The following is a 57,671-nucleotide window of genomic DNA, read 5'->3' as shown; positions in this document are numbered from 1 at the left end:
GTTGGGGCCTTCGGCCCCAGACGTCCGGAGAGCGGGGAGACACCGTGAGCCCTGACGCGATGATCTCGCATTCCGTGGGTGCCTCGGCCCTCGTCCTGGTGGCCGCGCACGCCGGAGGATGGCTGGCGCGGCGGATGAGACAGCCGTACATCGTCGGCCAGCTGGCGGCGGGAATCGCCCTCGGCCCCACCCTGCTCGGTGCGCTGGCGCCGGAGGCGTACGCCGCCCTCTTCCCTGAGGCCATCGAGCCGGCGCTGACAGGTTTCGCGCAGTTCTCGCTCGTGGTGTTTCTGTTCGCGGTCGGTTACGAGCTGGATCTGAAGGTGCTCGGCGACCGGGCGCGGACCGCGGTCACCACCGCGCTGGCCGCTTTCCTGGTGCCCATGGCGGTGGGCAGCGGCTGTGCGCTGCTCTTCCAGGACTGGCTGCGCGGGCTCGGCATGCCCCGGGAGCTGACGCCGTCGATGGCGCTGTTCGCCGGCATAGCGCTGTCGATCACGGCGGTGCCGGTGCTGACCGCCATCGTGCGGGAGAACGGTCTCGCGCCGACCGTGCCCGGAGTGGTGGCGGTGTCCGCCGCCGGGGTGCTCGACGTGATCGGCTGGACGGTCCTCGCCGGGACCATGCTGGACAGCGGGCAGGGGCAGCCGCTCGGCTGGGCATGGCGGGCGCTGCTCGCCGTCGGCTTCACCGCGCTGATGCTGCTGGCGGCCCGGCCGTTGCTGCGGCGGCTGCTGTGGCGCACCCGGCTGGAGCCCTCGCTGCGGCTGGCGCTGCTCATCGGGTTCGCGCTGGGATCGGCATGGGTGACGCACTCCCTGGGGCTGCATGTGATCTTCGGGGCGCTGCTGGCCGGGGTGGTGGTGCCGCGCGAGGAGGACGGCACCCTCGATCCGGATCTCGTCCGGCCGCTGCACGACGTCGGCTCGCTGCTGCTGCCGTTCTTCTTCGTGCTCTCGGGGCAGTCGGTGGCGCTGAGGGGCGTCGACGGCGCGGGCTGGATCACGCTGCTGGTGGTGACCGTGCTGGCGGTGGTCACCAAGGTGGGCAGCGGCACGCTCGCGGCACGGCTGAGCGGCCTCGGCCGCGACGACGCGCGTACCGTGGGCGTCCTGCTGAGCGCGCGAGGCCTGACCGAGCTGATCGCGCTGAACGCCGGGTACCAGGCGGGCCTGCTGAGCGGCCCGCTCTACACCGTCCTGGTCTTCATGGCCCTCGCGACCACACTGCTCACCCAGCCCTTGCTGCATCTGGTCCGCCGCCTCGCCGCCCGCGACGCCCGAAAGGCCCCGCGCCCCGAGCCGGCCCCGGACACTGCCCCGGACGCCGCACCGGCCGTGACCGCGGCGCCGACCCCGGTGGAGTCCCAGACGGCACCGGCCCCGGAGGCGAGCTGACGCCCCGGAGCGGACCGGGACCGCGGCACCCCACCGCGGTCCGCCGCACGGCGACGGCCATATCCGTCCCCGCGGATCACCGCGGCGGCTACAGCGGCATCGGCGCCATGTCGCACTCGATGCGCCGCCGGGCGTCCGCCGCCTTCAGCCACGGGTGGTCGCCCCGCACCACCCGGGTGAAGCCGGCCACGGCCTTGCGCTGGAGCTCGTCGGCCTCCGCGCCCCGGCCGAGGCCGCGCAGGTCCAGGGCGAGGTTCGCGGCACAGGCCAAGGTCAGCGGGTGTTCCTCACCGGCCACCTCGGCGAGCCTCGGCAGGTTGGCCTCGTCCAGCGCGCGGGCACGGTCGAAGTCCAGGAGCGCGTACGCCGTGTTGGCCCGGCCGATCGCCACCGTCAGGGTGGTGACGTGGCCGGCTCCCAGCGACTCGGCGAGCCGGCCCGCCGCGTCCTCCTCCAGCTCCTGGGCCGCCTCCAGCGCGCCCAGTCCCCGCAGGGTGGCGGCCAGGTTGGCCTTGGTGAGCAGGGTGTACGCGTGGTCCGGGCCGAGCCGTGCCGCGTATCGCCGCACGGTGTCCTCGCCGAGCTGCCGGGAGCTCTCCAGATCTCCGGCGAGCCGCTGGTCGACGGCGTAGTTGATGGCCGTGGAGAGCGAGTCGGCGTGATCGGGGCCGTACCGGGCGTTGAACCGCCGCAGGGTCTCCTCCGACAGCTTGGCGGCCTCGGCGAGCGCCCCGTCGCGGCGCCGGCACACCGCCAGGTTGCGGGCGATGCGCAGGGTGAGCGGGTGCTCTTCGCCGAAGGCGGTGCGCGCGCTGCGGTAGACGCCCTCCTGGAAGTCCCGGGCCTCGGGGTAGTTGCCGCTCTCCCGCATGTCGATGGAGAGCGCGTTGAGGGTGTTGAGGGTGAAGAAGCTGGCGGAGCCGAGCAGCAGTTCGCGCTGCCGGGCGTTCTCCTGGTCCAGCGGCAGCGCGTCCCGGAACTGTCCGCACAGCCTGAGGTCGACGCCCCAGCTGTGGGTGGCCCGCAGGGTGGTGGGGTCGTCGGGGCCGAACAGCGACCGGGCCAGCTCGGTGGCCTCCTTGCCGAGGCCCCGGGCCTCCTCGAACCGGCCCTGGTAGCGGCGGGCGTCGGCCATCTCGCACAGCGAGTCGATCAGGACCTCGGGGTCGACGCCGGTCCGCCGGGAGACCTCCAGGGCCTGCTCGGTGATCGGGATGGACTCGCGGATCTGGCCGATCTGCCGCAGCAGGAAGGCGTAGCTCTTCCCCATCCGCAGCACGTCCGCGTCCTCCTCGCCGGAGGCGCCCAGCCAGGCGGTCCAGGCCTGCCGGCCGAGTTCGGCGGCGCCCTCGTGGTCGCCCCAGTAGTAGAGGAACAGCGTGGTGTCGTAGACCAGGTCGCGGACGAAGGTGTCGGTGCTGGTCACCGCCTGGGAGGCGAGGACGTGGGGCAGCAGCGCCTGGTAGGCCCGCCACTCCATGGAGGAGCCGTAGTTGCCGGGTTTGGCGGCCGAGAGCAGCTGGTGGGCGGCGTCCCGCATGCGCTCGCGCTCCTCGGGGGCGAGCTTGGCGAGCAGCACGGTCTGGAGCAGCCGGTGCATCTGGAGGGTGTCGGACCGGGGGTCCACCTTGACCAGGGAGAACTGGCTGAGGTCGCGGATGGCGCGGTTCAGCTTGATCGACTCGCGCAGCAGCGGGTCGACCTCGGGGGTGATGTTGACGCCGCGGCTGCCGCGCAGCATGGACCGCGGGATCGGCTCGGGCGCCATGCTGGCGCAGATGTCGAGGAGCTGGCGGGCGCCGGGGTTCTTCTCCTCGATCCGTTCCAGCGAGATGTCCCAGGCGGCGGCCACGTTGACGGGGTAGTCGGGGTGGCCGGTGTCGAGTTCGAGGATGTCCGGGCTGCGCTGTTCCAGCAGGCCCAGGTACTCGTCGACGAGCATGCCGGTGACGGCGAGCCAGGCGCCCGCCTGCTCCACGGCGAGCGGCAGGTCGCCGAGGGCCCGGGCGAGCCGGTCGGCGTCCTGGGCGGTGAGGTCGGGCGAGCGCTTCTGGAGCAGTTCGATGGACTCCTCGCGCTCGAAGACGTTGACCGGCAGCGGGGTGGCCACCCGCTCCCAGCCGCGGTTGCGGGAGGTGACGATGACCTTGCCGGGACCGTTCGCCGGGAAGTACCGGCGGACCACGTCGATGTCCTCGGCGTTGTCGAACACCAGCAGCCAGTTGTCGTACGGCGCTCCGGCGCGCAGCGCTTCCAGGACGGCGGGCACGGCGGTGTTGGCGGTGGGTGCGCCGACGCTGTCCTGGCTGGTCGGGGCGACGCCGAGCTGGGCGGCGAGCGTGGCCAGCGCGGCGAGGATCATGGGTTCGCGTTCGGCGGGGATCCAGCAGATCACGTTGTACTCGTGCTGGTGGGTGTAGATGTACTCCAGCGCCAGCTGCGACTTGCCCACCCCGCCGAGGCCGTGCAGCGCGTGCGGCAGCACCGCCGCGGTGTCCTGGGCGCTCAGTTGCTCCTCCACGGCCCGCAGCAGCGCCTGGCGGCCGACGAACGAGTTGTTCCGCAGGGGAACGTTCACCAGAAGGGCCGGCGGTGCGGTCGTGGTGGGGCGCTGCATGGGCGGCTCAGCCTCCGGGGCTTCTTGTCGGGTCGCTTCGGTTACCGGGCTCGGCACGGGGTCTCCAGGGGGGTCAGGGGGATCGGGGACGTTCGCCCCTGGATCACTGCCTGTTCCGCCGCCGGATGATCCCCCGTCGCCGTCGTGGTTCACCTCACCGGGTGTATTTCCGGACAAACCGGAGTATGCGCCGTCCTGCACCCATTCGGGGGGCTCGGTGGCGGTCCGCGAGAGGTTGGGCTCTATCCGTTTCGCGCGTTCGGAGTACGGCCCCGACAACGCGCGCATCACGGCCAGTTCGCTGCGCACCCAGGCGCGCTCGGCCGGGTCGGGCAGGCGCGCGCCCAGTGGGTCGCTCAGGGCGGCGCGCAGCGCGACCCCGCGTTCGCCGGCCGCCGGCAGTTCGCCGACCAGGCTGACCGTGCGGGCGAGTTGGCTGCGGGTGGTGGTGGCGAGCAGGGCCTCGCGGACGCCTTCGGCGAACTCCGGGCGTCCCTCGCCGCCGCTGTCCCAGTCGATCAGCCCGCCCATCAGGATCTCGGCCAGGTGGTCCGGCCCGGTCTCCGGCATGGCGCGCCTGCGCAGCTGCTCCATGAGGTCGAACTCGAAGGGTACGGCCGCCAGTTGGGTGGCGAGGCGGCGCGCGGCGGGGGTGGCGAGGGTGAAGAACCGGCGCACGGCGGCCGCGGCGGCGCGCGGGAGGCGCGGGGCGCGCAGTCCGGGTGCGGGCGCGCCCTTGGTGAGGGTGCCGGCCAGGACGACGGGCAGGGCGCGGCGCACTCCGCGCTCGCCGGTGACGAGATCGGCCCAGGCGGCCAGGGAGCCGGGCTTCAGGGACAGCACCGGTACCGGCACCGAGCCGTCGCCGGCGTCGGGCAGGGGGCGCAGCGGGTCGGGGCCGCCGGGCGGCGCCCAGTGTTCGAGGCTGTCGTTGGCGGCGCCGAGTCCGCCGGCCTCCAGGACGGCCTGATAGGGGTAGAGCGAGGTGCGGTGGCGCAGGTGGGGCGGCAGCAGGTGCACCAGGGCGGTGGGCCCGGCGTGGGCGAGGCGGCCGAGGAGGGTGTCGGCGGCGGGGGCCGCCCAGCCGTGCGCGAGTCCGTCGGTGACGACGAGGAAGACCCGGCCGCCGCGGCCGTCGAGGAGTTCGGCGGGGTCGGCGGCGGTCCGGCCGCTGCCCCAGCGCAGGGTGGCGCCGCCGGTGCGCGGCACGTTCACCCGGACCGTGCGCACACCGCGGAAGGCGCCGCTGTGTTCGGCGGCCTCGGTGAGGCGGGCGGTGGTGTCGTCCCAGATGCGCATGGTGGGGGCGTCGTCGACGAGCAGCACCAGGTCGAAGGCGGAGGTCCGGGCGGGCCGCAGGAAGGGCATCCACATGCCGTCGACGACCCCCTGCTCGGCGGTGGTCTCCTCGTCCAGTTCCAGGGTGTCGCGGGAGGGCACGCGCCGGGCGAGCCGGTGCAGGGCGCGGGCGAGCAGTGCGGTGGGCCGGCCGGGCGCCTGCGAGGCGGGCTGGGGCTCGGGCAGCAGCGGGCGGCCGAGGTGGAGGGTGAGCGGTCCGCCGGGTTCGGGGACGGGTAACCGGCGCGCGGCAGTGGACGGTACGGCCGGGCCGGTGGCCGGCGGCCGTTCCCGCGGCGGCAGCGGGCGGGGGCCGGCCGGGGTGCGGGCGTCCGCGTCGGGGCCGGTGCCGGGGGGCGGCGGCTCGGCGGGAGGGGCGGGGTCGGCGGCCGGGGGTGTCCTCGGGCGTGCGGCGTCCTCGGCGAGGGGTCCCTCGGGGCGGGGTCCGTCGTCGGCGCTCTCCCGGCCGGGCGCGGTCGGGCCACCGTGGCGGTCCCAGTAGGCGGCGAGCCAGACGGCGTCGGCGACCTCCTGCCAGCGGGGCGGCAGTTCGGCGTCGGGGTACGGCTCGGCGCGGGCGGAGGCCTCGGACTCCAGGGCGTGTGTCAGCGAGGCTCCGTCCTCGGCCCCGTACTCGTCGGACTCGGGGTACGCCGAAGGAGGCGACGAGCCCGAGGCGGGGCCACTGTCGCCGAGTCCGGATGCGCGCTCCCTGGGAAAGCCGTTCATTCAGCGGCCCTTCGCGAGGTCGCGGAGGAGCATTTCCACGAGCTTACGCCCGGGACCGCCGCTCTGGAAACCACCCGCAGTAGTCATCTGGACAGCGTTGAGTAGCTGGTCCAGGGAGTGGGTGCCGCCCGACTGGACCCGCTGGACGAACAGGTCGACGAGGCTTTCGGTGCCCTCCGGCCGGGTGCCGAGGTGCCCTTCCACCATGGCCAGAAGTTGCTCCCTGCTGGGCACCCGCATCTCCAGCGGGAGGCAGCGCCGGCGGAAGGCGGCGGGGAACTCACGCTCGCCGTTGCTGGTGATCACCACGACCGGGAACTCCCGGCACTCGACCCGCCCGTCGCGCACCTCGGCGTGGCCGCCGGGGTCGCGGGTGTGGACGCGGGCGACCGCCGCGGCGTCACGCACCAGTTCCGGGACGTCATAGCTTCCGTTCTCCAGTACGTGCAGCAGGTCGTTCGGCAGGTCGATGTCGCTCTTGTCGAGTTCGTCGACGAGAAGCACACGGGGACGATCGTAGGGCAGAAGGGCGGTGCCGAGCGGGCCGAGAGTGAGGAAGTCACCCAACACCGGGGGGAGTTGAGGGGTACTGTCCGCGGATTCCAGCTGGGCCGCCTCGCGCAGTCCGGCCTGCCAGGCGGCGATGGCCTGGGCGCGGCCCATCGCGTCGTGGGTGTAGAGGCCGTCGCGCAGGGTGGTGCGGCTGACCACGTTCCACTCCAGCACCCGGCCGAGTCCCAGCTCCCGCGCGATCACATAGGCGAGCGTGGACTTGCCGACGCCGGGCGGGCCGGTGATCAGCAGCGGTCGGCGCAGCAGCAGGGCGGCGTTGACGATGTCGATCTCGTCCTGGCCGAGCTGCGGGACGATCTCGCGGGGGCCGAGGCGGCGCTCGGCGGCCTCCGGGTCGTCCGGTGGCGCCGGCTGGACCGGGGCGCCGCGGAACCGCCGCCAGGGCGGTGGCTCCGGCAGGGACGGCGGCACCTCGGGCGCCCGGCCGGTGGCGTGGAAGACGCGCCAGCCGCCTGGTTCCGTGTGCTCCTGCACGCTCATCCCGGTGCCTCCTAGCTGGCCAGGTCGTCGTGGTCGGTGGGCTGGATGTCGACGGGACGGGTCGGGTCGTCCCAGAAGAAGGCCAGGTGCCGGCCCAGCAGATGGGGCTGGCTGTGGAGTTCGGCCTTCTGGCGCAGGCGGTGGATCGCCATCGGTATCTGCGCGGAGGTGGGGACGGACGCGAAGACGGCCGTGACGACTTCCCTGCGCTCCTCCACGAACACCCCCCTGCGGTCCCACACCGCGAGCCCTATCCCCTCCGCGATGGCCGCCTTCAGCGCCTCCAGGGCGAAGACGTCCTCCGGTGCGTCCAGGACCACCGCCGTATGTCTGGCTTCCCCGGCGAGGGACATCTGCCACGCGTCGAGGCGTTCCGCGTCCGGTTCGCTCCAGCCGTGCACGGTGACGCCGTGCTGCCGCAGGGCGTGCCAGCGCTCCCGCCACTGGTCGCGGACCAGGTCGTCGTCGCTGCGCATCCGCTCCAGACTGCGCAGGTGCACCCCGTACTTCAGGCCGAGCGGCAGTGGACGCCCGTCTCCGGAGCGCAGCCGTAGTCCGGCGACATCGTGGTTCAACAGGTCGTACGGCAGTACGAATTCGACGTACGGCGGTGGCTGCTGGGGTCCGCTCGGGCCTGGCCCGCGCTGCGGCGCCCAGAGCCGGGCGCCCTGTCGGAGCGCGGTCTCCACGGCCGGGCCGAGGCCGTCCAGGGTGGTGACGACCGGCTCCTCGGGATGCGGGTCCCACCGTCCGGCGGCGCTGTTCAGCCAGGCGCGGACGACGACCTCGCCGGAGCCGTCCCGGGCGGGCTCGACGGCGATGATCAGGCAGCGCGGGATGTCGGGGTCGTGGGCCACGGCGGCGGCGCGCCCGGTGCGGCGCCGGGCGACGGCGTCGGTGAGTCCGGCGCGGTGGGCCCAGCCGTCGACCCAGGCGGTGAGGGCGGTGTGGTGGGCGGGGGCGAGGCGGGCGGCGTGGTCGAGCAGGAGGACGGCGGGCGGGACTCCGTCGGGCTGTGCGGTGTACTCGACGACGTGGGTGAAGAGCTGGTCGGCGGCGAGGCCGACGGGCAGCGGGAGGCCGTTGAGCTCGGCGGCGAGGTCGTCGCGCAGCCGGGTGGCGGACAGTTCGCCGCGGGCCTCGGTGAGCAACGCGCGGGCGGTCGTCTCGTCGTGGCCGGAGAGCGGGCCGGGCAGGGTGGCGGCGGGCGGGGCGGCCGGGGCGATGAGGCGGTCGAGTTCGTCGGCCGCGGCGTCTCCTTCGAAGATCCGCACCACCGTGACGAGTACGCGTTCACCGCGGCTCACGTTCAGCGCGGTGCGCGCCAGTCTCACGACGTCCTCGCGGAGTTTGACGCCCCGGATGTCGACCGGCCGGCTCAGGTGCTCGCCGAGCACCGCCGCGAACTGCGTGCGCTCCTGCGGATCGGCCATGCAACCGAGGTCGCAGAGCGCCTCGGTCAGCCGTAACAGCAGCTCGAGGCCCCGGGCGCGCGCGGTGTCGTCCTCCGGTTCGCCCGCTGCCCCGAAGCCCTCGTCTGTCCCCACCGACTTTCCCCCTGAGTCGGTATGCCTGCCTGACGGACCAGCGAAGTTAGCACGGCTACCACCGGTTAACCAGGGACGTGTGGGACCCGCGGCCCGGGGTCCGGCCGAGATCGCCCCCTTACGGGAGCGACCTGGCCGGAAACCGCCGCAGCCGGGCCTGGGACCGGCTCAGAGCCGGGGGTCCACCGGCTCGGACTCCAGTGCGAGGACCCCGAACACCGCTTCGTGCACCCGCCACAGCGGCTCGCCCTCCGCCAGCCGGTCCAGGGCCTCCAGACCGAGGGCGTACTCACGGATCGCCAGCGACCGCTTGTGGTTGAGGAACCGCTGCCGCAGCCGGGCGAGGTTGTCCGGGCGGGTGTACTCGGGACCGTAGACGATCCGCAGGTACTCCCGGCCGCGGCACTTGATGCCGGGCTGCACCAGCCGTCCCTGCCCGTCGCGGACCAGCGCGCCGACCGGCTTGACGACCATGCCCTCGCCGCCGCGGCCGGTCATCTCCAGCCACCAGTCGACGCCCGCCCGCACCGACTCCGGGTCGCCGGTGTCGACGTGGAGCCGCCGGGTGGTCCGGAGCAGTCCGGTGCCGTCGTGCTCCACCATCCGGTCCAGCAGCGCCAGTTGCCCGTCGTGCGGCAGACCGGCGAGGCTGCGGCCCTGCGCGGCGAGGATCTGGAACGGTGCCAGGCGGACGCCGTCCAGTCCGTCGGTGGTCCAGCAGTAGCGGCGGTAGGCCGTGGTGAACGCCGCCGCGTCGGCGGCCCTGCCGCGCTGCCGCTCCAGCAGCCCCGCCACGTCCACACCGCGTGCCGCCGCGCCCTCCAGGGCGGCCAGCGCGCCCGGGAACACCGCCGCGGAGGCGGCGCCGACCGCGGCGTACTGGCTGCGCAGCAGCCCGGACGCCTTCAGCGACCACGGCATCAGCTCGGCGTCGAGCAGCAGCCAGCCGGTGTCGAGCTCCGTCCACAGCCCGGCGGCGCCGATCGCCTCCCGCAGCCGGCCGAGGACGGCCTCGGTCACCGCGTCGTCGTCGAAGAACGGCCGTCCGGTGCGGGTGTACAGCGACCCGGTGGGGCCGTCCACCCCGAACCGCTCGCGGGCGGTCTCCGCGTCCTTGCAGACCAGCGCCACGGCGCGGGAGCCCATGTGCTTCTCCTCGCACACGACCCGCTCGACCCCGTCCTGCGCGTACTGCGCGAAGGCCTCCGCCGGGTGCTCCAGGTAGCCCTCCACCCGGCTGGTGGCCGTCGGCGCCATGGTCGGCGGGAGGTACGGCAGCAGCCTCGGGTCGACCGCGAAGCGGCTCATGACCTCCAGGGCCGCCGCCGCGTTGTCCTCGCGCAGGGCGACCCGGCCCTGGTGCCGGGTCTCCACGACCCGGCGCCCGTACACGTCCGCCAGGTCCAGCGGCCGCCCGTCGTGTCCGCCGGGGGCCTCGCTGCGCAGCGGCTTCACCGGCTCGTACCAGACCCGCTCCGCCGGTACGTCGACCAGTTCCCGCTCCGGCCAGCGCAGCGCGGTGAGCTTGCCGCCGAAGACGGCGCCGGTGTCCAGGCAGATGGTGTTGTTGAGCCAGGTGGCCTCGGGCACCGGGGTGTGGCCGTAGACGACGGCCGCCCGGCCGCGGTAGTCCTCGGCCCACGGGTAGCGCACCGGCAGCCCGAACTCGTCGGTCTCACCGGTGGTCTCGCCGTACAGGGCGTGCGAGCGGACCCGGCCGGAGGTACGGCCGTGGTACTTCTCCGGCAGGCCGGCGTGGCAGACGACCAGCCGGCCGCCGTCCAGGACGTAGTGGCTGACCAGGCCGTCGATGAACTCCCGCACCTCCTGACGGAACTCCTCGCTCTCGCCCTCCATCTGCGCGACGGTCTCGGCGAGGCCGTGGGTGTGCTGGACCTTGCGGCCCTTGAGGTGGCGGCCGTACTTGTTCTCGTGGTTGCCGGGCACGCACAGCGCGTTGCCCGACTTCACCATGGCCATCACGCGGCGCAGCACGCCCGGGCTGTCCGGGCCGCGGTCGACGAGGTCGCCGACGAAGACGGCGGTACGCCCGTCCGGGTGCACGCCGTCGGTGTAGCCCAGCTTGCCGAGCAGCGCCTCCAGCTCGGTGGCGCAGCCGTGGATGTCGCCGATGATGTCGAAGGGGCCGGTGAGGTGGGTGAGGTCGTTGAACCGCTTCTCGGTGACGACGGTGGCGTGTTCGGCCTGCTCGACGCCGCGCAGCACATGCACCTTGCGGAAGCCCTCGCGCTCCAGGTGCCGCAGTGAGCGCCTGAGTTCGCGGATGTGCCGCTGGATGACCCGGCGCGGCATGTCGGCCCGGTCGGTGCGGGCCGCGTTGCGCTCGGCGCACACCTCCTCGGGCACGTCGAGCACGATGGCTATGGGCAGCACGTCGTGCTTCTTCGCCAGGTCGATCAGCCGGCGCCGGGCCTCCGGCTGCACGCTGGTGGCGTCGACGACCGTGCGCCGGCCGGCCGCGAGCCGCTTGCCGGCGATGTAGTGCAGGACGTCGAAGGCGTCCTTGGTCGCGCTCTGGTCGTTCTCGTCGTCGGAGACCAGCCCCCGGCAGAAGTCGGAGGAGATCACCTCGGTGGGCTTGAAGTGCCTGCGGGCGAAGGTGGACTTGCCGGAGCCGGAGGCGCCGATCAGCACGACCAGCGAGAGGTCGGTGACGGGCAGGACACGGCCCCGCTCCGCGGCGGAGCGGGTGTCGTCGGGAACACGGGTCTCGGTCATGCGGCCTTCGCCTCCTTCTCGTTCATGGTCCGTACGGTGAACACCGCCAGCTGGGTCGGCGGCCCGACCTCGGGGTCGTCGGGTCCGACGGGACGGAAGCCGACCGTGTAGCCGTGCCGGGCGGCCACCGCCTCGGCCCAGGCGCGGAACTCCGCGCGGGTCCACTCGAAGCGGTGGTCGCCGTGCCGGACGTGCCCGGCCGGCAGGGACTCCCAGCGGACGTTGTACTCGACGTTCGGGGTGGTCACCAGGACGGTGCGGGGCCGGGCGGCGCCGAACACCGCGTACTCCAGCGCGGGCAGCCTGGGCAGGTCCAGGTGCTCGATCACCTCGCTGAGGACGGCGGCGTCGTACCCCTTGAGGCGGCTGTCGGTGTAGGTGAGCGAACCCTGGAGCAGCGTGACCCGGGAGGCCTGCCGCTCCCCCATGCGGTCCAGCTTCAGCCGCCGGGAGGCGATGGTGAGCGCCCGCATCGACACGTCGACGCCGACGATCTCCGTGAACCGGGGGTCCTTGAGCAGCGCCTGCACCAGCTGGCCCTGGCCGCAGCCGAGGTCCAGGACACGGGCGGCGCCGGACTCGGTCAGCGCCGCGACGATCGCCTCCCGGCGCTGCACGGCGAGCGGGGTCGGCTTCTCCTCGGCCTCGGTCTCCGTCCGCACGGCGTTGTCGATCGCCTCGACCTCGCTGTCGTCGCTCTCGGCCAGCCGCACCAGCTCCAGCCGCTCCATCGCGGCACGGGTCAGCGACCAGCGGCGGGAGAGGTAGCGGCTGGTGATCAGCTTCTGCTCCGGGTGCTCGGACAGCCAGCCCTCGCCGGCCCGCAGCAGCTTGTCGACCTCGTCGGAGGAGACCCAGTAGTGCTTGGCGTCGTCGAGGACCGGCAGCAGCACGTACAGGTGGCGCAGCGCCTCGGCGACGGTGCGGGTCTCCGACTCCAGGACCAGCCGCACGTACCGGGAGTCGCCCCACTCGGGGAACTCGGTGTCCAGCGCGACCGGTTCGGCGGTGACCTCCCAGCCCAGCGGCTCGAAGAGGCCGCGCACCAGGCCGGGGCCGCCGCGGGCGGGCAGCGCGGGCACCTCCACGCGCAGCGGCCTGGCCCGGCCGGGGAGTTCGGGCCGGGCCCGGCACACCCCGCGCACGGCGCTGGAGAAGACGGTGCCGATCGCCACCGCGAGCAGCGAGGAGGCCGCGTACGGGCGGTCGTTGACGTACTGCGCGAGGCTCGCGTCGGGTGCGCCGCCGCGGCCCTTGCCCTTGCCGCGCCGGACCAGTGCCACCGCGTCGACCTCCAGCAGCAGCGCCGCCGTGCACCGCTGGTCGTCCGCCTCGGGGTAGACGACGTGGGCGGTGCCGTAGGAGGTGGAGAACGCCTGCGCCTTGTCGGGATGCTTGTGCAGCAGGTGGCCGAGTTCGGTCGCGGGGTGTTCCGGGGTGCCGGTGGTACTGATCGTCAGGAACATGCGGAGGGCCTCTCCGGCGGGACGGGTGACAGGGAGGCGTCGTGCGAAAGCCCCCAGGGTGGTGATCCTGGGGGCTTCGGCAGGACGACCGTCACACGATCGCACACAGGGCCGGACCTGCGCCTTCGTTTATCGCGCGGCCTTCTGCGACGTCTCCCGCGGGGCCTTGTGCGGACGGTCGCGAGGGCGGTGTCTCAGGTGAGCTGGGACTGGACCTGGGAGGAGATCAGTTCCAGGTGGTCGAGGTCGTCCAGGTCGAGGAGCTGGAGGTAGACGCGGGCGGAGCCGATCGCCGCGTAGCGGCCGATCTTGTCGACGACCTCGGCCGGGGAGCCGGCCAGGCCGTTCTGCTTGAGCTCGTCGACCTCGCGGCCGATCGCGGCGGCGCGGCGGGCGACCTCGCGGTCGTCCTTGCCGACGCAGACGACGAGGGCGTTGGAGCAGACGAGGTCGCCGGGCGCGCGGCCGGCCGCCTCGGCGGCGGCGCGCACCCGGCCGAACTGGCGCTCGCTGTCCTCGACCGAGGCGAACGGCATGTTGAACTCGTCGGCGTACTGCGCGGCGAGCCGCGGGGTGCGCACGGCGCCGTGGCCGCCGATCAGGACGGGCACCTTGGCCTGGGCGGGCTTGGGCAGCGCGGGCGAGTCGGTGAGGTCGTAGTGGGTGCCGTGGAAGTCGAAGGTCTTGCCGGGCTCCGTGGCCCACAGCCCGGTGACGATCGCCAGCTGCTCCTCCAGGCGGCCGAACTTCTCCTTCGGGAAGGGGATGCCGTAGGCCTTGTGCTCCTCCTCGAACCAGCCGGCGCCCAGGCCCAGCTCGATGCGGCCGCCGGACATCTGGTCGACCTGCGCGACCTGGATGGCGAGCACGCCGGGCAGCCGGAAGGTGGCCGCGGTCATCAGGCGACGAGGCGGCGGTGGTGATGGGGCGGTGGGGCGGTGGGGCGGTGGCGCCCGGGAGGCCACCGCACGCGGGAGTCCGGGCCCGTGCGCGGGGGCCGGGGTCCGTGCGCCCCTGGGGGTTCTCCCCTCGCGGGTGAAAAACGTCAACCGCGAGGCGGGGGCGCGCCCGGGCCAGTGACCGGGCCTGGGGGTGATCGTTGGCTCGGGCGGAGCCGGGCCGCCCGGCGCCCGCACCGGCGGTCCGCGCCGGCGCGCCCCCCGCATCGGCCTCCCCGGGAGGCCACGGGCCGAGGAGGCCGTCATGTCCGAAGAGACCGTGCCGCAGCAGGGCGGGTCCGCCCAGCCGAAGGGGCTGCTGCAGCAGATGGAGGAGCTGATGGCGGCCCTGAACGCTGACCTGTCCGCCCTGGACGCGGACCTCCAGGCAGCGGGGCGGGAGGATCCCGGCCCGCTGGAACGGGACTTCCAGGCGGCCGAGCCGCCCGGGGTGTGACCTTCCGGCGTGCCACGTCGGTGAGAGGTGGGCGTCAGCCTGCCTCTCGCGCGGGTACCGCCTGTTCCCTGTCCGCCAGCCGGCGCAGCAGTTCGCGGACGCGGTCGCGGGACTCGTCCGCCGCGTCGATGGCTTCCATGCACTGCCAGTACGTCGCCTCGTCGGGCGCCGCGCAGGCTATGCCGACGAGGGCGATGCCGACCTCACCGAGCAGTCCCGCGAGGTAGGTCAGCGCCTGGCGGGCGTCGCCCAGTTCGGTGAGCTGGGCCGCGCGCAGTTCGCCGGGGGCGAGGTCGGGGTCGTCCAGCACCCCGCAGCCGCGGCCCGCCAGTTCCGTCAACCCCAGTGCCTCGCCGCGCAGTTCCGGCGGGCCGAAGACGGCGAGGCGGCTGCCGATCGCCTGCGCCAGGGCCTGTGCCTGCCACACCTCCGTCATGATCTGCGGCACTTCGTCGCTCGCCGCAAGGGCACGCCTGCTCGTCACGATGAGCCGCACCGCGTCCATGCGCTGCCCCCGTCTGTCCTGACGCGCTGTGCGCGCGTCCGCCCGAACTCCATTGGTTCACTACCCAGAGTGAGGGCGTGAGAGACGAAAAGCCAGAGGAAGACGGAAATCTCTGGACAACAATTCGGATTCGTCACGGGAGTTGACTGCGGAGAGTGATACCGGACCGAGTCACTCCGGCGTCGGGAACCTCCGCTCGTTGCGGTCGATCTTCGCGTCCAGGGCCGCCAGCGGATCGATGCCGAGCACTTCGCACAGCTGGAGCAGATAGGCGAGGACGTCGGCGACCTCGTCCGTGACCCGGTGCGCGGTGCCCGGATCGGCCATCACCCGTGTCGACTCCTCCGGCGTCAGCCACTGGAAGATCTCCACCAGCTCGGACGCCTCCACGCTGAGCGCGGCCACCAGGTTCTTGGGGGTGTGGTAGCGCTGCCAGTCGCGCGCCGCGGCGAACGCGGCGAGCCTGCGCTGCAAGCGCGCCACGTCCAGCGGTTCGCGCGGCTCCCGCGCCCGGCGCTGCTCTCGGGGCTCTCCTGTCACGGCTTCAGGTGTACCACTGTCACCCCCCGCTCCCCGACCGCCCACGAGACGTCGCTCACCGCCGCCACGCAGCGGATGTGCCCGTCGCGCGCCGACCGCACCGCCAGCCGCAGCAGAGCCTGCCGCTGGGCGGTGTCCACCTGCCGGTCGAACCCGTCGGCGAGCACGGTCAGCGCCTGGAGCGCGGCGGGCACCTCGCCGGCCGGATCGACCTCCAGGACGCCGGGGCCGGTGAGCAGCACCAGCGCCAGCGCGATGTAGCGCAGTTCGCCGTCGCCGAGCCGGGCGAAGTCGGTGCGGAAGCCGTCGCCCCGGTCGAGCAGGGCGCGCACGGTGCCGTGCCCGGCCGGTTCGGCGAGCACCTCCGCGACGGGTCCGGCGCAGCCGGCCGCCACCGCCTCGACGAACAGCGCGTGCCGCCGACCGCACTCCGCGCGGGTGCGCCACAGCACGTCGGCGACGTTGCCGCAGCCGCCGAGCAGCCGACCGGGACCGCTGGGCACGGGCGCCCGCATCCGCTCGGGCAGCGGGTCGCAGGCGAAGACGGAGCGCAGCGCGACGACCATCTGCTCGGCCGCGGCCAGCACCCGGCGCTGCCCGTCGGTCTTGCCGGCCACCCGCAGCGGCAGCAGCGCGGTGCCGAGCCGGTCGTCGGGCAGCGGGGCGCGGGTGACGGGTGCCGAGCCGGCGGTGTGCCAGGCGGCCTGGACGGCGCGCCGGTCCGGGTCCCGCAGCGCGGTCTCCAGCAGCACCACATCGCCCGCGGTCAGCCGCTCCCCCACGACGCGCAGCTCCGGCTCGGCCTGGACGGCGACGTCGAGCCGGACCGGGCCCTCGGGCCCGTCGGCGGTGCAGCCGATGCGGAAGCCGCGCCGCCGCTGCGCGTCGGGCCGGGCCCGCTCGGGCACACAGGCCGCCGGGTCGCGGAACGCCTCGCCGAGCCGCGCGCCGCCGCCGAGCCGGGCCAGCGCCTCGTAGGCCCGCAGGGCGCTGGTCTTGCCCGTGCCGCTGGGCCCGGCGAACAGGGTGACCGGCCCCAGCGGGAGCCCGGTGCGCCGGTGTCCGGCGAAGGCGGACAGACGCAGTTCGGTCAGGTGGGGACGGAGCGCGGGGGGCGGGTCGTCGCCGGGGCGCTCCCGCTGTCGCGGGGTGCGGGGGCCGGGCGTGCACGTCCTGGGGGAGACAGCCATAAGCGGACCGTAGGACCCCGCCGCCGGGCGAACCGTTCCGCTTGCACGCCCTTCCTACGATCGGGCTACCGGCGCGGGCGACGCTCAGACGCCGGGCAGCCCGGCGCCCTCCATCAGGCCCTGTACCTCGGTGCCGGGCGGGGTGAGGAGGAAGACGTTGCGGTCGACCCGGTGCATCCCGCTGGCCAGGCCGAACACCACGCCGGTGCTGAAGTCGAGGACGCGCTTGGCGACGTCGGCCTCGGCTCCGGTGAGGTCCAGCAGGACGGGGATGCCGGACATCAGGGTCTCGGCGACCTCGCGGGCGTCCGCGAAGACGTTGACGCGCAGCACCACGAAGCGGCGGCGGGTCTCCGTCTCCGCGTCGGGAAGGGTGCGGTGCCCCACCGCGGACGGCCAGGCGTCGCGTCCCCGCAGCGGCACGACCTGGGCGAGCCCTTCCCACTGTTCATCGGTGACATCGTGTCCGTGACTGTTCACCGGCTCCCCCCGATCTGACTCGCACTCATCGCCTGCACCAGCCAATTCTTACGCCAAGTCACCCGTTCGGCCCAACAGCGACACGGTGCGCGACCGTGCCGGCTTCGCCGCTCGCCGCGCCGGGCCGGCGCCCGGTGGTGCCGAACTGCGCCCGGGCGGTCAGGACTTGTCAGTGGTCCCCCGCATGATGGGATGCGCTGGGGAGGCCGTACACGGAGGGGAATTCTTTGGACCGCATGACCTCGGCCGAGCTGCGGGAGACGTTCGGGCTGTCGGAGAGCGCGTGGGAGGAGATCCGGTCGGACCCCGGCCTGATCGCGCCGATCGACCCGAAGTACACGGACGGAGTCACGAAGTGGCACGGCCAGGCCTTCGCCCGCTGGCTCGCCCGCTCGCATTCCCGCCTGGCCTCCTGGGTCCCCCTGCTGCTGCGCCCGGCGGACAGCACGGAGCACCGCTACCTCGGGGGCCGTTACGCCACCCACGAGGAGACCGGTGCCGGGCCCGACCACTTCGCCGGACTGTGGAAGACCGACGCCGGAGTGGTGGCCGTCGCCTATCCGGTCCGCTCCGCCTTCACCCCGGACCGCCTGCTCGACGTCCACGAGGAGGCGGCGACCGTCGTGGTCGTCCAGCACCACTACGACCTCTACGGCCCTGCCCTGGAAGCGGTGGACCGCGCCCGTCCCGACACGGTGTACGAGCCCCGCTGGTCGGACATCGCCGCCCACATCGGCACCCAGGTGCCCTGGTGGCCGTCCGCGGTGCGCCGCCCCGCGCACCTGACGGCGTGGCAGCCGGGTGACGCACCCGTGCCCGTCGACGTCGTCACCTGGCCGTCCTGGGAACCGCTCTACGCGCTGGCCGGGACGGAGCCCGAGGGATCGCCGGTGCGTGGCGCGCTCTTCACCATCGGACACGAGATGCGCACTCGGGCCGCCGAGTCGACGCGCCGCGAGATCGAGCGCATCCTCGACAGGCGCGGCGGGCACAGCCCGTCGGGCACCGCGCGGGCCAAGGCGGAACGGGCGGCGATGGTGCTGCCCGCCGTGGCCGGCACCGAGGACCCCGGCCGCACCGAGACCGTCCCCTCCGACACGGTCGCCCTCGGTCTGGCGGAGCTGTGCGGGCGCACCGACGACCTGGCGGTGGAGTGCCTGGAGCAGGTCAGCATGTGGAGCGACGAGGACCTGCCGTTCGGCGGCGCGTTCAGCGTCACCAGGACCCGCCCCACCCGGGAGGCCGCGGAGTGGATCAACCGGCTGCGCCCCGTGCGGCCGACGGCGATCCACCGGCTCCTGGCGGCGAACGGCAACGACGTGGTCGGAACTTTCGTCGACCCGGTCACCGGGACGCCGGTCGTCGCCTTCAAGGGCAGATTCCTCTTCAGCGATCACCGTGAGATCAGTTACCTGGGCCGCGCGCCCCGGCGGCTGCCCGCGGGTTCCGTCCTCAAGGAGATCGTGCTCGACGACCCGATCTGGGTGCGCACCACCAAGGGGGTCCTGTATCCCGCGCCCTGCATGGCGGCACCGGGGCTCTCCTGGGGCTACAGCGGTTCGGGTCCCGGCACGCTCGCGCAGTGTGCGGGCCGGCTGCTGGACGACGGGGGCGCCCACGCCGTCACCTACGACACGCGGACGCCCGAGGAACCGGCGCTGGAGGCGTTCTTCCAGATCGAGCACAAGCGCGGCACCCGGATCCCCCGCAAGGAACTCGAACGCGTCCGCGGCTCGTCCGCCGCTTCGTCCGCCGCCTCGGTCACCCGCTGAAAGGCCGTCCCGCCCATGTCCGCACTCCGTCCGTCCGCGCCGTGGCAGCTCGGCGGCCTCTTCGCGTACGAACGCGAGGCGGCGGCCTACGAGGCCGCGGTCGACGACTGCCTGGCCGAGCCCGCCGTCGCGCGGCGGCTGGGCAAGCGGCCGCAGGCCACCGCCGAGAACGTCCGCGCGCACATGCTGTCGGAGGCGAACGTGCGGCGGGCCGTGGAGCCGTGCCAGGCACACCAGCTGCGGTTCCGCGCGGCGCTGGAGAAGCATGAGGCGACGCGGACCCGGCTGGACTACCTCCACGACCCGCCGGCCCCGGCGACCATCGTCCTCCTGCTCCTGGCGATGTCCTTCCTCTCCGCCCTCGTCGCGGCTCCGTGGACGTGGGTCGCCCTCGCCGCGCTGCCGTCCGCGGTGACGGGAGCACTCGTACGGCGCAACCCGCTGTGGCGTATGCGCGTACGCCACAACCTGGGGGAGCTGGCGCTGACGGTGTCCCTGGCCTTCGCGAAGCGGCAGGCGGACCTCGCGGACCGGCGCTGGCGCCGCGACCTCCAGGTGAACGGGGTGCGCCCGCTGATGCGGCGCGTGGTCGAGGCGCTGCTGGGCGACGACCACGACTCCCTGCTGCTGCCGGACAGTTACGAAGGCCTGCGCTCGCCGCGCAGCCGGCAGTACGTCGTGGACAACGAGGCGTCCCGGCGGCTCGCCCGCAAGGTCGCGCAGCTCAGGGGCGGGACCATCGCGGTCAGCGGACCACGCGGGGCGGGCAAGTCGACGCTGCTGGAGACCTGCGCCGAGGGGGCCGACTTCTCGGTGGTGGTGCAGGCGCCCGCGACCTACTCGCCCTACGAGTTCCTGCTGTCGCTGTACATCAGGGTGTGCGAGGCGTACCTCGTCGACCGAGGCCACGAGGTGCCCGAGTTCGCCCGGCTGTCCGCCTTCCGCCGGGTGGTGCGGCACGCCGGACCGGCCGCTCGGAGGGTGACGCGGCACGTGTTCTTCGCCGCGTCGGCGGGTGCGCTCGTCGTCCTCGGCCTGGCCGCCGGCGCACGCTCGGCGTGGGACCGGTACGCCGGCCCGGTACGTGGTCAGGCCCAGGGCATCGGGGAGGGCCTCGCCGGGGCCGCCCAGGGCATCTGGAGCGGGGAGCGGGCGGGTGCCGCACTGGCGGTGACGGCCGTCGGCGTGCTGCTCTGGCGGCTGCGCCGCTGGACCGGCCTGGACGCGCTGCTCCGCGGGCTCCGGCTGTGGGCTGGTGGCCTCGCCGGACTCGGCCTCGTGCTCCTGGCGGCCGGCTCCCTCTTCGTCGACCGGGACGTCCGGCACAACGTCACCGCCCTGGCCACCGACGCGCCGGAGGCGCTGCTCCTGCTGCTGATCGGTCTCTCGCTCGCCGGACTGCTCGCGGTGCTGTGGAACGAGCGGGACCGGGAGTGGTGGATCGGCACTCGTCCGGTCACGGACCGGACGCGGCGCGTGGCGCTGGGGCTGTTCCTCGCCGCCGACCTGGGGCTGCTCTCCCGTGTCCCGGCCCTGCGCGCCCTGGCGGCCGACGACGACCATCCGTTGCGCGCGGTCTGCGTCCTGCTGGGCGTCCTGCTGTTCAAGGCAGGGTCCTGGACCGCCCCGGAGCGGGAGCCGTGGCTGGTGCGGGAGTGCCGCAACCAGCTGTACCGCCTGCAGACGGTGCAGACCTCCTCCGCGGCCGTCACCGCTGGTCCCGCACAGCTGCTGACCGCCTACACGTCGTCGCTGTCCACCGTGCCGCCCACCATGCCGGAGCTGGTCTCCGACTTCCGCGAGCTGCTGGGCCACATCGCGCAGGAGCGGTTCGCCCTCAACGGCCGTGTGGTCGTCGCCGTCGACGAGGTGGACCGGCTGGGCTCGGACGCGCAGGCGCTGGAGTTCCTGGGCGAGATCAAGGCGATCCTGGGCGTGCCGGGCGTGCACTACCTGATCTCGGTGGCGGAGGACGTCGGCGCCTCGTTCGTCCGGCGGGGTCTGCCGCATCGCGGGGTGACCGACAGCTCGCTGGACGACATCGTCCACGTGCAGCCGTGCACCCTGGCGGAGTCCGTGGAGCTCCTGCAGCGCCGGGCGCCGGGCCTCTCGGAGCCGTACAGCCTGCTGGCGCACGCGCTGTCGGGCGGACTGCCGCGCGATCTGATGCGCTACGGGCTGCGCGTCATGGAGATCGAGGACAAGACCCGGTTCGTCGAACTCACCGACATCTCCCGGCAGATGATCCTGGAGGAGCTGTCCGAGACGCTGGCGGGCTTCCGCACCCTGCTCGGCAAGCACGAGTGGACCGCGGAGACGAGCGCGATACTCCTGTCCTTCCGCGGTCTCATGGGCCACCTGCGGTACCTGTGCCCGTGCCCGTCCGCCGAGCTCCAGAAGGCACTCCAGCACGTCGCCTTCTACGACCTGGAGGAGCAGCTGGGCGCCGCCGCGGCGGCCGACGTGCCGGAGGCCACCCGGCTGCTGATCGACGAGGCCTCGGCGTACGTGCTGTTCTCGCTGACGCTGCTGGACGTCTTCGGCCGCCCCGACTTCGCGCGGCGCCGCGCCGCCGCACGGCGGCGCGGTCCGGACGGTGAGCCGGAGATGCTGGCCCAGGCCCGCCAGGAGCTGGAGCTCTCGCCCTACAGCGCGCGCCCCTTGCTCACCCGGATTCGAAGCGCCTGGGGACTGCCGTCCCGGGCGGCCGGCGACACGGTCGCGGCGATCCCGGCCCCGCGCAGCTCTCCCTGCGCCGTGCACACGCAGCCGGTCTGAACCGCCGGACAATCAGTCCGCCGTCCGCCGCCGGACATACGTACGGGGCGGACCCGGCGTCGTCGCCCGGTCCGCCCCGTATCTCGGTGCCCGTGGGTCCCGCTCCGTCTCAGCCCGACCCGCGGGTGCCGGCTCTCACCCCCGTCCGCCGGTGACCGAGCGGATGAGGTCCAGGACCTCGGGGATGTGCTCGGTCAGGTAGAAGTGGCCGCCCGTGAAGGTGCGCAGGGCGAAGCCGGCGCTGGTGTGCGTGGCCCAGGCGGCGGCCTCGTCCGCGGTGACCTGGGGGTCGGCGTCCCCGGTGAGGACGGTGATCGGGGTGCGCAGCGGCGGGCGCGGCGGGTGGCGGTAGGTCTCGATCGCCTCGTAGTCGCCGCGGATCGCCGGGAGGATCATCGCGCGCAGTTCGGGGTCCTCCAGGAAGGCCCGTTCCACGCCGCCCAGCAGCCGCAGTTCGTCCATCACGCCCTCCTCGGAGCGCAGGTGGACGGACTCGTCGCGGTGCCGGGACGGGGCGCGCCGCGCGGAGGCGATCAGTGCCCGGGGGGCGGTGCCCGCGGCTTCCAGCCGGGCGGTGACCTCGTAGCCGAGGAGGGCGCCCATGCTGTGTCCGAACAGCACCAGCGGGCGGTCGGTCCAGGGGGCCAGGGCCTCGGCGACCAGGTCGGCCAGCGGGCCGAGCCGGGTGATGCCGGGTTCGTGCCGGCGGTCCTGGCGGCCGGGGTACTGGACCGCCAGGACGTCGACCGCGGGGGCCAGCGCCCGGGCGACCGGGTGGTAGAACGCGGCCGAGCCGCCGGCGTGCGGCAGGCAGACCAGCCGTACCGGTGCCTCGGGGGCCGGCTGGAAGCGGCGGATCCAGGCTTCGGGGTCCACCGCCGGGGGGCCGCCCGCGGACGGGCGGCCCTGGATCTGGACGGTTCCGGTCATCGTGCTTCGACCGGTGTCTTCGCCATCAGCGCACGGGCGGCGAGCCGGTAGCCGTCGGCTCCCAGGCCGGCGATGAGTCCGGTGGCGATCGGAGCGATCACGGATTCATGCCGGAAGGATTCCCGTGCCCAGATATTCGAAATGTGGACCTCGATCCACGGGCGGGGGTAATTCGCCAGCGCATCGCGCAGACTCCAGCCCGCGATCATCAGGGCCCCAGGATTCACAATGGCCCCTACCGTGTCATAGCTTTCCTGAATGGCTCGTACCAGCTCTCCCTCCACGTCGTGTTGTACCTGCTTGACTTTCCAGCCCCGCTCCGCGACCTCTTCCGCGATCGAATCGGCGATGTCGGCCAGGGTCTCGGTGCCGTAGATCTCGGGCTCGCGGTTCCCCAGGATGCCCAGGTTCGGCCCGTTCAGCAGTAGCAGTTCGCTCATCTCGCCTCCAAGGTGACTCCACCAACAAAAAGGCTATTGCAGGCCCCGGGTGCACCTATTCGAGGCGGCTTCGGCAGTTCCTTTCCTAGGGTGAATTAGGGGTCCCAGTAGGGGGATGACTGGCCCTGCATTCAGGCCCTACATTCGCTTTCGACAGCGGGTACGGACCCAGCAGGACCACAAGGAGCGGAAAAGAAAATGACCCAGGAATCCCGGCCCAAGCCGAACTTCCCCGTGTGGCCCCAGTACGGGGACGACGAACGCGTCGGTCTCATCCGCGCCCTGGAGCAGGGCCAGTGGTGGCGCATGGGCGGCAGCGAGGTCGACACCTTCGAGCAGGAGTTCGGCGACTACCACGGCACGTCCCACACCCTGGCGGTCACCAACGGCACGCACGCGCTGGAACTGGCCCTCCAGGTGCTGGGCGTGGGCCCGGGCACCGAGGTCATCGTGCCGGCGTTCACCTTCATCTCCTCGTCGCAGGCCGCCCAGCGGCTCGGCGCCGTCGCCGTGCCGGTGGACATCGACCCGAACACCTTCAACCTCGACCCGACCGCCGCCGCGAACGCCATCACCCCGCGCACCGCCGCGATCATGCCGGTCCACATGGCCGGCCAGATCTGCGACATGGACGCGCTGGGCAAGGTGTCCGCCGACAGCGGGGTGCCGCTCATCCAGGACGCCGCGCACGCGCACGGCGCCGAGTGGGACGGGCGGAAGGTCGGCGAGCTGGGCGCGGTCGCCGCGTTCAGCTTCCAGAACGGCAAGCTGATGACCGCCGGCGAGGGCGGCCTGGTCACCTTCGAGGACGCCGAGCAGCGCGAGACCGCGTTCCTGCGGCACAGCTGTGGCCGTCCGAGCACGGACCGGCTGTACTACCACAAGACCTCCGGCTCCAACTTCCGGATGAACGAGTTCTCGGCGAGCGTGCTGCGCGCCCAGCTCGCCCGCCTCGGCGGCCAGATCGACACCCGTGAGCGCAACTGGCCGGTGCTGTCGCGGCTGCTGAGCGAGATCGACGGGGTGCAGCCGCAGGTCATCGACGAGCGCGTCACCCGCAACCCGCACTACATGGCGATGTTCCGGATGCCCGGCATGAGCGCCGAGCGCCGCAACCAGCTGGTCGACGCGCTGATCGAGCGTGGCCTGCCGGCCTTCGCCGCCTTCCGCGCGATCTACCGCTCGGACGGCTTCTGGGAGTACGCCGCTCCGGAGGAGTCGCTGGAGTCGATCGCCGCCCGCTGCCCCAACACCGAGGCGGTGTACGCCGACACCATCTGGCTGCACCACCGGACCCTGCTCGCCGAGGAGGAGCAGATGCACGTGATCGCGGACATCGTCGCCGAGACCCTGGCCGCGCTGTGACGCCCGCCGTCCGAGTGGCCGTGGTGGGGCTCGGCTGGGCCGGCCGGGAGATCTGGCTGTCGCGGCTGGCCCGGCACCCCCGGTACCGGGTGACCGCCGTCGTGGACCCCGCGCCCACCGCCCAGGAGGCCGCCGCCGCGGCCGGGCCCGATGTGCGGGTGTTCGCCGACGTGGCGGAGCTGACCGCGGACCACGCCGACCTCGCCGTGGTCGCCGTACCCAACCATCTGCACACTCCCGTCGCCGCCGGGCTGCTGCGCCGGGGCGTGCCGGTCTTCCTGGAGAAGCCGGTCTGCCTCACCTCCGCCGAGGCGGCGGAGCTGGTCGCGGCCGAGACGGCGGGCGGGGCGGTGCTGCTGGCGGGCAGCGCGGCCCGGCACCGCGCGGACGTGGCGGCGCTGGCCGCCGCGGTGGACCGCGAGGTGGGCGAGGTACGGCACATCGAGGTCTCCTGGGTGCGGGCCAAGGGCGTCCCGGACACCGGCGGCTGGTTCACCCGCAGCGACCTGTCGGGCGGTGGGGCCCTGGTCGACCTGGGCTGGCATCTGCTGGACACGGTCGGCTCGCTGCTCGGCCCGGTCGGCTACGAGGAGGCCCTCGGCACCGTCTCGGGCGACTTCATCAACGCCGCCTCGCACGGCACCGCCTGGCGCCGGCGCGACGAGCCGGTCGAGGCGGGCGGCGGGGACGTCGAGGACACCGCGCGCGGGTTCCTGGTGACGGCCGGCGGGGTGTCGGTGGCGCTGCGCGCCAGCTGGGCCTCGCACGAGGCGCTGGACACCACCACGATCCGGGTCGAGGGCAGCGCGGGCACGGTCTCGCTGCGGTGCACCTTCGGCTTCAGCCCCAACCGGGCGGGCGGCTCCGAGCTGCTGCTGACCCGGGCGGGCCGCACCGAGCCGGTGCCGTTCCCCGAGGAACCCATCGGCGCGGAGTACGACCGTCAGCTCGACGGCCTGCCGGACCTGCTCGCCGATCCCGCGCAGCGGGGACGGGCCGTCGCCGACGCGGCGCGGACCATCGCCGTCATCGAACGCCTCTACGGCTCCGCCCGCCGGGCCCGGTCCGCGGCGCGGCCGGTCGCCGCGGCGGTCTGAGACCGCAGCACGCGCAGCCATGCGCGCAGATTCGTCAGGGAGATCCCCGTGAACACTGGTACCGCCTTGTCCTCAGGAACCCTCACCGGCACACCCACCGGCCCGTTCCAGAATCCCAAGAGTGTGGTCGTCTTCGATCTCGACGGTGTGATCGTCGACAGTTTCCCCGTGATGCGGGAGGCGTTCACCATCGCCTACGCGGAAGTCGTCGGGGACGGGCAGGCGCCGTTCGACGAGTACGAGCGCCACCTCGGCCGATATTTTCCGGACATCATGAAGATCATGGGGCTGCCGCTGGAGATGGAGCAGCCGTTCGTCCGCGAGAGCTACCGGCTCGCCGACCGGGTGCCGCTGTTCGACGGCGTCACCGGCACCTTGCAGGAGCTGCGGCAGCGCGGGTTCCGTACCGCGATCGCCACCGGCAAGGCCGGCGACCGGGCCCGGCACCTGCTGGACCAGCTGGGCGTCATCCACTTCTTCGACCATGTCATCGGCTCCGACGAGGTGCCGCGCGCCAAGCCGGCGCCCGACATCGTGCTGCACGCGCTGGACCTGCTCGGCGTCCGTGCCGAGGACGCGTTGATGGTCGGCGACGCGGTCACCGACATCCAGGCGGCGCGCGGCGCGGGGGTCGCGGCGGTGGCTGCGCTGTGGGGCGAGTGCGACGCGGCGGAACTCCTGGGCGCGGCTCCGGACGCGACCCTGTTCCGCCCCTCCGACCTGCTGGCCCTGTGCCCGGCGGTGGCGGAGGTGGTCGGCTGAGCGATCGACGGACTCGGACACGAGAGCAGCGGACAGGAGAGCAGCGGACGCACGGAACGACGGAACAGCGGACGTCACGGCGGTCCTCCGCCGACCACCCGCGCCCGGCCGGTGACTTCCCCCTCACCGGCCGGGCGCCTTGCCGTTCGCCTCTTCGGGCGCCCGTTCATGCGCTTTTCCGTTCGAGTGGATGGGCGATTCCCAGCCGATGGCACACCCCTGCGGATAGTGGATCGCGCCGCGAAGCGGCAACCATCAATGGGGGATCAGCCATGCTTGTCGAACGCGAGGAACACTTGGAACGGCTGCTCCGCGTCCAGGAAGCCGCGCTCGCCGGAAGAGGGCGGATGGTCCTGGTCGACGGCCCGTCAGCCAGTGGGAAGACAGAACTGCTGCACGCCGTCGCGGACCGCGCGGAGGCCGCCGGGTTCCGGCTGCTGCACGCCATCTGCGCACGGCCGGAGCGCACCCACGCCCTCGGTGTGATGCACCAGCTGTGCCGCTACGCCGGAATACCCGGCTACGGCGCACCCGGCCGGACCGGCTCCGACGCACAGTCCGCCGACGATCTGTGCGCCGCCCTGCTGGAACGTTCCGTCGACGTACCTCTCCTCATCGCCGTGGACGACGTCCAGCACGCCGACGAACCGTCCCTGCGCCTCCTGCTCCACCTCTCCCGCCGACTGCGCTCGGCCCGGATCGTCGTCCTGCTCACCGACAACACCGACGTCCCGTCGGCCAACCTCCAGCTGCGCGCCGAGCTGCTGCGCGAGACCGGGCTCACCCGGCTGCGCGTCGGCCCGCTCGGCGAGGCCGGGATCACCGACTTCCTCACGCCGCGTCTCGGCCCGCAGGCCGCGCGGCGCCTCACCCCGTACTTCCGGGCCGCCACCGGCGGCAACCCGCTGCTGCTCGGCGCGCTCCTCGACGACTGGGAGGGCTCCGACGGCGACGAGGGCGCCGGCCACTCCTACGGCCTGGCGCTGCTCAGCTGTCTGCACCGCGGCGACGAGAGCACGCTCGCGCTGGCCCGCGCGCTCGCCGTGCTGGACCAGGAGTCGGACACCGACACCCTCGCCGCGCTGGCCCAGACGCCCGTGGAGCCGACCGTACGGGCGATGGCCGCGTGCGGGCTGCTCTCCGAGGACGGCAGGTTCCGGCACCCCGCGGTGCGGCAGGCCGTCCTCGACGACCTCGCGCCGCGCGAGCTGTCCGCGCTGCACCGGCGGGCCGCCCGGCTGCTGTACGACTCCGGCGCGCAGCCCGGCCGGGTCGCCCGCCATCTGCTGGAGTCCGGCCGCGCCGACGAGCCCTGGGCGGTACGCGTCCTGGTCGAGGCCGCCGACCACGAGCTGCTGGCCGACCGGCCCGCCGCGGCCGCCGCCTGCCTGGAACTCGCCCAGCGCTCCAGCGGCGACCTCGCCGAGCGGGCCGAGATCCTGGCCCGGCTCGCCCACACCGAGTTCCAGTCCGACCCGGCCGCCGCGGCCCGGCATCTGCCCCAGCTGATCACCGCGGACCGGGCCGGACGGCTGCGCTTCCCCGAATCCGCCCTGCTGGTACGGCAGTTGCTGTGGCACGGCCGCAACGAGGAGGCCGTGGACGCGCTGGAGCGCATCCGCAGCGGCCCGGCCGGCCGCGCCGACGCCTCCGGTGAGGTGGCCGACCTGGAGCAGTGGCTGTCCTGGGCCCACCCGCCGCTGGCCCGCCCGGCCCGTCCCACCGTCCCCGGACCGCGCCGCGCCGGCACCGGCCGCGCGGGCGAGGGCGCGGTGGTGTCGGTGCTGCGCAGCGAACCGTGGCTGGGACGGGCCGCCGCGCTCGCCGGCCAGCTCATCCGCGACCACCCGGAGGCGGTCGAGCGGGCCGAGCAGGGGCTGTGGGACCTCAGACTGAGCCGGTCCGCGTACTGGTCCGAGGAGGCCGCCGTCCTGGCGCTGCTCACCCTGCTGCACGGCGACCGCACGGACAGCGCCGCGGAGTGGTGCGAACGGCTGGCCCTGGACGCCGCCGAGCGCGCCACCCCGACCTGGCAGGCGGTGTTCCACGCCGTCCGCGCCGAGGTCGCGATCCGCCAGGGCGACCTCACCACGGCGGCCGACCGGGCGCGCACGGCACTGCGGCTGCTGCCGCCGAAGGCCTGGGGCGTGGCCGTGGGACTGCCGCTGGCCAGCCTGATCGTGGCCACCACCCGCATGGGCCGCTACGACGAGGCGCTGCGCCATCTCTCCCAGGCGGTGCCGCCGGCCATGTACGAGAGCTGGTACGGGCTGCCCTTCCTCCAGGCGCGCGGCATCCACCACCTGGCCACCAACCACCACCGCGCCGCCCTCGGCGACTTCCTGTCCTGCGGGGAGCTCCAGCGCAAGTGGGGCATCCAGGCGCTCGGCCCGGTGCCGTGGCGGGCCGGGGCGGCCGAGGCGTGCATCCGGCTGGGCAACACCGACCGGGCCAAGCAGCTCATCCACGAGCAGCTGACCCGGCCCGGCGCGAGCGGCGGCCGGACCCGGGGCATCGCGCTGCGGCTGTACGCCGCGACCTGCGCGCCGGGACGCGGCCTCCAGCTGCTCACCGAGGCGCTGGAACTGCTGGAGTCGGCCGGCGACCGCTTCGAACAGGCGCGGGTGCTGTCCGACATGAGCCGGCTGTACAACGCGCTGGGCGAGCAGCGGCGGGCCCGGATGCTGTTCCGGCAGAGCCTGCACGTCGCCAAGGCCTGCGAGGCGCAGCCGCTCACCCAGGAGCTGCTGGCCGGGTCCGAGGGGATCGCGCCGGTGGGCGCGGACCCGGTCCCGGAGCAGCACCGGACCCGGATCGACGAGCTGACCGGCTCCGAGATGCGGGTCGCGTCCCTCGCGGTGATGGGTTACACGAACCGCGAGATCGCGGCGAAGCTCTTCGTCACGCCGAGCACGGTCGAGCAGCATCTGACGCGGGTGTACCGGAAGTTGAAGATCCAGCGGCGTCAGGACCTGCCGTCGGATCTGTGGCCGAACGCGTCGAAGGCGGGCTGACCGCCCGTCCCCCGACTTCTCCCCTCTCCACCAGTTCACCTCTCCACCGCTTCACCTCTTCACCTCTCCACCGCTTGACCAGTTCACCTCTTCACCTCTCCACCACCGATCAGCATCGCCACTCCTTGGAGGCCGACGTGTTCGACGTAGACGCCTATCTGAAGAAACTGGGTTACTCCGGTCCGCTGGAACCCTCTCCCGAACTGCTGCGGACGCTGCACAAGCTGCATCTGATGCGGGTGCCGTTCGACAACGCCCTCAACGCCGGGCGCGGACTGGACATCTGGGAGTACGTCGACATCGACGTCGACGCGACCTTCGACGCGGTCATCACCGGCGGCCGCGGCGGGGTCTGCCACGAGATCAGCGGTCTGTTCCGCAACCTGCTGGGCCGGCTCGGCTTCGACGTGGTCATCATGTCGGCCGGGGTGCGGATGGCGAACGGGGAGTTCGGTCCCGAGCTGGAGCACATGTTCCACGCCGTGCGGTTCGGCGAGGAGCGCTGGCTGGTGGACGTCGGCTTCGCCGGCCCGTCGTTCATCGAGCCGCTGCGCCTGGCGGAGGGCGTGCAGGAGCAGTACGGCTGTGGGTACCGGCTGGACCGGGACGGCGACTGGTGGGTGCTCAACCGCCGCCCGGCGGAGGGCGCCTGGGAGATCATCTACCGCTTCCACGACGTCGTGCGGGACCTGTCCGAGTGGAAGGGCGAGCCGAGCCTGCGGGAGTACGCGCGCGAGCTGAACGCCGCGGTCACGCTCATCAAGGGGCGCGCCCTGGAGAACGGCCAGCTGACCCTGATCGGCAAGCGCATGATCAAGGTGGTGGACGGCAAGCAGGAGATCAAGGTCCTGGTGAGGCCGGCGGACTACGAGGACGCCGTCCGGACCGTCCTCGACCCGGAGTCCTGAACCCGCCTCCGCCTCCCTCGCACTCCCCCATTGACGGTGCCCCACCCGGTCGAACCGGGTGGGGCACCGTCGTGTGCGCCGAGTGCCGGCGGTGTTCGTGACACGCCTGGCGCCCGTCTCCGGCCCGTTTCCCGGGTGCGCCCTGGTTCCCCTCCGAGGTGCCCCCGTCAGGCCCTCCGCACCGCCTCCAGACCCCCGCACGGGCGTCCCCGCACCGCCTTCAGCCCTCCGCACGGGCGCCCCCGCACCGCCGCGCACCCGCCCCTCGGGCCGCCGTGGGGCCGGACGCGCGGACAGGTCCGGGCCCCTCCGCGGAGGGGCCCGGACCTGTCTCGAGCCGCGCGGGAAGAAGCCGCGCGGAAAAGGGGCCCGCCGCCGACGTCGGGGGAGCGTCGGCGGCGGGCCTTCGGGGGGAAGGGGGATGGGCTGGTTACGCGGAGTGGGCCGTTTCGCGCTCGGGGGCCTCGGTGACGGCGTCCGAGGTCGCCGACTCCTGCTCCGCGGCCTTCTGGGACTTGATCCGGAAGGCCAGGAACGCACCGGCGAGTGCGGCGATACCGCCGACCAGAGCCGACAGCTGGAGGCCGTCGACCACGTCACCGATCGGGTTGGAGGCGCCCTCGCCCAGGTCCAGGCCGGCGTTGGCGACCGCGATGAGCAGGGCCATGCCGACCGCGCCACCGATCTGCGCCGAGGTCTGGGTGAGACCGGAGGCGACACCCTGCTCGTCCGGCGCGGCGTCCGAACCGGCGGCCATGAACATCGCCGGGTAGATCATGCCGGCGAACAGACCCCACAGCAGGACGCCGGGGAGCAGCGGCCAGAAGCTGGCGTTGGTGGACATCGTCGCCGACAGGACGATCATCGCGGCGCCGACACCGATCAGGCCGCCGAACAGCGCCCCGCGGACACCCCAGCGCTTGACGACGGCCGGCAGCAGCTTGCTGGAGCCGAGCATGGCGACCGCGCTCATCGGGAGGAAGGCGAGACCGGCCTCCAGCGGGCTGTAGCCGAGGACGTCCTGGAGCTGGATGAAGAACAGGTAGTGCAGGGTGTTGATGGCGCCCTGGAAGACGAAGATGATCAGGATCGCCGTCAGCAGACCGCGGTAGCCGAACAGCCGCGGCGGGGCGAGCGGGTCGTTGGTCTTGGCCTCCAGGACGAAGAACGCGATGCCCAGGACCAGACCGGCGGCGACGGTGGCGAGCGTCTGGGAGGAGCCCCAGCCCGCCTCCGGGCCGTTGATCAGGCCGAAGACCAGCAGGGTCGACGCGGCGGTGGCGAGCAGCGCGCCGGGGATGTCGAACTTGCGGGAGTCGCCGGCGGTGACGTCCGTCGCGAGCCAGGCGTAGCAGCCGAAGATGGCGAGCACGCACAGCGGCACGTTGACGTAGAACACCCAGGCCCAGCCCAGGTAGTTGGTGAGCAGACCGCCGACCAGGGAGCCGATGATGGCGCCGGAGGCACCGGCGGTGCCCCAGACCGCGTACGCCTTGTTGCGGACCGGGCCTTCCTCGAAGCTGGTGTTGATCAGCGAGAGGGTGGCCGGGAAGAGCAGGGCGCCGCCGAGACCCTGGACGACGCGCGCGGCGACGAGCAGGCCCGGGTCGGTGGCCAGACCACCGGCCACCGAGGCGATCGCGTACAGGGCGAGGGCGAGAACCAGCATCCGGCGGGCGCCGAGCCGGTCGACCGCGCGGCCACCGAGCAGCAGCGCGCCGCCGAGGCCGACGGAGTAGGCGCTGACGACCCACTGGAGGGACTGCGCGGAGAAGCCGACCTCACGGCCGATCTCGGGCAGTGCCACGTACACGATGTTGTAGTCGATGGAGAAGATGAGCATGCAGAACGCCAGCAGTGCCATCTTCGGCCCCGGCCGTCCTCCGGGCCGGGCAAGAGCTTCGGCAGACATGTGCCATTTTTCCTTTCTGAGGGGGGTTATCTAGGTCCCTGTTCGTGAGCCCGGGTTACGGCTTGTTACTGGACTCATCATCTGTAACGATGGCCAGACAGGGAAGGAGGCACTTTCGTGTCCCAACGGAACAGCGGTGTAACCGTCGAGGTCAGCCCGGAGACGGAGTTCGAGAACATCGGCGAACCGTGTGCCGTGCGCGAGGTCCTGGACCGCATCAGCGGCAAGTGGAGCATCCAGATCATCCTCGCGGCGGCCGAGAGACCGGTCCGCTTCACCGAACTCGAACGTTCCATTCCGGGTATCAGCCGCCGGATGCTCACCCTGACGCTGCGCAGCCTCGAACGCGATGGTCTGCTGGTGCGCACCGTCTACCCCACCGTGCCGGCGAAGGTCGTCTACAGCGTGACCGACAGCGCCCGCGAACTGCACGACGCCTTCCTCACGCTGATGGGCTGGGCGGAACGCAACCGCAGCGCGATCAGCGCCTCCCGCGCGGCATACGACGCCGCGCAGGTCACGGAGGGTCAGGGGGAGCCGGCGGGCGGCCCGGCCTGAGCCGGGTACCGCCCGCGTCCGGCGGCTTTCAGCCCGCATCGCCCACGGCCTCCGAGGGCACGACGCGGAGCAGGGTCGGGTCGTCGGCGTCCGGGGTGGCGGTGAAGCCGGCCTTGCCGATGGCCTCGGCATAGCGGTCCAGCTCCCCGGCCGCGATCAGGTCGCCGTCCAGGCAGGCGACCAGGATCGGCTCGCCGCCCTCGACGGCGAAGCCGGTCTGCCGGTCGTCGAACTCGCGGCAGCCCGCCTCCCGCAGCGCGGCGCGTATCCGCTCCGCGTCCCGGTCGTGGGCCGTCCACAGCGCGCGCCCGTGGCCGCCGTGGCCGAACTCCGGCTCGGTGCCCTCGGGTGCGTGCCGGGCCGCGCGGACCACTTCGGCGAGCACCGACGGCGCCCACAGGGCCATCGGCGGCACCAGCAGGTGCTGCACCTGGAGGATCACCTTGCGGACCTCGCCGGAGACCTGCGCGGCCAGCTGCGCCTGGGTGGAGTAGCGGCCGAACAGTTCGGCGGCGGCCGGCCGGCTGCCGGCCGTCTCCGCGTAGTCGAAGTCGCCGCCGATCGCCGCCTGCCACGGCACGAACAGCACGCCCGCGGCGGCCTGGTAGAACGCCTTGGACAGCTCGGCGGTGACACCCTCCTGCTCGGTGAGCAGCTTGCCGAGGGCCAGTGCCTCCTGGGCGGCGCAGGTCATGCCCTGCCCGTAGAGGGGGTTGAAGCTGCAGAGGGAGTCGCCGAGCGCGAGGTATCCGCTCGGGACCGTCTCCAGCAGCTCGAAGTGCCGGCGGCGGTTGGCCGGGTACTGGAAGGCGACCGGCTCGGTGAGCGGTTCCGCCTGCGAGATCAGCTTGGCGATGATCGGGTCGGGCAGGCTCTCCGCGTGCTGGCGGAAGCCCTCCTCGTCCGCGGCCGGGTAGTCGCGGTGCCAGCCGCCGACCGAGACCAGCCAGCGGTCGCCCTCGACCAGCAGGGCCGCGCCGATGCGCTTCTCCGCGGGTGGGGTGGGCTGCACGAACGCCGCCTGCACCGGCAGGTCGCCGGGCTTGGCGCGGTACAGCCGGCTGACGTAGCCGACGTTGACCTTGACCTCCTCCACCTCCGGGGTGGGGAAGCCCAGCGCCGACAGCCAGCGGTCGGAGCGGGCGCCGCGGCCCGTGGAGTCCACGACCAGGTCGGCGGCCAGCCGCTCGTCGCCGTCCAGCAGCACCTCGGTGACCCGGCCGTCGGAACCGCCGAGCCCGGAGACCGAGGTGTCGGCGCGGATCGTCACGTTCGGGACCGCCGCGACGCGCCGGCGCAGCGTGTACTCCAGCAGCGGACGGGTCATCGAGACGAAGGGCTGCCCGCTGTGCACCGGGTTCCAGGCGGCGCCCAGCCGGTACAGATGGACGTCCTCGCCGGAGTCGAAGATCACCGCGCCGCGCTCGGCCAGCTCGTCCACCAGGCCGGGGAACAGCTCCCCCAGCGCCTGCTGGCCGGCCACGAGCAGGATGTGCGAGTGCTGGCCCTGCGGCACGCCGCGGCGCGGGTCACCGGAGTCCGGCAGCTCGTCCCGGTCGACGACCACGACCTGCTCGAACGCGTCGGACAGTGCCTTGGCCGCGGAGAGACCCGCTATTCCGGCGCCGATCACCACCGCGGTGCCGCGCCCGCTCGACTTGCTCATGATGGATTCCCCTCAGGTCCGTCGGATGGGTACGTCACTGCGTCTTCGCCGGGTGGTTCACTGCGCGGTGCTGCCGATGCTGCGCGGGTGGCGGAAGAAGTTGTTCGGGTCGTAGCGGCGCTTGACCTCCAGCAGCCGCAGGTAGTTGTCGCCGTAGTACTGGGTGGCCCAGTCCGGCAGCTGGGAGCCGGGGAAGTTGACGTAGGCGCCGATGCCCAGCGGGTCCAGCAGGTCCGAGCCCTTGGCCACGAAGGCCTCGGCGGCCGCCTCGGCGTCCGGCGCGGTCGGCTGGTCGAGCTGGGTGGTGAAGCCGACGATGAAGTTGGCGGTGCGGTGCGGGAAGGCGGTCGCCGTCGGCGAGACGCGGTTGGCGTTGCCGCCGACCGCCATGCAGTGCAGGAAGCGGCGCTGGCCGGCCACGCGGTCGCCGTCCCAGGCGCTGATGATCCGGTTCAGGTCGCTCGCGGAGAACGGCCGGTCGAAGAAGCGGTACGCCTCGCGCAGCCAGCCGGTGCGGTGCAGCAGGGCGTCCGGTCCGGTGCCCTCGCGGTGGCACTGGTCCTGGGTGAGGTCGCCGCAGCCGTAGGCCGTCTTCATCGCCTCGTGGTACGGCAGGTCGCTGTGGAAGCGGCTGGTGGGCTGGGCGCCGACGAGCGCGGTCAGCTGGTCCAGCGCGGCGATCGCCTCGGACTCCGGGCCGTGGTAGCCGCCGGTGACGATGATCTCCGGGACGGCGCCGGGGGCGGCGTCGGGAAGCATGAAGATCAGGGCCGAGCCGAGGTTCACCGAGCTGCTCAGCTGCCAGGCCTGCCAGGCGGCGAACACCTCCTCCGCCTTGTCCCACGACCAGGTGGTGTTGAAGAACACCATGCTGGGGGCGGCGATCGGGGCGATCTCGAACTCGGTGACGATGCCGAAGTTGCCGCCGCCACCGCCGCGCAGACCCCAGAACAGGTCCGAGTACTGCGAGGACGAGGCGCGGATCAGCCGGCCGTCGGCGGTGACCAGCTGGACCGAGCGGACCCGGTCGCTGCCCAGGCCGAACTTGCGGGTCTGGTAGCCGATGCCGCCGCCGGAGAGGAAGCCGCCGGGGCAGACGGTCGGGCAGGTGCCGGCGATGACCTGCTTGCCGTGCGGGGCCAGGGCGTGCAGGGCGTCGATGGACTGCAGGCCCGGGCCGACGCGGACGGTGCTGCTGCCGACGGTGGCGTGCCGCAGCCGGGAGGTGTCCACGACCAGGCCCTCGCCGGTGGACCAGCCGCGGTAGTTGTGGCCGCCGCTGCGGGCCCGCACGGATATCCCGTTGGCGCGGGCGAAGTTGACACAGGCCTGGACGTCGGCCGGGGTCTCGCAGTAGGCGACGGCCGTCGGGCTGATGGCGTCGAACTCCGCGAACTGGTTCTGCTTGGCGGCGGCGTAGCCGCTGTCGCCGGGGAGGACCAGGTCGCCCTGGAGCTTGGTGCCGAGGCCGCCGAAGTCGGCGGCGCTCGCGGTGGAGGCCTGCGCCAGGGTCACGCCGCCGGCGGCGACGGCCGATGCCGTGAGCGCCAGCCCTGCTCCTGCTCCGGCCCGGAGAATCGTTCGTCTGGTGTGCACGGCACTCCTAAGGAAGTTCGTTGGGACGCAAGGGATTTCAGAAGGCGGGCCAGGTGGCAGTCACATCCATGGCCTGAGCAGTGACCACTATCCGGGCGCCGGTCCACTGCCCGGGAATTTGCCGCCCACTGGCCGTCCGGGATCCCAGGACCGCCTGAAACCCGCAGGTCAGAGCGGCTGCGTCAGGGCGAGAGTCGCCGCTCATCAGGCCGGCACGGACGTCGGTGCCGGAAGGGTCCGGGCGAGGTGCAGCGCGCCGTGCAGGGAGGAGAGGCCGCCGAGGCGGGCTCGGTGGTGCGCCGGGGCCGGGTGGCCGGGGCGGGCCAGGGCCTGGCTGTGCCGTGCGACGAGGGAGGTGAGGTCGGGGAACGCGTCGGCGAAGCCGCCGCCTATCACCACGGCGGTGGGGTGCAGGAGTTCCGCCGTGCCGACGACGGCCGCGGCGAGCACCGCCGAGGCCTCGTCGAGGGCCACGACGGCCCAGGAGTCGCGGCGCTGCCAGGCCTCGCGCAGCTCGGCGGGTTCGACGGGCGCGTCGCGCAGTTCGGCGGCGCGGCGCAGGATCGCCGGTCCGGAGGCGCGGGACTGGACGCAGCCGACGCGGCCGCAGTCGCAGCGGGTGCCGCAGCGGTCGACGACGAGGTGACCGATCTCGAAGGAGCCCCGCCCGGTCCCCGGGAACAGCGCGCCGCCGACCACCGCGCCGCCGCCGACTCCGGTGCCGATGCCGAGGTAGAGCAGGTCGTCGTGGCCGGCGGCGCGTGCCTCGGCGAGCGCGGCGAGGTCGCCGTCGTCGGCGCAGGCCACGGCGGTGCCGGGCAGCATGGCCCGCAGTTCGGCGGCGAGGTCGAGACCCGCCCAGCCGGGGCGGTTGGGCCAGGCGGTGACCCGCCCGTCCGGGTCGAGGGTGGCGGGCATGGCCACGCCCGCGGCGCGCAGCGGGCCGGGCCAGTGGCGCCGTACCTCCGCGAGGGTGCGGGCGAGGGCCGCCATGTCGTCGGCCACTCCTCCGTCGGCGGACCAGCGGAAGGTGGTGCGGTACGGGTCGGCGCCCGCGCCCTCCACCCGGACGGCGACCTTGGTGCCACCGACGTCGATGCCGAGATAACCCGTGATGCCACTCATGGCGGTGAGTGTCCGGATCGCGGCCCACCGGGCGGTAACCCGGCGTCCATCGTGGTTCCAGCGCGGCCTTGCTGAACCCGTGCCGTCGGGGTGCCCCCTCCCTGCCCTCCCCCTAACTCATCCCTATCTTTCCGCGCGGACGAACCGGTCCGGGCCGTCCTCGGGTTAGGGCCGCCCGCGCACCTTAATCTCGGCGCCAATCCACCTTTTTCCACCCGACTCGCGCGAGGTGATTTCCGCGATGAACCGTCAATGGCTCTTCGTCCGGCTGCCCAACCCGATGCGCAGCCGTCCGGAGGAGCACACCGCCCGGGTGCTCTCCACGATGGCCGCCGATCTGGTCGGCCATCTGCGGGCCGAGGACCCGGACGCGCTGTGGCAGTTCCGCCGGCCCGGCCCGGCGGCCGGCCCCGACCTCGGGCTGTGGTTCCACTCGACCGAGCCGGTGCTGAAGGAGCTGGAGCGCCGGCTGCGGGCGCAGACCTCGGAGCACAACTGGCCGATGATCACGGGCGCGCATCTGCCGGAGACGGCCAAGTACCGCACGCCGCGCACCCTGCGGATGGCCGACCGGCTGGCCACGGTGTCCAGCACCTTCGCGCTGGAGCTGCTGCGCGGCGGCCGGCTGGACGAGGAGCAGCGGCAGTGTCTGGCGGCCGCGCACCTGTGGCGGCTGAGCGCGCTGACCTCCGAGGGCGAACGGGCCGCCTTCCTCTTCCACTTCTGGCAGTTCGGCACCGATGTGCTGGGCCCGGACGAGCGGGTGGAGCTGGCGGCGGAGGCGGACGCCTGGGCGCTGGCCCCGGTGTGCGGGCGGCTGCCGGGCAGCACCGGGCTGTGGGACGCGTACGTCACCGCGGTCCGCGACCTGGTCGCGGCGGGCCGTGAGGACGGGGTGCCGGTGAACTTCCTGCTCTACGACCACGTCCTGCTCACCCATGACCGGCTGGGTGTCGCGGCCCGCACCGGTGCCCGCGCGGCCCGGGCGGTGCGCACCACGCTCGCGGCCGGCACGCCGGTCCCGGCGACGCTGGCCGGGGCGACCGTCCTGACGACGGCATGACCCGGCTGACGCTCCGGCAGCTCCGGAGGTTCTGGAGAAGCGTTTCTTCACGTCCGTACCACCCTCTCCCCCACGACCGAAAGGACTTCTAGATGACTGTTGTCACGACCGCGGACACCCGTTCCGCACGCCGGATCGACGTGGCACTGGGCGAGCGTTCCTACCCCGTGCACATCGGTCCGGGCGTACGCCACCTGCTGGCCGGGGTGATCGCCGAACTCGGCGCCCGGAAGGTGGCCGTGGTCTCCGCCAGGCCCCGCGACATGCTCCCGGACCCCGGTGTGCCCGCCCTGCACCTGCAGGCGCGGGACGGCGAGGAGGACAAACGCCTCGCCACCGTGGACCGGATGTGCCGGGCCTTCGCCGAGTACGGTCTGACCCGCGCGGACGCGGTGGTGTCCGTCGGCGGCGGCACCACCACCGACTCGGTGGGGCTGGCGGCGTCGCTGTACCACCGCGGCATCCCGGTCATCCACCTGCCGACGACGCTGCTGGCCCAGGTGGACGCCAGCGTCGGCGGCAAGACCGCGGTGAACCTGCCGCAGGGCAAGAACCTCGTCGGCCAGTACTGGCAGCCGACGGCGGTGCTCTGCGACACCGACTTCCTGGAGACCCTCCCGGAGCGCGAGTGGCGCAACGGGTACGGGGAGATCGCCCGCGCGCACTTCATCGGCACCGGTGACCTGCGCGGACGCCCGCTCGTCGAGCAGATCGCGACCAGCGTGGCGTGCAAGGCGAAGATCGTCGCCGCGGACGAACGGGACGACTCCATCCGGCACATCCTCAACTACGGGCACACCCTCGGGCACGCGCTGGAGCGGGCCACCGACTTCGCGCTGCGGCACGGCGAGGCGGTGGCGATCGGCACGGTGTTCGCCGGCCGGCTGGCCGGGGCGCTCGGGCGGATCGACCGGGCGAGGGTCGACGAACACCTGGAGGTGGTGCGGTCGTACGGACTTCCGCACCGGCTGCCGGCCGGTCCCACGGAGTCGGAACTGCTGGAGCTGATGCGGCTGGACAAGAAGGCGATGACCGGTCTCGCCTTCGTCCTGTCCGGCCCCGACGGGCCCGAACTGGTCGACGGGATACCGGAGTCGGTGATCCTGGACGTGCTGGCGGGGATGCCCAGGGAGGAGTGAGGACGAGGAGCACGGACAACGGGCCGCCCCGGTCGTCGAGACGACGACCGGGGCGGCTTCTCGTCGTGCCCCGGACCGCACCGCCCGGCACGGGGAGGAACGGCGAAAGCCCGCGCGGCGAACCTGCGCGGGCTTCCGGCTGCGGTGCCTCCCCTCGGGTCAGGCGGTCGCGGCCGCCAGCGGCGCCGCGAGCGCGGAATGCGCCTCCTGGACCAGGGCCCGTACGTCCTCGGGGCCGGCGGCGGCGCCGTAGACGTAGTAGTCGGGGCGGATCAGGACGGTGGTCGCGCCGCCGGCGGTCAGGAACGGCAGGTAGACGCCATCGACGTCGACCACCTCGCCCGGGCCCGCCGCCGCCGGGTCGCTGCCGGCCGGCAGGACCCGCACGGTGTGGGCGCCCAGCCGGGCGAGGACGTCCCGCTCCGCGTCGCCCAGCAGCACGGCCGGGTCCTCGGTGGTGAGCAGGACGAAGCCGAGGCCGACGACCTCGTCGAACAGGGCCCGCGCCGTACCTCGGGCGACCCGCGCCTGCGGGGAGAGCGTGCCGGCCGGGCGGGCCGGCCTGCCGTTCGCCGCGCGGCGCAGGAAGCCCTTGGCGAGCGGCTGGAGCGGGGAGCGCTGCTGGGTCTCGCCGCGCGCGGCGGCGCGTTCGGCGGCGGCCTTCATCACCAGGTCGCGGTCGGCGGCGGCCTTGGGGTCGGTCTGGCAGATGATCCGGCCGAGGTTGACCGACATGGTGATGGCCCACTTCACATGGGTGCGGCGCTCCTCCTCGTAGTCGTCGAGCACCTGCGGCCCGACGGTGCCCGCGAGCAGCGCGTCCAGCCGCCAGGCCAGCGCGCCCGCGTCCCGGAAGCCGGAGGACATGCCCTGCCCGGCGAACGGCGGCATCAGGTGGGCGGCGTCGCCCGCGAGCACCAGCCGGCCGCCGTGCCAGCGGTCGGCGTGGCCCGCCTTGAAGCTGTAGACGTGGTGGCGGCGCAGGGTGGAGTTCTCCGGGGTGGCGTCGAACAGCTTCAGCAGCTCCCAGGCGGCCTCCGGGGTGTTCAGCCCCTCGATGGTCTCCCCCGCGACCCGCATGAACTCGTAGCGGCGGTTGCCCGGGCCGGCCGAGACCGAGGTGCGGGGCCGGGCCGGGTCGCAGATCTGGAGGTTGTTCGGCTCGAAGGTCCGCCCGTCGTGGTGGACGACGTCGCAGACCAGCCAGTCGTGGGAGAAGCCGGTGTCGGACAGCTCGCTGCCGAGCGCGCGGCGCACGAAGCTGTTGGCGCCGTCGCAGCCGACCACCCAGGAGGCGGTGAAGACCCGCTCGCCGCCGTCCCGGTCGACCGCGGTGACCTCGACCGTGTCACCGTGCTCGGCGAGCGCGATCACCTCGTGGCCGCGGTGCACGGTGATGTTGTCCAGGCCGGCGCCGCGCGCCTCCATCTCGGCCTCCAGCGCGGGCTGGTACATCGAGGTGGACTCCGGCCAGCCGGCCAGCTTCCGCTCCGCGCCGTCGATGTGCAGCAGCACCTGGCCGTCGGCGTTGCGCCACAGGTACTCGCCGGACGGCTCGCCGATCCTGCCGACCAGCCCGCCGATGCCGGCGGCGGACAGGGTGCGGGCGCCCTCGCCGTCGAAGGCGACGGCCCGCGGCATCGGGTAGGCCTGCGGCCACCGCTCCACGACGGTGACGGTGCGGCCCCGGTCGGCCAGCAGCAGCGACAGCAGCTGGCCGACGGGCCCGTAGCCGACGATCAGGACGTCGGCGTGGACGGTCGTGCGCGTCACCTCAGACACCCCCGTTCGCGGTGTCGGCCGCCAGCTGCTCGACCAGGTACTCGGCGACGTAGAGCGGCGTCGGGTAGTCGAACAGCAGCATCGGGCTCAGCGCGATGCCGGTCGCCTCGACGAGCCGGTTGCGCAGTTCGACGGCGCTGAGCGAGTTGAAGCCGACCTCGAAGAACGGGCTGTCGCCGTCGAGTTCGTCGTCGAAGGTCTCGTCGGGGTTCTGCTGGGTGCGGGCGATCTCGGCCTCCGCGGTGATCAGGTCGATCAGGGCGTCGGTGCGCTCCGCGTCGCTCAGTCCGGCCAGCCGCTCCAGCAGCTGCCGCCGGGTCGCCTCCAGGGCCGCTTCCTCGGGCTCGGCGCCGGGGGTGGTGGTCTCGGTCGCTTCCTCGACGGCGGTGATGGTTTCGGTCATGACGGTGCCGGCCTCCAGCCAGTAGTCGCGGCGCTGGAAGGCGTACGTCGGGAGTTCCACCCGCCGTGCCTCCTCCGGGAACAGCGCCGTCCAGTCGATGGGAACGCCCCGGGTGAACAGTGCGCCCGCCGCGCCGAGGGCGGTGTGCGCGTCGGGGGCGTCGACGCGCTGGGCGGGGACGAAGGCGACGCCGTCGGCGGCGTCGTCCAGGCAGCCGGGCCCGAGCGCGGACAGCACCGCGCCGGGGCCGAGCTCCAGGAAGGTGGTCGTGCCGTGCTCGTGCAGGGCGCGCACCCCGTCGGCGAACCGGACGGCGGCGCGGACGTGCTGCACCCAGTACTCGGGCGAGGTCAGCTCGGCGGGTGTGGCGATCTTCCCGGTGACGTTGGAGACGACCGGGACGCGCGGCGCCTGGTAGGTGAGCCCGGTGGCGGTCTGCCGGAACTCGGCCAGCATCGGCTCCATGAGCGGCGAGTGGAAGGCGTGGCTGACGGTGAGCCGCTTGACCCGCCTGCCCTGGGCCCGCAGCCGCTCCCCGATCGCCTCGGCCTCGGCCTCGACGCCGGACACCACCACGGACCGCGGCCCGTTGACGGCGGCGATGCCGACGCCGTCGGTGAGCAGCTCCAGCATCTCCTCCTCGGTCGCCTGGACGGCGACCATGGCGCCGCCGGCCGGCAGGGCCTGCATCAGCCGGCCCCGCGCCGTGACCAGGCGGGCCGCGTCGGCGAGGCTCCACACCCCGGCGACGTGCGCGGCGACCAGCTCACCGACGGAGTGCCCGGCCAGCGCCTGCGGGCGCACGCCCCAGGACTCGTAGAGGCGGTACAGGGCGACCTCGACGGCGAACAGCGCGGGCTGGGTGAACTCCGTGCGGTTCAGCTCGTCGGCGTCGACGTCCTTCAGCGGCTTCGGCAGATGCCGGTCCAGTTCGGCGACGACCGCGTCGAAGGCCTCCGCGAAGACCGGGTAGGCCTCGTACAACTCCCGCCACATGTCGGGCCGTTGCGAGCCCTGGCCGGTGAACAGCACCGCCAGGCGGCCCTTCGTACGGCTGCCGCGGGCGATCCCGGGCGCCGAGGTGTCGCCCTCGGCGACGGCGCGGACCTTCGCGCGCAGGGCGTCCAGGCCGTCGCCGACGACCACGGCCCGCTCGTCGAAGGCGGTACGGGTCAGCACCAGCGAGCGGCCGACCGAGTACGGGGTGACGTCGTCGCCCGCGCCGGCGAGGAAGGCGTCCAGCCGGGCGGCCTGCTCGCGCAGCGCGTCGGCGGACTTGGCGGACAGCACCCAGGCGACGGGACGGCCGGCCGCGGGGCCCGCCGGGGCCTCGTCCTCGGCGTCGGCCTCCTCCAGCAGGACATGGGCGTTGGTGCCGCTGATGCCGAACGAGGAGACACCGGCGCGGCGCGGGCGGCCCTCCTCCTTGGGCCAGGGACGGGCCTCGGTGAGCAGTTCCACCGCTCCGGCCGACCAGTCGACCTTCGGGGTGGGCTCGTCGACGTGCAGGGTCTTGGGCAGTTCCTCGTGGCGCAGCGCCATGACCATCTTGATGACACCCGCGACACCGGCGGCGGCCTGCGCGTGCCCGATGTTCGACTTCAGCGAACCCAGCCACAACGGCCGGTCCTCGGGCCGGTTCTGGCCGTAGGTCGCGATCAGCGCCTGCGCCTCGATCGGGTCGCCGAGGGTGGTGCCGGTGCCGTGCGCCTCGACCGTGTCCACGTCCGCCGGAGCGAGCCGGGCGGCGGCGAGGGCGGCCTTGATGACGCGTTCCTGGGAGGGGCCGTTGGGCGCGGTGAGCCCGTTGGAGGCGCCGTCCTGGTTGACGGCCGAGCCGCGGACCACGGCGAGCACGGTGTGCCCGTTGCGCCGCGCGTCCGACAGCCGCTCCAGGACCAGCACGCCCGCGCCCTCGGCCCAGTTGGTGCCGTCGGCGGAGGACGAGAACGCCTTGATGCGGCCGTCGGGGGCGAGCGCGCGCTGGGCGGCGAACCCGACGTAGGCGTCCGGCGTGGCCATCACGGCGACACCGCCGGCGAGCGCCATCGAGCACTCGCCGCCGCGCAGCGCCTGCACGGCCATGTGCAGGGTGACGAGGGAGGACGAGCAGGCGGTGTCCACCGTCACGGACGGGCCGGTCAGGTCGTACAGGTAGGAGACCCGGCCGGACAGCACGCTGCCGGACTTGCCGAGGCCGAGGAAGGCGTCGACCCCCTCGGGAAGCTTGCGCACCCCGTTGGCGTAGTCGTGGTACATCAGGCCCGCGAAGACACCGGTGTCGGAGCCGCGGACGGTGTGCGGGTCGATACCGGCCCGCTCCAGCGCCTCCCAGACCAGCTCCAGCAGGATCCGCTGCTGCGGGTCGGTGCCCAGGGCCTCCCGGTCGGAGAGGCCGAAGAAGCCCGCGTCGAAGGCGCCGGCGCCGTGCAGGACGCCGGCCTCCTTCACATACGTCGTGCCGGGGTGGCCGGGCTCCGGGTGGTAGAGGTTGTCCAGGTCCCAGCCGCGGTCGGTGGGGAAGCCGGTGACGCCGTCGCGCCCGCCGGACACCAGGGACCACAGCTCCTCCGGGGAGGCGATGCCGCCCGGCAGCCGGCAGGACATGCCCACGATGGCGATGGGCTCCTGGGCGGCCGCGGTTATCCGCTCGTTCTCCCGCTTCAGCCGCTCGTTCTCGGTGAGGGAGGCGCGCAGGGCCTCGACGAGCTTTCCGTCGGAAACAGTCATGATCTTCTCTCCCGGTCCGAGACCGAATCAGTTGGCCGCGCCGCTGAGGGCACGGGCGACGAGGCTCTCCACGTCCATGTCGGCGATCAGCCCGGCGGCCGCCTCGGCCTCCTGCGCCTCCGGTGCCTGCGGTGCCGGTCCGGCGTCCGGGGCGGGGGCCGGGGCCAGCGCCTCGTGCAGGCGCTTCGCCAGGGCGACCGGGGTCGGGTGGTCGAAGACGAGCGTCACCGGCAGCCGGACGCCCGTGCGGGCGGCGAGCTGGTTGCGCAGTTCGACGGCGGTCAGCGAGTCGAAGCCGAGGTCCTTGAACGCCTGGTCGTCCTCCACCTGGTCCGCGCCCGCCAGTCCGAGGACGGCGGCGGCCTGCTCGGCGACCAGCTCCAGCAGCGCCTGGGCGCGCTCCTCGGCCGGCAGTGCGGCCAGCCGCTCCGCGAAGGACTCGGCGGCGGCCGGGGCGGCGGCGGTCTGCGCCGACCGGCGGGCCGGGCGGACCAGGGCCCGCAGCAGGGCGGGGGTGGCCTCCTCCGACGTACGGGCGCGCAGCGCCGGGAAGTCGAACCGGGCGGCGACCAGGGCCGCCTCCGGGCCGCGCAGGGCGGCGTCGAAGAGGGCCATGCCCTCGGCCCCGGTCAGCGGCCGCATCCCGCTGCGCGCCATCCGCTCGCGGTCGCTGCGGGCGAGGGTGTCCTGCATACCGCCGTCCTGCTCCCAGACGCCCCAGGCGAGGGAGACGGCGGGCAGGCCCGCCTCGTGGCGCTGCCGGGCGAGCGCGTCCAGCCAGGCGTTGGCGGCGGCGTAGTTGCCCTGGCCGGCGCTGCCGACGGTGCCCGCGATGGAGGAGTACAGGACGAAGGCGGCCAGGTCCTGGTCCTTGGTCAGCTCGTGCAGGTTCCAGGCCGCGTCGATCTTCGGCCGGAACACGGTGTCCAGCCGCTCCGGGGTGAGCGCGGTGACCACGCCGTCGTCGAGGACGCCCGCGGTGTGCACGACCGCCGTCAGCGGGTGCTCCAGGCAGCCGAGCAGGCTCTCCAGGGCGGCGCGGTCGGCGGCGTCGCAGGCCTCGATCCGCACCCGCGCGCCCAGCCCGGCGAGATCGTGCAGCAGTTCCTCGGCGCCCTCGGCCGCCAGTCCGCGGCGGCTCGTCAGGACCAGGTGCCGCACCCCGTGCTCGGTGACCAGGTGCCGGGCCAGCAGCGCGCCCAGCGTGCCGGTGCCGCCGGTGATCAGGACCGTGCCCTCCGGGTCGAGGACGCCGAAGCCGTCCGCGTCGACGAGGCCGGCACGGGCGAGACGCGGCGCGGTGACCACGGACTCCCGCACGATCAGCTGCGGTTCGCCGGACTCGACGACCGCCGCGGCGAGCTCGCCGGGCGTCGGACTGCCGTCGGTGTCGACGAGGACGTACTGCCCGGGGTTCTCGGACTGCGCGGACCTGACCAGGCCCCATACGGCGGCCGCCGCGGGGTCGGTGGCGTCGGCGACGGCACCGCGGGTGCGCAGGACCAGACGGGCCGGCTCCAGTTCGGGAGCGGCGGACCAGGTCCGGACGAGGTCCAGGGCGCGCACGGCCAGGGCGCGCGCCCGCTCCGGACCCTCGGCGGCCGACGCCTCGGTGAGGTCGGCGACGACCACGTCCGGCCGCTCGGCCCCCGCCCGCACCGCCGCGACCAGCGCGGGCAGGTCCGGGTGGTCGGTGCCGAGGACGGCGGTACGGACGTCGGCGCCACCGGTGACGGTGACCGGTGTCCGCTCCACCCGGAACAGCGCGTCCTGGGCGACGGCCTTCCGCGCCGCGAAGGCGTCCGGCGACAGCGGCCGGGTGACCAGGGCGCCGATCGCGGCGACCGGGGCGCCGGTCCGGTCAGCCAGCTCCAGCGCGATGCCGTCGCCGTCCGCCGCGACCGCCCGCAGGCGCAGCGCGGCGGCGCCGGAGGCGTGCAGGGCGACCTGGTTCCAGGCGAACGGCAGCCGGGTCTCCCCGTTCTCCTCGCCGAGGAACCCGGTGGCCTGGAGGGCGGCGTCGAGGAGGGCCGGGTGGATGCCGAAGCCGTCCGGGGACTGGCCCTCGGGCAGCTCGACCTCCGCGTACACCTCCTCGCCCTTGGTCCACACGGCGCGCACGCCCTGGAAGGCGGGGCCGTAGCCGAACCCGGCGGCGGCCTTCCTCTCGTAGAAGCCGGTCAGGTCGACCGGCTCGGCCTGCGCGGGCGGCCAGGCGCTCAGGTCGAACGCCGGCTCCCGCGTCTGCTCGGTGAGGGTGCCGGTGACGTTCCGGGTCCACGGGGTGTCCGGGCCGGCGTCCTGCGGCGTGGAGTACAGGCCGACGGAACGCCGGCCGTCCTCGTCCGGGCCGCCGACGACCACCTGGACACGGACGCCCGGCCCCTCCGGCAGCACCAGCGGTGCCTCCATGACGAGTTCGTCGACCGTGCCGGCCCCGACCTCGTCACCGGCCCGCACCACGAGCTCGACCAGGGCCGCGCCGGGCACCAGGACCGTGCCGCCGACGGCGTGGTCGGCGAGCCAGGGGTGGGTGCGGACCGACAGCACACCGGTGGCCAGCACCCCGCCCGAGTCCGGCAGCTCCACCGCGGCGCCCAGCACGGCGTGCTGGGCGGAGGTCAGCCCGAGGGACGCCGCGTCGGTGCGGGTCTCCAGGGGGCGCAGCCAGTACCAGTCGCGCTGGAAGGCGTACGTCGGCAGTTCGACGCGGCGTCCGCCGGCGGCGAGCGCGGTCAGCTCGGTCGGCAGCCCGGCCGCGAACAGCCGGCCGACCGCCGTCACCGCGCTGTGCGGCTCGGCGGCACCGTTGCGCAGGAACGGCACGAACAGCGCGTCCGAGTCGTCCGCGACGCACTCCTGGCCCAGCGCGGTGAGCACCCCGCCGGGACCCAGTTCGAGGAACGCGGTGACGCCCTGCTCCTGGAGCGCCGGAATCGCGTCGGCGAAGCGGACGGCGTCGCGCACGTGGCGGACCCAGTACTCCGGCGAGGAAAGCTCCTCGGCGGTGGCCAGTTTGCCGGTGACGTTGGAGACGACACCGATGCGCGGTGCGTTGTACGTCAGTCCGGCCGCGATCTGCCGGAACTCGGCCAGCATCGGGTCCATCAGCAGCGAGTGGAAGGCGTGGCTGACGGTCAGGCGCTTGGTCTTGCGGCCCTGCGCCTCGAAGGCGGCGGCGACCGCTTCCGCGGCGGCCTCCTCGCCGGAGACCACCACCGAGTTCGGGCCGTTGATCGCCGCGATGCCGACCCCGTCGGTCAGCAGCGGCAGCACCTCCGCCTCCGTCGCCTGCACCGCGACCATCGCACCACCCGACGGCAGCGCCTGCATCAACCGGCCCCGCGCCGCGACCAGACGCGCCGCGTCCGCCAGGCTCCAGACGCCCGCCACGTGCGCGGCGGCCAGCTCACCGATCGAGTGCCCGGCCACGAAGTCCGGACGCACACCCCACGACTCCGCCAACCGGAACAGCGCCACCTCGATCGCGAACAGCGCGGGCTGCGTGAACTCCGTGCGGTTCAGCTCCTCGCCGTCCACGTCCTTCAGCGACTTCGGCAGATACCGGTCCAGTTCGGCGACCACCGCGTCATACGCCTCCGCGAACACCGGATAGGCCGCGTACAACTCACGCCCCATGCCCAGGCGTTGCGAGCCCTGGCCGGTGAACAGTACGGCGATCCGGCCGCCGCCCGTCGTGGAGGAAGCGGTCTCCCCTGCGGCCAGGGCGCGGAGTCCGGCCACCGCCTCTTCGCGGTCGGCGGCGACCACCACGGCCCGGTGCTCCAGGGCGGCGCGGCCGGTCAGCAGCGACCAGGCCACGTCCCGCAGGTCGGCCGGCTCCTCGGTGAGGTGGTCGGCCAGCCGGGCCGCCTGGGCCCGCAGCGCCCGCGCCGAGCGGCCGGAGACGACCAGCGGCAGCGGGCCGCTGAACCCCTCGCGTTCCTCGACGACTTCGTCGGCGTCCGGTGCCTCCTCGATGACGACGTGCGCGTTGGTGCCGCTCACGCCGAAGGACGAGACACCCGCCCGACGGGCGCGGCCCTCCTCCTTGGGCCAGGGACGGGCCTCGGTGAGGAGTTCCACCGCGCCCGCCGACCAGTCGACCTTCGGCGACGGCTCGTCCACGTGCAGGGTCTTCGGCAGCTCCTGGTTCCGCAGCGCCATCACCATCTTGATGACGCCCGCGACACCGGCGGCGGACTGCGCGTGCCCGATGTTCGACTTCAGCGAGCCCAGCCACAGCGGCCGGTCCTCCGGCCGGTTCTGGCCGTAGGTGGCGATGACGGCCTGGGCCTCGATCGGGTCGCCGAGCGAGGTGCCGGTGCCGTGCGCCTCGACCGTGTCGACGTCCGCCGGGGTCAGCCGGGCGCTGGCCAGGGCGGCCTTGATGACCCGCTGCTGGGAGGGCCCGTTGGGCGCGGTCAGGCCGTTGGAGGCGCCGTCCTGGTTGACGGCCGAGCCGCGGACGACGGCGAGCACCTGGTGCCCGTTGCGCCGCGCGTCCGACAGCCGCTCCAGCAGGAGCAGTCCGGCGCCCTCCGACCAGTTGGTGCCGTCGGCGGCCGCCGAGAAGGCCTTGGCGCGGCCGTCCTTGGCGAGGCCCCGCTGGCGGGAGAACTCGACGAAGCCGTCCGGGGTGGCCATGACGGCGACGCCGCCGGCGAGGGCCATGGTGCACTCGCCGTTGCGCAGGGCCTGGGCCGCGAGGTGGATCGCGACGAGCGAGGAGGAGCAGGCCGTCTCCACGGTCACCGCGGGCCCTTCGAGGCCGAGGGTGTAGGAGACGCGGCCCGCGGTGGCGCTGCCCGAGTTGCCGATGCCGAGCATTCCCTCCACGGCCGGCGGGATGTGCCGTCCGGTGGGGGCGTAGTCGTGGTACATGACGCCGGTGAAGATGCCGATGCTCCGACCGCCCAGCGAGGTCGGGTCGATGCCGGCCCGCTCGAAGGTCTCCCAGGAGGTCTCCAGCAGGATCCGCTGCTGCGGGTTCATCGCCAGCGCCTCGCGCGGGGAGATCCCGAAGAAGGCGGCGTCGAACTCGCCCGCGTCGTGCAGGAATCCGCCGTGCCGGGCGTAGGAGGTGCCGGTGTGGTCGGGGTCGTCGTCGAAGAGCGTGTCGAGGTCCCAGCCGCGGTTGTCGGGGAACTCGGTGATGGCGTCGACTCCGTCGGCGACCAGCCGCCACAGGTCCTCGGGGCCGGTGACGCCGCCGGGGAGCTTGCAGCCCATGGCGACGATCGCGATCGGCTCGTGCCGCTCCTCCTCGATCTCACGGACCCTGCCGTTGGCGCGGCGCAGGTCGGTGAGGGCCTTCTTCAGATAGTCGCGGAGCTTGTCCTCGGTGCTGCCCGAGGGGCTTGCCGGGTTTCCGGTGCTGTTGCTCATGTCTGCCTCTGTGTCCTTTCGGTCTCCGTGTCGTCCGTTCAGGACAGACCGAGCTCGCTGTCGATGAGGGCGAACATCTCGTCGTCGGACGCGGTGTCCAGGTCCAGCAGGTCCTCCTCGGTCTCCTGCTGGGCGGGGTGCAGGCTCTCCCACTGGGCGGTGAGGTCCTTCAGCCGCTGGGCGACCAGCTGGGCCTGGGCGACCAGGTCGCCGGTGGCGCCGGCCGGGCGGGCCGCCATGGCCCGCTCCAGACGGTCCAGTTCCGTGAGGACGGAGAGCCCGTCGTCGGTGTGCGGCATCTCCGGCTCCAGTTGTTCGAGCAGCAGCTCGACGAGCGCCGCGGGGGTCGGGTGGTCGAAGACGAGCGTCGCGGGCAGCCGTACGCCGGTGGCCTCGGTGAGCCGGTTGCGGAACTCGACCGCGGTGAGCGAGTCGAAGCCCGCGTCCTTGAAGGCCCGGCCGGTGTCGATGGTGGCCGGGTTGGCCACTCCGAGCACCGCGGCGACCTGCACCCGCACCACGTCGAGCAGCAGCTGGCGCTGCTCCTGCGGGGTGCGTCCGGCCAGCCGCTGGGCCAGCGTCTCGCCGGCCGGCGCGGCGGCGGACTTGGCGGCGCGGCGGGCGGGCGGCCGGACCAGGCCGTGCAGGATCGGTGCGATCGTCCCGCCGCCGGCGGCCTGGCCGCGCAGTTCGGCGAGGTCCAGCTTGGCCGGTACGAGCAGCGCCTCGGTGGAGCCGAGGGCCGCGTCGAACAGGGCCAGGCCTTCCACGTCGGGCAGGCCGAGCATGCCGCCGCGCTTGCCGCGGTCGCGGTCGCCGCCGTCGAGGTGGGCGGTCATCCCGGTCGCCCCGGCCCACAGGCCCCAGGCGAGTGCGGTGCCGGCCAGCCCGGTGTCCCGGCGCAGTCGCGCGAGGCCGTCGAGGAAGGCGTTGGCGGCCGCGTAGTTGGACTGGCCCGGGTTGCCGAAGACGGCGGCGGCGGACGAGTAGAGCACGAAGGCTGCCAGGTCCTGGTCCTTCGTCAGCTCGTGCAGGTTCCACGCCGCGTCCACCTTGGGCCGCAGCACCTTCGCCAGCCGTTCGGGCGTGAGCGCGGAGACGATGCCGTCGTCGAGGACACCGGCCGTGTGCACGACCGCCGTCAGCGGCTGCTCCAGGGAGCCGAGCAGGCTCTCCAGGGCGGCGCGGTCGGCGGCGTCGCAGGCCTCGATCCGCACCCGCGCGCCCAGCCCGGTCAGCTCGTCCAGCAGTTCCCGCGCGCCCTCGGCGGCCGGCCCCCGGCGGCTGGTCAGCACCAGCCGGCGGACGCCGTGCTCGGTGACCAGGTGCCGGGCCAGCAGGGCGCCCAGGGTGCCCGTGCCGCCCGTGATGAGGACCGTGCCCTCGGGGTCGAGGCGGCGGGGCTCCGCGGACGTCTCGCGGGCGAGCCGCGGTGCGGTGGCCTCGCCGTCGCGCAGCGCCAGTTGCGGTTCGCCGGTGGCGAGGGCGGCGCGCAGCCGCTCGGCGGACGCCTCGTCGGAGTCGACCAGGACGATCCGGCCCGGGTTCTCCGACTGGGCGGTGCGGACCAGGCCCCAGACTGCGGTGCCGGCCGGGTCGGTCACGTCCCGGACCGCGCCGGCGGTGCGGACGACCAGCCTGGACCCGTCGAACCGGGGCTCGCCGAGCCAGGCCTGGAGCACGGCCAGCGTCCGGGCGACCACCTCGTGGGCGGCCTTGTCGTCGCGGCCCGTCTCCGAGACGTCCAGCAGCAGCAGTTGCGGCACCGAGGCGGACTCCGCCAGGGCCCGTACGGCGGCCTCGTCGGCGACCGGCGAGGGCGTCGGGCCGCTCTCCTGCGGCAGCGACACCGGGATCCAGTCGACGCGGTACAGCGCGTCGTGGGCCGGGCCACTCGCCGCGCCGAGCTGGTCGGCGGAGATCTCCCGCATGGCGAGGGTGCCGATGGCCGCCACCGGGGCTCCGGTGTGGTCGGCCAGCTCCAGGGCCAGGCCGTCGGCGCCCGAGCGGACCGCTCGGACGCGCAGCGCGGAGGCGCCGGAGGCGTACAGGGCGACCTGGTTCCAGGCGAACGGCAGCTTGGTGACCCCGTCCTCGCCGGTGCCGAGGAAGCTGGTCGTCTGGAGGGCGGCGTCGAGGAGGGCCGGGTGGATGCCGAAGCCGTCCGGGGACTGGCCCTCGGGCAGGACGACCTCCGCGTACACCTCCTCGCCCTTGGTCCACACGGCCTGGACGCCCTGGAAGGCGGGGCCGTAGCCGTAGCCGGCGGCGAGCTGGCGGTCGTAGAAGCCGTCCAGGTCGGCCGGTTCGGCCTGGGCGGGCGGCCAGCTGCCGAAGTCGAACGCCGCGTCCTCGCTCTGTTCGGTGAGGAAGCCGCTGACGTGCCGGGTCCACCCGGCCTCCGGCCCGGCGTCCTGCGGTGCCGAGTGCACGGAGACCGCGCGGCGGCCCAGCTCGTCGAGCGCCGACACCGACACCTGGATGCGGGTGCCGCCCTTCTCGGGCAGGACCAGCGGGGCCTCGATGACCAGTTCCTCGACGACGCTCGTGCCGACCTCGTCACCGGCGCGCACCACCAGCTCGACCAGGGCCGCGCCGGGCACCAGGATCGTGCCGCCGACGACGTGGTCGGCGAGCCACGGCTGGGTGCGGACCGACAGCAGGCCGGTGGCCAGCACCCCGCCCGACTCGGGCAGTGCCACCCAGGCCCCGACCAGCGGGTGGTCGGCGCCGGTGAGTCCGAGCGAGGCCGCGTCACCGCCGCCGCCCCAGACCTGCGGCCAGTACCACTCGTGCTGGAAGGCGTACGTCGGCAGCTCGACGCGGCGGGCGCCGGTGCCGTCGAACAGCGGCTTGAAGTCGACCGCGCGGCCGGCGGCGTACACCGTGCCGAGCGCGGACAGCACCGCCTCCGCCTCGTCCCGGCCGCGCCGCAGCAGGGTCGCGAGCCGGATGTCGGAGCCGTCCAGGATCTCCTGGGTGAGGGCGGTGAGGACGCCGTCGGGGCCGGCCTCCAGGAAGGTGGTCACGCCCAGCTCGTGCAGCGCGGCCACACCGTCGGCGAAGCGGACGGCGTCACGCACGTGGCGGACCCAGTACTCCGGCGAGGTCAGCTCCTCGGCGGAGGCCAGCTTTCCGGTGACGTTGGAGACGACACCGATGCGCGGCGCGTTGTACGTCAGTCCGGCCGCGATCTGCCGGAACTCGGCCAGCATCGGGTCCATCAGCAGCGAGTGGAAGGCGTGGCTGACCGTCAGGCGCTTGGTCTTGCGGCCCTGCGCCTCGAAGGCGGCGGCGACCGCTTCCGCGGCGGCCTCCTCACCGGAGACCACCACCGAGTTCGGGCCGTTGATCGCCGCGATGCCGACCCCGTCGGTCAGCAGCGGCAGCACCTCCGCCTCCGTCGCCTGCACCGCGACCATCGCACCACCCGACGGCAGCGCCTGCATCAGACGACCGCGCGCCGCGACCAGACGCGCCGCGTCCGCGAGACTCCACACCCCGGCCACGTGCGCGGCGGCCAGCTCACCGATCGAGTGCCCGGCCACGAAGTCCGGACGCAGGCCCCACGACTCGGCGAGGCGGTACAGGGCGACCTCGATCGCGAACAGCGCGGGCTGGGTGAACTCGGTGCGGTTCAGCTCCTCCGCGTCCTCGAAGACGACGTCCTTGAGCGGCCTCGGCAGATGCCGGTCCAGTTCGGCGACGACCGCGTCGAACGCCTCGGCGAACACCGGCAGGCTGCCGTACAGCTCGCGGCCCATGCCGATCCGCTGCGAGCCCTGGCCGGTGAACAGCACCGCCAGGCGGCCGTCCAGGGTGGCCGGGCCGGCGTCGCCGGTGGCGAGGGCGCGCAGCGCGGCCACCGCCTCGTCGCGGTCGGCCGCCACCACCACGGACCGGTGCTCCAGCGCCGCGCGGCTGCTGACCAGCGACCAGGCCACGTCCCGCAGGTCGGCGGGCTCCTCGGCGAGGTGGTCGGCCAGCCGGCCGGCCTGGGCCTTGAGGGCCTGCGCCGAGCGGGCGGACACCACCAGCGGCAGCGGGCCGGTGAAGGCGTCGCGGGTCGCGGCGGTCTCCTCGGCGTCCGGTGCCTCCTCGATGACGACGTGCGCGTTGGTGCCGCTCACGCCGAAGGACGAGATGCCGGCCCGGCGGGCGTGCGCGTCGTCGCGCGGCCAGGGGCGGGGCTCGGTGAGGAGTTCCACCGCGCCCGCCGACCAGTCGACCTTCGGCGACGGCTCGTCCACGTGCAGGGTCTTCGGCAGCTCCTCGTTGCGCAGCGCCATCACCATCTTGATGACGCTGGCGACACCTGCGGCGCCCTGCGAGTGGCCGATGTTGGACTTCACCGAGCCGAGCCACAGCGGGTCCCGGTCGTCGCGGTCCCGGCCGTAGGTGGCGATCAGCGCCTGGGCCTCGATCGGGTCGCCGAGGGCGGTGCCGGTGCCGTGCGCCTCGACGGCGTCCACGTCGGCCGGGGTGAGGCCGGCGTTGGCGAGGGCCTGCTTGATGACCCGCTGCTGTGAGGGGCCGTTGGGCGCGGTAAGGCCGTTGGAGGCGCCGTCCTGGTTGACGGCGGTGCCGCGCACCAGCGCCAGCACCTGGTGGCCGTTGCGCCGCGCGTCCGACAGCCGCTCCAGGAGCAGCACGCCGACGCCCTCGGACCAGGCCGTGCCGTCCGCGCCGGCGGAGAACGCCTTGACGCGGCCGTCCTTGGCGAGGCCCCTCTGGCGGGAGAACTCGATGAAGGTGTCCGGGGTGGCCATCACCATGGCGCCGCTCGCCAGCGCCATCGAGCACTCGCCGCCGCGCAGCGCCTGCACGGCCATGTGCATCGCGACGAGGGACGAGGAGCAGGCGGTGTCGACGCTGAGCGACGGGCCTTCCAGGCCGAGCGTGTAGGAGACGCGGCCGGAGGCGACGCTGCCCGCGGTGCCGGTCAGCCGCAGTCCCTGGAGTTCGGCCGGGGCCTGCTGGAGTCGGACGGTGTAGTCGTGGCTGATGATGCCGGTGAAGACGCCGGTGTCCGTGCCGCGCAGGGCCGCCGGGTCGATGCCGGCCCGCTCCAGGGTCTCCCAGGTGACCTCCAGCAGCAGCCGCTGCTGCGGGTCCATCGCCAGCGCCTCACGCGGGGAGATCCCGAAGAAGCCGGCGTCGAAGTCGCCGACGTCGTGCAGGAACGCGCCCCGGTCGACGTACGACTTGTCGATGGCGTCCGGGTCCGGGTCGAACAGCGTGTCCAGGTCCCAGCCGCGGTTGTCGGGGAAGCCGCCCATGACGTCGACGCCCTCGTCGACCAGCCGCCACAGGTCCTCGGGGCTGGTGACGCCGCCGGGGAAGCGGCAGCCCATGGCGACGATCGCGATCGGCTCGTCGGCGCCCGCGGTGTCCTGGGAGGCGTGCCGCGTGGTGGTCGCGACGGCCGCGGCGGGCTGGTCGTCGATGCCGAGTTCGGTGCGGAGGTGACGGGCCAGGACGGCCGGGGTCGGGTAGTCGAAGACGACGGTCGCCGACAGCCGCACTCCGGTGGCGGCGGAGAGCCGGTTGCGCAGCTCGACCGAGGTCAGCGAGTCGAAGCCGGCGTCCTTGAAGGCCTTCTCGCCGTCGATGGTGTGGGCGGCGGAGTGTCCGAGGACGGTCGCGGCCTGGGCCCGCACCAGGTCGAGCAGATGCTGCTCCTGCTCCTGCGGCGAGAGCGCCGCGAGTTCCTGGACCAGCGAACCGGTCGACGCGGCGCCGGACTTGGCGGCCTGCCGGGTCTGCCGGACCAGGCCGCGCAGCAGCAGCGGTACGGGGTTGCCGGACGCGCGGGCCTGGAGGCCGGCAAGGTCGAGGCGGGCCGGGACCAGCGCGGCCTCGGGCGAGCGCAGGCCGGCGTCGAAGAGGGCGTTGCCGATCTCGGCGGTGATGCCGAGCATGCCGTCCCGCTTGTTGCGCTGGAGGGCCGCGCTGTCCAGGTTCTCGGTCATGTTGCTGGTCTCGGACCAGAAGCCCCAGGCCAGGGAGGTGCCGGGCAGGCCGAGTGCGCGGCGGTGCCGGGCGAGGCCGTCGAGGAAGCCGTTGGCGGCGGCGTAGTTGCCCTGGCCGGGGTTGCCGAAGACGCCGGAGGCGGACGAGTAGACCACGAACGCGGACAGGTCCAGGTCCCGGGTCAGCTCGTGCAGGTTCCAGGCCGCGTCCACCTTGGGCTGGAAGACCTTGGCCAGCCGTTCGGGGGTCAGCGCCGAGATCACGCCGTCGTCGAGGACACCGGCCGTGTGCACGACCGCCGTCAGCGGCTGCTCCAGGGAGCCGAGCAGGCTCTGAAGGGCCGTGCGGTCGGAGGCGTCGCAGGCCTCGATCCGCGCGTGGGCGCCCAGCTCGGCGAGTTCGGCGAGGAGTTCGCCCGTGCCCTCGGCGGCCATGCCCCGGCGGCTGGTGAGCACCAGGTGCCGGACGTCGTGCTCCTCGACCAGGTGCCGGGCCACCAGGCGGCCCAGGGTGCCGGTGCCGCCGGTGAGCAGGACGGTGCCCTCCGGGTCGAGGGCGCGCGGGACGGTGAGGACGACCTTGCCGATGTGCCGGGCCTGGCTGACGAACCGGAAGGCCTCGGGGGCCTTGCGGACGTCCCAGACCTTCACCGGCAGCGGGGCCAGAGCGCCCCGCTCGAACAGGTCGACCAGGTCGGTGAGGATCTCATGGACGCGGTCCGGGCCCGCCTCCACCAGGTCGAACGCCTGGTAGGCGACGCCGGGGTGAGCGGCGGCGACCTCTTCCGGGTCGCGGATGTCGGTCTTGCCCATCTCCAGGAAGCGTCCGCCGCGCGGCAGCAGGTCGAGCGAGGCGTCCACGAACTCGTGGGCCAGCGCGTCGAGCACGACGTCCACGCCGCGTCCGCCCGTCGCCTCCAGGAAGCGCTCCTTGAAGGCCAGGTCGCGGGAGTTGCCGATGTGCCGCTCGTCGAGGCCGCCCGCGCGCAGCGCGTCCCACTTGCCGGGGCTGGCGGTGCCGAAGACCTCGGCGCCCGCGTTGCGGGCCAGCTGGACGGCGGCCATGCCGACACCGCCGGCGGCGGCGTGCACGAGGACCGACTCGCCCTCGCTCAGCCCGGCCCGGTCGAACAGGCCGTAGTAGGCGGTGGTGAAGACGATCGGGACGCTCGCGGCCTGCTCGTACGTCCAGCCGGTGGGCATCCGCACGAGGTGCCGGTGGTCGGCGAGCGCCTGCGGGCCGAAGCCGTCGCGCAGCAGACCCATCACGCGGTCGCCGGGCTTGAGGGAGGTCACGCCGGGCCCGGTCTCCAGGACCACGCCGGCGCCCTCGCCGCCGAAATGGGCGTTGCCGGGGTACATGCCGAGCGCGATCAGGACGTCCCGGAAGTTCAGTCCGGCGGCGCGGACCGCGATCCGCACCTGGCCCTCTGCCAGCGGCTCGCGCACCTCGGGGCTGGGCAGCAGCGCCAGGTTCTCCAGGGTGCCGGTGGCGGTGACGTCCAGGTGCCAGGCGTCGGTGCCGGCCGGGACGGCCAGGGCGTCGGAGCCGGCGGCGCGGGCCAGGCGCGGCGCGGTGACCCGGCCGGCCCGGACCGCCAGCTGCGGTTCGCCGGTGGCGAGCGCGGCGGGCAGCGCGGTGCGGGAGGCGGGGTCGTCGTCGAGGGCGGCCACGGCGATCCGGTCGGGGTTCTCGGACTGGGCGGAGCGCAGCAGGCCCCACACCGCCGAGGCGGCCGGGTCGGTCAGCGGGTCGCGGGTGAGGACGACCAGGCGGCCGTCCTCCTCCGCCAGGTGGCTCTGGAGGGCGGCGAGGACCCGTGCCGTCAGGTCGAGCGCGCCGGCGGGGCCGTCGGCGGCCGGCTCGGTGAAGTCGGCGACCGTGTCGCCGGTCCCGGCGGCGACCTCCGCCGCGCCGTCCTCGGTGGCGACCGGGGTCCAGTCGACGAGGAACAGGGCGTCGTGGACCGGCGTGCGGGCGGCGCCGAGCTGGTCGGCGGCGACCGGCCGCAGCACCATCGAGCCGATGGCGGCGACGGGCGCGCCGGAGTGGTCGGCCAGCTGGAGGGAGACGCCGTCGGAGCCCGCCGGAACGGCCCGGACGCGCAGCGCGGAGGCGCCGGAGGCGTGCAGGGCGACCTGGTTCCAGGCGAACGGGAGCCGGGTCTGCTCGGCGTCGGCCTCCTGGCCGGGGCAGAAGGTGCTGGACTGGAGGGCGGCGTCGAGGAGGGCCGGGTGCAGTCCGAAGCGGGCGGCGTCGGCGGCGGACTCCTCG

29 protein-coding genes and 3 pseudogenes (1 of these 32 running past the window's edge) are annotated in these 57,671 nt (G+C 73.8%); 12 read left to right on the top strand and 20 right to left on the bottom strand.

Annotation, left to right across the window (positions count from 1 at the left end; translation table 11 throughout):
- The first annotated feature begins 44 nt into the window (after positions 1-44).
- On the top strand, positions 45-1,397 hold the full coding sequence (locus tag ABT232_RS09925) for a cation:proton antiporter (RefSeq protein WP_351838383.1): 1,353 nt from the start codon (positions 45-47) through the stop codon (positions 1,395-1,397).
- 88 nt (positions 1,398-1,485) lie between these two features.
- On the opposite strand, the gene fxsT is transcribed toward ABT232_RS09925, so the two are convergent.
- From fxsT to ABT232_RS09895, 6 genes and pseudogenes are all read right to left on the bottom strand, one after another.
- On the bottom strand, positions 1,486-6,081 hold the full coding sequence (gene fxsT / locus ABT232_RS09920) for an FxSxx-COOH system tetratricopeptide repeat protein (protein ID WP_351838380.1): 4,596 nt from the start codon (positions 6,079-6,081) through the stop codon (positions 1,486-1,488).
- Positions 6,082-7,134 carry an AAA family ATPase gene (locus ABT232_RS09915; protein ID WP_351838377.1) on the bottom strand — a complete coding sequence of 351 codons (1,053 nt, stop codon included), beginning with the start codon at positions 7,132-7,134 and terminating at the stop codon, positions 6,082-6,084.
- 11 nt (positions 7,135-7,145) lie between these two features.
- Entirely contained in the window at positions 7,146-8,681 is a 1,536-nt protein-coding gene (locus ABT232_RS09910) for a VMAP-C domain-containing protein (protein ID WP_351838374.1), read from the bottom strand.
- A gap of 168 nt (positions 8,682-8,849) precedes the next feature.
- On the bottom strand, positions 8,850-11,420 hold the full coding sequence (locus tag ABT232_RS09905) for a polynucleotide kinase-phosphatase (RefSeq protein ID WP_351838371.1): 2,571 nt from the start codon (positions 11,418-11,420) through the stop codon (positions 8,850-8,852).
- The gene (locus ABT232_RS09900; RefSeq protein WP_351838369.1) at positions 11,417-12,886 is read right to left on the bottom strand and encodes a 3' terminal RNA ribose 2'-O-methyltransferase Hen1; all 1,470 of its coding nucleotides are present in this window, start codon (positions 12,884-12,886) and stop codon (positions 11,417-11,419) included. The genes ABT232_RS09905 and ABT232_RS09900 overlap by 4 nt, the downstream gene beginning before the upstream one ends.
- A gap of 194 nt (positions 12,887-13,080) precedes the next feature.
- A pseudogene (locus tag ABT232_RS09895) lies at positions 13,081-13,788 on the bottom strand (LLM class flavin-dependent oxidoreductase); the annotation flags it as partial.
- A 301-nt stretch (positions 13,789-14,089) separates the two neighbouring features.
- On the opposite strand from ABT232_RS09895, the gene ABT232_RS09890 reads away from it, so the two are divergent.
- The gene (locus ABT232_RS09890) at positions 14,090-14,281 is read left to right on the top strand and encodes a hypothetical protein (RefSeq protein ID WP_351838366.1); all 192 of its coding nucleotides are present in this window, start codon (positions 14,090-14,092) and stop codon (positions 14,279-14,281) included.
- 34 nt (positions 14,282-14,315) lie between these two features.
- On the opposite strand, the gene ABT232_RS09885 is transcribed toward ABT232_RS09890, so the two are convergent.
- The 4 genes from ABT232_RS09885 to ABT232_RS09870 all read right to left on the bottom strand — a co-directional run bounded on the left by ABT232_RS09885 (position 14,316) and on the right by ABT232_RS09870 (position 16,996).
- Positions 14,316-14,786 carry a DUF6099 family protein gene (locus ABT232_RS09885; RefSeq protein WP_351838363.1) on the bottom strand — a complete coding sequence of 157 codons (471 nt, stop codon included), beginning with the start codon at positions 14,784-14,786 and terminating at the stop codon, positions 14,316-14,318.
- A gap of 171 nt (positions 14,787-14,957) precedes the next feature.
- Positions 14,958-15,326 (bottom strand): nucleotide pyrophosphohydrolase, encoded by a 369-nt coding sequence (locus ABT232_RS09880; protein WP_351838361.1) that lies wholly within the window; start codon positions 15,324-15,326, stop codon positions 14,958-14,960.
- A complete protein-coding gene (locus ABT232_RS09875) occupies positions 15,323-16,516 on the bottom strand; it encodes an AAA family ATPase (RefSeq protein WP_351838358.1) in 1,194 nt (397 codons plus the stop codon). The genes ABT232_RS09880 and ABT232_RS09875 overlap by 4 nt, the downstream gene beginning before the upstream one ends.
- Positions 16,517-16,600: 84 nt before the next feature.
- Positions 16,601-16,996, bottom strand: coding sequence for a cell division protein SepF (locus ABT232_RS09870; RefSeq protein WP_351838355.1), 396 nt, complete (start codon positions 16,994-16,996; stop codon positions 16,601-16,603).
- Positions 16,997-17,232: 236 nt separating this feature from the next.
- Here ABT232_RS09870 and ABT232_RS09865 point away from each other — a divergent pair, with 236 nt between their 5' ends.
- Together ABT232_RS09865 and ABT232_RS09860 are read left to right on the top strand one after the other, a co-directional pair.
- Entirely contained in the window at positions 17,233-18,768 is a 1,536-nt protein-coding gene (locus ABT232_RS09865; protein ID WP_351838353.1) for a hypothetical protein, read from the top strand.
- Between the two features lie 15 nt (positions 18,769-18,783).
- Positions 18,784-21,546 (top strand): hypothetical protein, encoded by a 2,763-nt coding sequence (locus tag ABT232_RS09860; protein WP_351838350.1) that lies wholly within the window; start codon positions 18,784-18,786, stop codon positions 21,544-21,546.
- A 135-nt stretch (positions 21,547-21,681) separates the two neighbouring features.
- On the opposite strand, the gene ABT232_RS09855 is transcribed toward ABT232_RS09860, so the two are convergent.
- Together ABT232_RS09855 and ABT232_RS09850 are read right to left on the bottom strand one after the other, a co-directional pair.
- Positions 21,682-22,476: a thioesterase II family protein gene (locus ABT232_RS09855; protein WP_351838348.1), complete on the bottom strand. Its 795-nt coding sequence runs from the start codon at positions 22,474-22,476 to the stop codon at positions 21,682-21,684.
- A complete protein-coding gene (locus ABT232_RS09850; protein ID WP_351838345.1) occupies positions 22,473-22,916 on the bottom strand; it encodes a type II 3-dehydroquinate dehydratase in 444 nt (147 codons plus the stop codon). Before ABT232_RS09850 ends, ABT232_RS09855 begins: the two co-directional genes overlap by 4 nt.
- Positions 22,917-23,114: 198 nt before the next feature.
- On the opposite strand from ABT232_RS09850, the gene ABT232_RS09845 reads away from it, so the two are divergent.
- The 5 genes from ABT232_RS09845 to ABT232_RS09825 all read left to right on the top strand — a co-directional run bounded on the left by ABT232_RS09845 (position 23,115) and on the right by ABT232_RS09825 (position 30,062).
- Entirely contained in the window at positions 23,115-24,281 is a 1,167-nt protein-coding gene (locus ABT232_RS09845; protein WP_351838342.1) for a DegT/DnrJ/EryC1/StrS family aminotransferase, read from the top strand.
- Positions 24,278-25,378: a Gfo/Idh/MocA family protein gene (locus tag ABT232_RS09840; protein WP_351838339.1), complete on the top strand. Its 1,101-nt coding sequence runs from the start codon at positions 24,278-24,280 to the stop codon at positions 25,376-25,378. The genes ABT232_RS09845 and ABT232_RS09840 overlap by 4 nt, the downstream gene beginning before the upstream one ends.
- 48 nt (positions 25,379-25,426) lie before the next feature.
- Positions 25,427-26,140 carry an HAD-IA family hydrolase gene (locus ABT232_RS09835; RefSeq protein ID WP_351838336.1) on the top strand — a complete coding sequence of 238 codons (714 nt, stop codon included), beginning with the start codon at positions 25,427-25,429 and terminating at the stop codon, positions 26,138-26,140.
- Positions 26,141-26,412: 272 nt separating this feature from the next.
- On the top strand, positions 26,413-29,154 hold the full coding sequence (locus ABT232_RS09830) for a helix-turn-helix transcriptional regulator (protein ID WP_351838334.1): 2,742 nt from the start codon (positions 26,413-26,415) through the stop codon (positions 29,152-29,154).
- Between the two features lie 137 nt (positions 29,155-29,291).
- Positions 29,292-30,062 carry an arylamine N-acetyltransferase family protein gene (locus ABT232_RS09825; protein ID WP_351838332.1) on the top strand — a complete coding sequence of 257 codons (771 nt, stop codon included), beginning with the start codon at positions 29,292-29,294 and terminating at the stop codon, positions 30,060-30,062.
- Between the two features lie 430 nt (positions 30,063-30,492).
- Here the strand turns inward: ABT232_RS09825 and ABT232_RS09820 are convergent, their stop codons facing one another.
- Positions 30,493-31,974, bottom strand: a complete 1,482-nt coding sequence (locus ABT232_RS09820) for an MFS transporter (RefSeq protein WP_351838329.1) — start codon at positions 31,972-31,974, stop codon at positions 30,493-30,495.
- Between the two features lie 117 nt (positions 31,975-32,091).
- On the opposite strand from ABT232_RS09820, the gene ABT232_RS09815 reads away from it, so the two are divergent.
- Entirely contained in the window at positions 32,092-32,532 is a 441-nt protein-coding gene (locus ABT232_RS09815; protein WP_351838326.1) for a winged helix-turn-helix transcriptional regulator, read from the top strand.
- Between the two features lie 28 nt (positions 32,533-32,560).
- On the opposite strand, the gene ABT232_RS09810 is transcribed toward ABT232_RS09815, so the two are convergent.
- The 3 genes from ABT232_RS09810 to ABT232_RS09800 all read right to left on the bottom strand — a co-directional run bounded on the left by ABT232_RS09810 (position 32,561) and on the right by ABT232_RS09800 (position 36,919).
- Positions 32,561-34,198: an FAD-dependent oxidoreductase gene (locus tag ABT232_RS09810; protein WP_351838323.1), complete on the bottom strand. Its 1,638-nt coding sequence runs from the start codon at positions 34,196-34,198 to the stop codon at positions 32,561-32,563.
- Positions 34,199-34,255: 57 nt separating this feature from the next.
- Positions 34,256-35,794: an FAD-binding oxidoreductase gene (locus ABT232_RS09805; RefSeq protein WP_351838320.1), complete on the bottom strand. Its 1,539-nt coding sequence runs from the start codon at positions 35,792-35,794 to the stop codon at positions 34,256-34,258.
- 204 nt (positions 35,795-35,998) lie between these two features.
- Entirely contained in the window at positions 35,999-36,919 is a 921-nt protein-coding gene (locus ABT232_RS09800; RefSeq protein ID WP_351838317.1) for an ROK family protein, read from the bottom strand.
- Positions 36,920-37,160: 241 nt separating this feature from the next.
- Here ABT232_RS09800 and ABT232_RS09795 point away from each other — a divergent pair, with 241 nt between their 5' ends.
- Together ABT232_RS09795 and ABT232_RS09790 are read left to right on the top strand one after the other, a co-directional pair.
- Positions 37,161-37,982, top strand: a complete 822-nt coding sequence (locus tag ABT232_RS09795; protein ID WP_351838314.1) for a lantibiotic dehydratase C-terminal domain-containing protein — start codon at positions 37,161-37,163, stop codon at positions 37,980-37,982.
- 92 nt (positions 37,983-38,074) lie between these two features.
- Positions 38,075-39,121: a 3-dehydroquinate synthase family protein gene (locus ABT232_RS09790; protein WP_351838311.1), complete on the top strand. Its 1,047-nt coding sequence runs from the start codon at positions 38,075-38,077 to the stop codon at positions 39,119-39,121.
- Between the two features lie 159 nt (positions 39,122-39,280).
- Here the strand turns inward: ABT232_RS09790 and mhpA are convergent, their stop codons facing one another.
- The 4 genes and pseudogenes from mhpA to ABT232_RS09770 all read right to left on the bottom strand — a co-directional run.
- Entirely contained in the window at positions 39,281-40,894 is a 1,614-nt protein-coding gene (gene mhpA / locus ABT232_RS09785) for a bifunctional 3-(3-hydroxy-phenyl)propionate/3-hydroxycinnamic acid hydroxylase MhpA (RefSeq protein ID WP_351838308.1), read from the bottom strand.
- A 1-nt stretch (position 40,895) separates the two neighbouring features.
- Positions 40,896-41,081, bottom strand: a pseudogene (locus tag ABT232_RS38435) (acyl carrier protein); the annotation flags it as partial.
- A 231-nt stretch (positions 41,082-41,312) separates the two neighbouring features.
- Positions 41,313-49,376, bottom strand: a pseudogene (locus ABT232_RS09775) (SDR family NAD(P)-dependent oxidoreductase); the annotation flags it as partial.
- Between the two features lie 86 nt (positions 49,377-49,462).
- Positions 49,463-57,671, bottom strand: partial view of an SDR family NAD(P)-dependent oxidoreductase gene (locus ABT232_RS09770; RefSeq protein WP_351838300.1) — the 3' portion only. 6,521 nt of this gene lie beyond the right edge of the window; only the last 8,209 of its 14,730 coding nucleotides appear in the window; its start codon lies beyond the right edge, outside the window; it ends in the stop codon at positions 49,463-49,465.

This window comes from Streptomyces sp. NPDC001532 (assembly GCF_040298625.1).
Classification (GTDB): Bacteria; Actinomycetota; Actinomycetes; order Streptomycetales; family Streptomycetaceae; genus Streptomyces.
Note: the sequence above shows the minus strand (reverse complement) of the source record. Positions and strands in the feature narration are given on the sequence as shown.

What these genes read in the sequence shown, in the direction of transcription:
- ABT232_RS09900 (WP_351838369.1), bottom strand. Translation starts at nt 12,886, where the DNA reads ATGTTCCTGACGATCAGTACCACCGGCACCCCGGAACACCCCGCGACC.
- ABT232_RS09890 (WP_351838366.1), top strand. Translation starts at nt 14,090, where the DNA reads ATGTCCGAAGAGACCGTGCCGCAGCAGGGCGGGTCCGCCCAGCCGAAG.
- ABT232_RS09830 (WP_351838334.1), top strand. Translation starts at nt 26,413, where the DNA reads ATGCTTGTCGAACGCGAGGAACACTTGGAACGGCTGCTCCGCGTCCAG.
- ABT232_RS09905 (WP_351838371.1), bottom strand. Translation starts at nt 11,420, where the DNA reads ATGACCGAGACCCGTGTTCCCGACGACACCCGCTCCGCCGCGGAGCGG.
- ABT232_RS09875 (WP_351838358.1), bottom strand. Translation starts at nt 16,516, where the DNA reads ATGGCTGTCTCCCCCAGGACGTGCACGCCCGGCCCCCGCACCCCGCGA.
- ABT232_RS09865 (WP_351838353.1), top strand. Translation starts at nt 17,233, where the DNA reads ATGACCTCGGCCGAGCTGCGGGAGACGTTCGGGCTGTCGGAGAGCGCG.
- ABT232_RS09790 (WP_351838311.1), top strand. Translation starts at nt 38,075, where the DNA reads ATGACTGTTGTCACGACCGCGGACACCCGTTCCGCACGCCGGATCGAC.
- ABT232_RS09855 (WP_351838348.1), bottom strand. Translation starts at nt 22,476, where the DNA reads ATGACCGGAACCGTCCAGATCCAGGGCCGCCCGTCCGCGGGCGGCCCC.
- ABT232_RS09850 (WP_351838345.1), bottom strand. Translation starts at nt 22,916, where the DNA reads ATGAGCGAACTGCTACTGCTGAACGGGCCGAACCTGGGCATCCTGGGG.
- ABT232_RS09860 (WP_351838350.1), top strand. Translation starts at nt 18,784, where the DNA reads ATGTCCGCACTCCGTCCGTCCGCGCCGTGGCAGCTCGGCGGCCTCTTC.
- ABT232_RS09810 (WP_351838323.1), bottom strand. Translation starts at nt 34,198, where the DNA reads ATGAGCAAGTCGAGCGGGCGCGGCACCGCGGTGGTGATCGGCGCCGGA.
- ABT232_RS09820 (WP_351838329.1), bottom strand. Translation starts at nt 31,974, where the DNA reads ATGTCTGCCGAAGCTCTTGCCCGGCCCGGAGGACGGCCGGGGCCGAAG.
- ABT232_RS09795 (WP_351838314.1), top strand. Translation starts at nt 37,161, where the DNA reads ATGAACCGTCAATGGCTCTTCGTCCGGCTGCCCAACCCGATGCGCAGC.
- fxsT (WP_351838380.1), bottom strand. Translation starts at nt 6,081, where the DNA reads ATGAACGGCTTTCCCAGGGAGCGCGCATCCGGACTCGGCGACAGTGGC.
- ABT232_RS09885 (WP_351838363.1), bottom strand. Translation starts at nt 14,786, where the DNA reads ATGGACGCGGTGCGGCTCATCGTGACGAGCAGGCGTGCCCTTGCGGCG.
- ABT232_RS09915 (WP_351838377.1), bottom strand. Translation starts at nt 7,134, where the DNA reads ATGAGCGTGCAGGAGCACACGGAACCAGGCGGCTGGCGCGTCTTCCAC.
- ABT232_RS09800 (WP_351838317.1), bottom strand. Translation starts at nt 36,919, where the DNA reads ATGAGTGGCATCACGGGTTATCTCGGCATCGACGTCGGTGGCACCAAG.
- ABT232_RS09845 (WP_351838342.1), top strand. Translation starts at nt 23,115, where the DNA reads ATGACCCAGGAATCCCGGCCCAAGCCGAACTTCCCCGTGTGGCCCCAG.